The organism is Bradyrhizobium liaoningense, from assembly GCF_018130955.1.
Lineage (GTDB): Bacteria > Pseudomonadota > Alphaproteobacteria > Rhizobiales > Xanthobacteraceae > Bradyrhizobium > Bradyrhizobium liaoningense_C.
In genome coordinates, this window is the sequence record NZ_JAFCJM010000062.1 from 1 (window position 1) to 40,392 (window position 40,392).

Genomic DNA, 40,392 nt, shown 5'->3' on the forward strand with positions numbered 1-40,392 from the left:
CACCCGCTCATGCCCTGTGCATTGCGTAGCGTAGGAGTTGCGTTGAGAGCGTCAGGGTCGGCGGATCAAAGCCGGTCAGCCTTACCAAATGGCCGAAAGACATCCGTCGGTTACAGCCGACTTTTGCAACAAAATCGGCCAGAAGCGGACATCCCGCATGCTTCCCAATCGCTTGAAAGTGCGGTCATATGGCGTCTGGTGACACTTGGCGTTTTGGGACGAGGGTGTCCGCTTGCACGGGGGAGAATGCGCGTGAAGGAACTTGCTGGAAAGACCGCGTTCGTGACCGGTGCAGCGTCAGGCATTGGATTGGGGATCGCGACCGCCTTCGCCCAAGCGGGGGCGAAAGTCATGCTTTGTGACATTGAGGAAGCGGCTCTATCCGCAGCGCTCAAACAACTGAGGCTCACCAACGTCGACGTCGACGGCGTGAGAGCGGACATTTCACTAAAAGCCGAACTCGTGGCGGCCGCCGAAGCCACAACTGCCCGCTACGGCAAGGTGCATATCCTCGTCAACAACGCGGGCGTCGTCGGCGGTGGGCCTTATGGTACCTGGACCGAGGCGTCGTGGAACTGGGTCATGGGCGTCAACCTGATGGCGACCATTTGGGGGATCGAGATTTTCGGGCCGTTGATCGAGCAGCATGGCGAGGGCGGACACATCGTCTCCACAGCCTCGATCGCCGGCCTTATTTCAGGGCAGAGCAATGCCTACAACGTTTCAAAGTATGGCGTTGTCGCGCTGTCCGAGGGCCTGCGGCGCGAACTCGCGCCCCGCGGGATTGGCGTATCGGTGCTGTGTCCAGGGTTCATCCGCACTCAAATCATGAACTCAAGACGCAACCTCCCCGAGCGCTTCGAGGGGGCGGCCCGTGCCTTGCCGACTTCGGGCCCACTTGCCGAGCAGATCAATATGATCCGGGAACGTATCTCTCAGGGCATAGATCCCATCTATGCCGGTGAACTCGTCCGCGAAGGCGTCGAAAAGGACTGGCCATATATCTTCACCGACCTCGAATTTGAACCGATGATCGAAGCGCGTTTCGCCGCAATCAAGCAAGGCTTTGACCACATCCGCGGGCGCAACCCGAAACGTTGAGCAAGCAGCCCTTCGACCAGCCTGATTGTGCATGCCGCCGAGACGATCTTGTCGGTAGTCACGCCATGTCAGGTTTGGGAAAATCTTCGAGCAAATCTGGTCGGCATTACTTCAGGCGGCCGACATCGATTTGGCCGCGAAGATTTCTCAGTCGGGCCAGCAGGTGACGTCGACCGCGACAGGCAGCAAGAGACCGCCCGAAGGCGGTCTCGCACTCGGGGCGAAGGCGTTGCGTCAGATATCAACCTGGATGGACATGCTGGAGCGTACCCAATCCGATTGCCCAGCCTTTAGCCGCTTGGCTTGAAATTCTGCGAAAGCTGGATCGGCACCAAGTGAGGCCAGGGTGCGTCCATAAGCCTCTATACTATCGAAGCGAGCGACAAAGGCGTAGTTCCCGACCTCGCCACCGATCACTGACCAATAGCTAACGTCGGCGCCGTGTTTCCTCCAAAGTACCGCACCGTCCTTTGCAAGCTGCAGGATGGTCGCAAGATCGCTACCGGGTTTTGGATGCGAAACGAATTGCATAACAACTGCAGGCATTTTCCCCTCCATTGATAAAATATGGCGCCAAAGAACCTGATGCGTCATTTGGCGCCGAGGAGAATTCCAAGCGGGGCAGTCTCAGGCTTGATCTGGATCAATACGTTTTTCCAGCTTGGCGGCGGCACGCGCGTCAACGAGGGGCCGTGGCCTACCATGTATCCTTGCAGGAAAGGATGAGGGCCCAAGAGCGCAAATATCGCGCTCGGGCTTTCACGCGAGGACTAGGTCGCACACTCTTTAATTTTTAATTTTGTTGCCGCAAAGAAAACCTCGCCCGCGGTTGTGAAAATCCGGCTATGAGCTATTCCTGCCTTGCGACTTTCGTCAAAGAGCGTCGGTAGTGCATAGCAACAACGCCGTTGCGGAGCGGCTTCGCCGAAACCAATTCGAGCTGTCGCGCGCTCGGCAGGCCGCTCTCGTATAGAGTGGGGCCGTGGCCGACGATCCTGGGGTGAACGAGGAACTTGTATTCGTCGATCAAATCCAGCCGGTCCAGCTCAGCCGCGAGCTTGCCGCTACCGAGGAGCACGCCCGCCGGGGTCGCGTCCTTGAGATTCTGCACGCCTGTTCGCAGATCACCGGCGATGTGGTGGCTATTGTTCCACGGGAAGTCGTTTCGCGTTGACGACACCACGTACTTCGGCTTGGCATCCAGGTTAACCGCCCACTCGCGGATCGGCGGCGGTACCTCCGCTTCGCCGCGTGCGACCGCTGGCCAGTAGCTCTCCATCATCTCGTAGGTGACGCGGCCCCACAGCATCGCCCCGCTCTCGTCCATGAGGCGAGTGAAGAAGGCGTGTGTCTCGCTGTCGGAGATTCCTTCTTGGTGGTCGACACAGCCGTCTAAGGTGACGTTGGTGCTGAAGATCAGTAGTCCCATGCGACAAGCATACAATCTTCCGATACCGTAGTCACGCGGTTCAGCTGTGGCTGTTGCGGGCATCAGAACAGCGACTCTAATTCGCGGTCAGCGCGGTCTTTGCGACTTCCGCCATCCAGCCGGAGGCGGTGGGCAGGATCGCGTCGTTGAAGTCGTAGCGCGGGCCGTGCAGTTCGGCGCCTTCACGCAAATCGCCGTTGCCGATCCAGACGAAGGCGCCGGGGCGGTGCTGAAGGTAGAAAGCGAAATCCTCGCCGGCCATGCTGGGTGCGAGGTCGCGGCGCAGCGGCGCCTGAACCTTTTCCGCGGCGATGCGCGCAAGGCCCGCTTCGTGCGGCGCATTGGCGAGAACGCCGACACCGGGGGTGACTTCGGATGAGATGCTGACGCCAAAGCTGGTCGCGACACCGGCGCAGATCCGCTCGATGCCTTCGGTCAGCGTGTCCCTGACCGGACCGCGGTGGTTACGCAGCGTGCCGCGGATCACGACGCGCGAGGCGATCTGGTTCGGCACCGTACCGCCCTCGATCGTGCATAGCGAGAGCACGGCGGTGTCGAGCGGATCGACGCTGCGCGAGACGATCGATTGCAGCGCGACGATGAGATGTCCGGCGGCGACCACGGGATCGCGCGTCAGATGCGGCATGCCGGCGTGGCCGGGATGTCCGTCGATCGTCAGCGTCACCCGCCCGCCGGCCGCCATGACGACGCCGTCATGCACCGCGATGGTGCCGGCTTCGAGCCCCGGCCAGTTGTGGAAGCCAAAGATCTGCGTCATCGGAAAACGCTCGAACAGGCCGTCGGCGACCATCGCCTTCGCGCCGCCAAGACCTTCCTCGGCCGGCTGGAAGATGAGATCGACCGTTCCGCTCCAGCTCGTGTCGGCGGCCAGCAGTGCGGCGGCGCCGAGCAGCGAGGCCGTGTGCCCGTCATGCCCGCAGGCATGCATGATGCCGGGATTGCGCGAGGCATAGGCGAGCCCGGTCTCCTCGGTGATCGGCAAGGCGTCCATGTCGGCGCGCAGGCCGACGCGGCCTTGCGCAGCCCCGCGCGACACCGTCGCAACGATGCCATGCCCGCCGATGCCGGCCGTGAAGGGGATGCCGAGCTCGGCGAGCCGCGCCTGCACGAACGCGGACGTCGCCTTTTCCTGCAAGGACAGTTCGGGATGGGCATGCAGGTGCTGGCGCCACGCGGTCAGCTTTTGGTGCAGGTCTGGTGTCACGGTTCGCGTCTCTCGGGATGATGCCGGCGCCCGCCACATTAGCGGAATTGCCGCAGCCGTCACCTGTCGCGCGGGAATAGCTCGCGTGCAACAAGACGCTTCGCTTAGGGGCTGAGCTGTGCCAGCCCCTTCCAGTCGAAGGAGATGCCGTGACCGGGTCGCGGTGGCGCCAGGGCGCGCCCCTCGTCCAGCACCAGCGGATGCTCGATATAGCGGTCGAGCCCGAAGCCGTGGGCCTCGAGATAGGAGCGGTTTTGGCAGGCGGCGAGCAGGTGCACGGTGATGTCGTGCGCGCCATGGCTCGTCACCGGCAGGTTGAAGGCTTCCGCGAGCCGCGCGATCTTCATGAAGGCGGTGACGCCGCCGCAATTGGTGACGTCGGGCTCGGGATAGGACACCGCGCCCGCCGTGATGTAGTTCTTGAACTCCCAGAGCGAGCGCAAATTCTCGCCGGCCGCGATCGGTACCCCGCCGGCCGTCATGATGCGGGCATGGCCGGCGACGTCGTCGGGAATGATCGGCTCTTCCAGCCAGGTGAGATCGAAGGGGTGCAACGCGCGGGCGGCGCGGATCGCTTCCTCCACCGTCCATTTCATGTTGGCGTCCGCCATCAGCGGAAAACCCTCGCCGAGATGTTTTCGCATCGCCGCGACGCGGGCGACGTCGGATTTGAGATCAGGGCGGCCGACCTTCATCTTGATGGCGCGAAATCCCTTTGCGAGATTGTCATCGGTCTGTTTCAACAGCGCCTCGACCGACAGATCGAGGTCGATGCCGCCGGCATAGCAGGGTACGCGGGCGTCGAAGCCGCCGAGCAGACGGAACAGCGGCAAACTGGCGCGCCGCGCCTTCAGATCCCAAAGCGCGATGTCGAGCGCGGAGAGCGCCAGCACGGCGGCCCCGCCGCGCCCGCCATAATGCAGGGCCCACCAGATGTGATGCCAGATCGCTTCGCCATCGTCAGCCTCGAGGCCTGCGACCAGCTCAGGGATCTCGCGCGACAAAATGTCGGCGATCGCGCCGCCGTTGCGGCCAACAGTGTAGGTGTAACCTACACCTTCCGCACCGTCGGCATCGCGCACGCGACAGGTGATCAGCTCGAACGCCTTGATCTCGCCATGCGTGCTGTCGGAGAGGGTGACAGGCAGGGGGATCCGGTAGAGTCCGGTCTCGGTCGTCTTGATGCGCGCCATTGTGTTTCCATCCCGGCTTTTCTTTGCACGGTAGGCCGATCGCGTGGCCCGGGCAACCTGCCGCATGGCGGAATTGGCGTGACGATGCGCGCATGGAAACGCGATTGCGTAATCCGTCATGTTGGATATTGATTTCGAATGCGTCGTAGCGTCACGCAGATGACGAGCGCGGCTTAGGGATGGAGCACGACATGCAACGAACGGTTCGCTCATTGGCTCTCATGGCCGGATTGTCCCTTGCGCTGCTGCCGTCTTTTGCCGTCGCGCAAAAATATCCGAACCATCCGGTCAAGATCCTCGTCGGGTTCAGCGCGGGCGGCCCGGTCGACGTCGTGGCGCGCATCGTTGCGGACCGGCTTCAGGCGAAGCTGGGTCAACCCTTCGTGGTCGAGAATCGCGCCGGCGCCAACGGCATGATCGCGGCCGAAGCGGCTGCACGCTCCGAGCCCGACGGCCACACCATCCTCGCCAGCAACTCGTCTGCCATCACACTCAATCCGACGCTGTTCAAGGACGCGCGCTACGACGTGCAGCGCGATTTCGCCCCGCTCACCACGGTCGTGTCGGCGCCGCTGGTGCTGGTGGTCAATCCTGAGAATCCCAAGACCGCCAACATCAGGACGGTGGCGGATCTCGTGGCTGCTGCAAAGGCCGCGCCGGGCGAGCTCGCCTATGGTTCGGGCGGCAACGGCAATCTCGCGCATCTTGCCATGGAGCTGCTCGGCCAGAAGGCCGGCATCAAGATGATCCATGTGCCCTATCGCGGCGGCTCTGCCGCCGAGGTCGGTATCCTCGCGCAGGAGGTCTTGGCCGTGTTCGATCCGCTGTCCGCCGTGCCGCTGGTGAAGGCCGGCAAGCTCAGGGCGCTTGCGGTCTCCTCGGCCGCGCGCCTTCCATCATTGCCGGACGTGCCGACCGTTGCGGAAGCGGGCTATCCCGGGTTCGACATCTCGTTCTGGGTCGGCTTCTTGCTGCCGAAGGCAACACCCGCGCCGATCGTCGAGACGCTGCATCGGGAAATCGTGGCTGTGGCGACCGATCCCGCGTCGAAGGAACGGCTGGAGACGCAGGGCGTCGTGTCCGTCCTCGGTGCGGCCGACTACGCGGCCCGGATCGAGAAGGAGACCCGGGAACTCGCCGCGGTCGTCGCCGCCGCCAACATCAAGGCGGAATGAGGCGAGAGCCCGGCGCAGCCCGCGAACGGCGGTGGCAAAAAAAAATTGGTCGGTGATGTCGGAACGCGCGCCGTCCGCCCGTCCTTTGCTCCAAGTCCCCCCATCCTGACGAGCTGAAAGGACCTGCAATGCCCAAGACCACCCCCAAGAACACGATCTGCGTCTGGTATGACAAGGACGCCGAGGCTGCGGCCAGCTTCTACGCCGCGACGTTCCCCGACAGCAGGGTCACCGCCGTCCATCGCGCGCCCGGCGATTATCCGTCCGGCAAGGAGGGCGACGTGCTCGTCGTCGAATTCACGGTTGCCGGCGTAGCCTGTGCCGGCATCAACGGCGGCCCCCTGTTCAAGCACAGCGAGGCATTCTCGTTTCAGATCGCCACCGACGACCAGGAGGAGACCGACCGCTACTGGAACGCCATCGTCGGCAATGGCGGCCAGGAAAGCGCGTGCGGCTGGTGCAAGGACAAATGGGGCGTGTCCTGGCAGATCACGCCGCGCGTGCTGACCGAGGCCATCGCGGCCGGCGGCGCCGAGGCCAAGCGCGCCTTCGCCGCAATGATGGATATGAAGAAGATCGACGTCGCCGCGATCGAAGCGGCGCGGCGAGGGTGACCCCGTTCACCGCTTGTAGCCAATGTAGCTCATGCTGATCGAGGCTCGGCGCGGCGGCGTTTGCCACGCCGACATTTCGATCGTGTCGGCGCCGACGCGCCAGCTTGCCCGATGATAATTTTCCTTCTCGGTCGGCTGGTCGGCCCGCTCGCGGGCCTTCAACGATGTCTCGATCAGGCTGGGCAGCGTGTCGGCCGACACGCCCGTGGCCGACACCGAGCAGCTCACGGTCGGCCCGTCGTCGGGACCGGTGAAATAGGTGCTGATGCCGCCGACCTTCTCGCCGTTCTTCATCAGCCTAGCAAAGTAGATGACATCGATATTGGCCCCACGCTCCTTCTCGGGAGTGACCGGGTTGTCGCTGACGAAACCGAGGCTCGTTGCGATGCGCTGGATCTGGCTCGGCCGAGCCGGCTTGGGCGCACAGATTTTTGCGAACAGGTCGACCAGCATGGCGCTGTTGTCCTCCTCCGCGACGGCTGTCCCTGCCAACGCCAGCAGAGCAAGCCCCGCGACCGCAAACCGGATCATGGCGCTCACCGCGTCGTTGCGAGCTGGACGGCGAGCGCGCAGGCGCGGTCATATTCGTCGAGGTTGATCCATTCGTCGATCGTGTGCACCTCGTTCTGCCCGGCGCCAAAAGTCACGGTCGGAATGCCGTGGCGGACCATCCAGTTCGCGTCCAGGCCGCCATTGGCGGTGCGGACGTTCGGCGTTCCGCCGACGGCGGACACGGCCTCGATCGCGCGCTTGACGACCGGCAGGCTCTCCTTCATGCGGAACGGATAATAGTCGGTCTCGGCCTTGAATTTCACGCGGCCGGATTTGCCTTGCGCGTTCGTCACGCGCTTGGCCGCCTTCTCGAACGCCGCCTTGTAGGCCCTCGTAATCTCCTTGAAGAACCTTCCGTCATGGCTGCGGCTTTCGCCGCGCACATGCACATAGTCGGTGACGACGTTGGTGGCATCGCCTGCGGGGCGGCCCTCGCCGCCGGTCACGGGACCGACATTGCTGGTGCCTTCCTTTCTGTCCTGCCCCTTGCCCTTGACCACTTTGCCGAACCAGCCGCCGGCCTTCACCTCGGCGAGCGCCAGCGCCAGGATCATGGTCGAGGAGATGCCGCGCTCGGGCGCGACGCCGGCATGCGAGGCGCGGCCAAAGATCTCGACCTGCCAGCGATCGGCGCCGACCGCGCCGATGACGACGTTGGAGGCCGAGCCGCCGTCATAGTTGAAGGCCATTTTGGGCGAGCCGAGTTCGTCCAGCTTGACGTGGCGCGCGCCATAGAGCCCGCTCTCCTCGCGCACGCAGAACAGAAGCGTGATCGGCGGATGATCCAGCTTCTGCTTTTCAAGCTCGGCTGCCAGCGTCACCAGAACGCCGCAGCCGCAGCGGTTGTCGCCGCCGAGCGCGGTCTTGGCGTCGTTGACGATTTTGCGCCCGCTACGTTTCGGCTTGGCGCCGGCGCACAGCGGTACGGTGTCCATGTGGGTCATGAACATGATGCGCGGCTGGTTGTGCAACGCGCCGCGGCCGGGCAGGTCGACGATGAGATTGCCGGTCTCGGTCGGCACGGGGATGCGCGTGTTGGCATCGTCGAGGCGGATCGCGTCCGCTGATACGCCGACCTCCTTCAGCGTGGCGGCGAGCTCGCGCCCGATTGCCGCCTCCTGTCCGGTCACGCCCTCGACGGCGAGGAAACGCATGAGGCGATCGGTGGCGGCTTCGGTGTCGACGGGCATCAACTCTTCCTTTGCGTAAGTCATTCCGGCCTAGTCTATCGCCGGCGGCGGCGACGTATAGGCCAAAAAGATCAGCGAGCCGGCCAGGAGCGCCGTCGCCATGAACAGCAGCACGGCGGGCAGGCCCGCAAGCGCCGCCACCGCGCCGGTGACCGACTGCATTAGCGCCGCGCCGAGGAAGAACGCCAGATTGACCGCGGCGAGCGCCTTGCCGGCCGTCTGCGCGTCCACCAGCTGGCGGGACATGCCAAAAATCAGCGGCTGCGCCGCGGTCGCAAGGCCAATGAGCACGAACAACACGAGGTCGTATTGCGGCGGCATCACGGCGACGCCGAACAGCGCCGCAACCGGATAATGCGGCGCCCCCAGCGCCATCAGCGCGAGCAGGGCCGCTCCGGTGAGGTGCGACGCCGCAACCAGCTCGCGGCGGCGGCCGAGTTTGCGGTCGATCATGCCGATGCACAGCGGGCCCGCGATCATCGCCAGCGTGAACGCGCCAAGCTGGTTGCCGGCCTCCACCCGCGACAATCCCTTGGTCTCCATCAGCCACGGCCCGCCCCACAGGCCCCGCAAAACCAGCGAGGTCGCAAGCGATACCAGCGCGAGCGCGATCAGGCCGCGGAGCGGACGCGACAGGCCGAGCCGCAGCACCTCGATCATCTGCGACAGCGGCGAGGAATCGTCCTTGTGCTCGGCCGGCTGGCTCGGCACCAGCGCGAACACGGCGAGCGCGACCACAATGCCGCCGACGCCCGAGAGCCAGAACCCGGCGCGCCAGCCATAATGATCGACCACGAAGGCGAGCGGGCTCGATGACAGCAGCATGCCGATATTGCCGATCGAGAGGATCGCGCCCGACCACAGTCCGAACCGTGCCGCCGACAATTGCTTGGCAGCCAATGTCATCGGGCACATCAGCATGCCCGAGGTCGCGATGCCCAGCAGCACCTGCCCGACCGCAAAGCTCTCGGGCCCGGTCGCAAAGCCTGATGCGATGGCGCCGGCGACGGTTCCCGCCAGCAGGCTGAGCGAAACGGGGCGCACGCCAAATCGATCCATCGCCGCGCCGACCGGGATCTGCGAGGCCGCAAAGGCAAAGGGATAGACCGAGGTGAGGCTCGCCAGCGCCTGCGGCTCCATGTGGAAATCCGCCGCCATCAGGTCGAGGCTGACCGCCGGGATGGTGCGCAGCAAGGTCGACAGCATGTGCCCGCAGGCGAGCGCCAGAAGCGCAAAGATGAGCGCGCGGGTGCCAACCCCCGCTTCGTCATTGGCAGCGGCAGCCATGAGCGTCCCGTCCCGACAAGCTTTTCGCTGGCGTTACACGATCGGGGAGCGCGTGCCAACTGCGCGAAAGACAGCCCCGTCATTCCGGATCGCCGCGTGGCGCAAACAGTGTGATGTCCGGACACGGACTCTTGACCGCTCTGACGGGACGATGAAAGCGCCGATCGCTCCGCTTGTTCGAAGCGATCGGCGAAGTCAGGGAGGAAACGCCCGTGGGGGCGCGGCAAGAGCGAGCTAACGCTCAACCGGTACCCCTATTTTAGCCTGCTCTACCGGCACAACCTATGATCCAGGTCACAGTTGAGCCGCTGCGGCGATGAAATGTAGCAAGGTAGACATTCTTGCTCGATACAACCTTAAAGGATATGATCGGCCGGGCTGAATTTCCACGAATGCAATTTCTTGCTCCTCCAATTCATAGGTGCTCCATGACCAGAATTGCAAAGGCCTGGCCTTTCTCCAAAGTCCTGTACGCGCTGGTTTTGATCGGAGGTGTCGCCTCAGGCGGCCCTCTCGAGTTCGGCGCGCGCGCCTTTGCGCAGAACATCAAACCTGAGCCGATGCCGCTGCCGCCATCCGAATTTCCGACGCCAAGCGCCGACCTCGAAGCGCTGATCGCGGCCAACAATGTCGCAGCGCTCCGCAAGCATGCGTGGTTGCTTTGGTCGGGACTGACCGCCGATTCGAGCCAAAGCTTCAACGGCCAGGTCTTGCCGATCTGGGAAACCTGGTTGTCGGAGGAGGAGACGTTTTCTCCCGTCAATCAGCTGGCGGCGGCAGCCGCGGCGCCGCGGCCGAGAATTCTGCGCCCCTTTGCGCCGCCCCGTCAGTTCCAGCACGGCACGTCCGCATTGGCCAAGGCGCTGGTGGCCCGCACGGATCCGAAGCTAAGACTGAAGGCGTTCGTGAAGATGAGCCCGGAATCGGCGAGCTTTCTCGCAGCGTCGCACGAGACGCCTGCAAAATCCGGACAATCCTACAGCTACATCAGCGCGTCGGATCTTGCGCAACTGAATGCAGCACTTGACCAGAGCAACACCGCCGTCAAGGATCGCAAGATCATCGATTTCCCGGCAGCCGCCACCGATCTGAAGATGATCTTCTTACCGGTCAAGCCCAGCGGTCTCTCTGCGATCCCGATCTGGAATGGCGCGGCCGATAGCATCGATCCAACCCAGCCGACGTCGGATACATGGAAGACATGCGTCGCCGTCGATCCGACCAATAGTCGGACGGGAACGGCATCGATCAACTGCAACGGTCAACAGGTCCAGGCGGAGATCGTACCGCTGAAGGCGTTTTATTCCGTGCAGATTGACGCAGCGGAGGCCGCAACGATCAATTCGTTGTCGAAGCTTGGCGGGGCGGCGGCGGTGGAGGCTGGTGACTTCCAGACCCTGGTCGCGATGCACGTGACCACCAAGGAGATCGCGAATTGGACCTGGGCGACCTTCTGGTGGCAGAATGGAAAGAATCCGCCCAACGATTTCCCCGGCAGCGTTGCCGACATGCCGGATGCATACAAGGTCAAGGGGCCCTGGAGAAATTACGCTATGTGCATCAGCAACTCCATGGTGGTGCCGGCGACCGATCCCAAGGGAAAGCCGGTCGTTTGCTTCAATCCCTATCTCGAGACCAACCAGGCGGATGGTCTGAACTCGAATTGCATGTCGTGCCACGCCATGGCGCGTCTGCCGCAGACGGGCCCGGGCCCGTATCCGGAGACCTACCTGCCGAATGGTTTCGTGGATTTGGCAGACCCCAAGATCTTCGGTGGCGCAACCAAGACCGATTTCGTGTGGTCGATTCCAATCGCGGCCCACTGAACGAGCCGCACGGCGGCGCGTGGGCAGGCCGCCTGCGGGCCGGTGCGGCGAACGCGGATCTGCCGCGCCCGGACGTCGATCAAAGGGAGCGGTTCGGCAACAATTCAAAATCATGAGGAGGTCAAGATGACGATCACTCCATTGAATTCATTCGCGGACGTTCAGCAATTCCTGACGAAGGTGGTGACTGACAATCATCTGGCATTGCAGCTGCAAAATTCGCCGCACAAGGCGTTCTGGAATACCCTGACCTTCGATCAATTCGTCAATGGCAATATTCCCCATGTGCGAAACCCCGATACGGGAGATCCGCTTCCAATTCTTGTGAAGGGAAAATCGGATCAGTCGAACATCATCATGGCACTCAGCGGAACCGGTCCGCTGTTCGGGCCCGACGGTCCGATCGGTCAGATGCCGCCGGCCGGGACGAAGTTCACCGCCGATCAGATCAAGTCCATCGCGAACTGGATCGATGCCGGCTGTCCGGAGCTGAATCCCACAGCGTAACGCGATACCTGGTTACTGTCGCGCGATGCTCTCTGCGCGCAACGCCCGCGGCTTTCTCCGCGCGCGCAGCTCCGTTATGACTTTGATGGCCGCCGCGAGCACCAGTGCGCAAAGCGCCGCCTTCGAGATCGTTTCCATCGTCCCCTCGACCAGCATGCCATGGATCACGCTTCCTGGGACGATGACCGCCGCGAGGGACATATGGACGATGCGCCAAATTCGCAGTCCCAATCGCCGGCGGAATGTAGCGAGAAGCGCCACGGCGAAGATCGCCCACATGGCGATCACGCCGAAGGGAGAGAACGGCGTCGGCGATGCGAAGAGAAGAGCGTCAATCATGTCGGGCGGACTGGTGATCCAGAGGCCGGCGACGTGGATCACGATAGCCGCGACCAGCGCGCCCCCGATCCAGTGATGCACACGCCGTCCACGATAAGCCGACAGTCCTGGTAGGTATCCGCCAATCAGCAAGGGCTGAACGAGCATGAGCCCCAGTGCGATCATCCCCGCAAATCCGGCCAGGATGTAGACCGGACCGCGCCATGCGAGCAGCGGGCTTGTCGCTGCAAAGGCGATCGGCACGCAAATGGCGGCCGCAAGGGCGGCCCAGATCAGGGTCATCAGGGCCAATCTCATCCCCTTGATCCCAACTCGGTCAGGCCGGCTGAAGGACGAAGTGCGCCTCCAGGCTGGTCTCCTTCGCGCTCCGCATCACCGGCCGCAGAAACACGGTTTTGAATTCACCGCTGTCATAGGCGAGGTGACCATGCGGCTGGCCGAAGATGGGAATGATCTGCGGCATCTCGAGACGGAAGGCTCCGTTCTTGTCGGTGAGCGTGGCGCCATGACTCTGCGGCTCGTGCTCCTGCCCTTCGACAGTGTGCGCCCAGATCTGGATGCGCTGCCCGGCCAGCGGAGCTCCGTCGCCTGCGCGGCGTACGGTGCCGCTCATCCAGAAGCCGCCCTTGCCGATCCGGTCCACGATCGCCGCGCCCTTGCGGTAGTTGTTCGCCCCGCCCGCCATCGACTCGGTCGGAGCGAGGCCGTCCGCGCGCGCGGGCAACAGCAGCCCGGAAACCCCGGTTGCCAAAACCCCCGACGCCAGGAACGAGCTGCCGGCGGTGAGGAGGGTGCGGCGGTTGAGTACGACGGTGGTCATGCAAATTCCTCCCGGCGACCGTGCAGTTGCCGAGCCGAGCGTACAGCAACGAGCGCAAAAGGCCCAGTTGAGCCAAGAGGTCGACAGGTCGCAATGACAGTGTTGTGAACGGGTGTGCCGGCCGCTCAGCGCTTGAAATAAATCCGAATTTCCGCGCCGCCGATGCAGGCAAGGCGCTCGGTCCCATCATGTCCGGAAAGGTAGCAGGACCGCCTATTGACCAGAGTGGTCATTGGAGAGTTGGCCCCTTCGACCATCCACCGATCGGTCTTGATCTAAATCAAAGCGTTTCCTCTGTTCGGATGATCAGTAGGACGGTTGGATTGAAACGCCTCGCTGCGTACTCGCCGAGTCTATTTCAACCTTAGAAATCTTCGCAGCGATCGCGACTGAGCTGGGAGGCGAAGATGTTCATTTGCGAGCAAAGTTATTCCAATTCCACGGGGTGTCATTTCGCAAAGACGATCCTGGCAGCGGGTGCAATCGGCTTTGCATCTCTATCGGCATTGGCTCAAGAGTCGAAGCAAGAGCCGAAGGAGCGCAACGCGTATTTCGGCGAGACCCACCTTCACACCAGCTGGTCGGTCGACGCATGGGTCATGGGCAACCGCATCACCGGTCCCGATGATGCACTGAAATACGCGCAGGGACATACCATCAAGCACCCGACGGGTTTCGACATCAAGATCGATACACCGCTCGATTTCATGGGCGTGACCGATCACTCGGAGTATGTCGGCGTCACCAAGGAGGCCAATATCCCCGGATCGTATGTGAGCAAGCTGCCCGAGGCGCAGCCCATGATCATGAAGGATCCGAGCAGCACGGCAGAGCAGAACCGGGTCTTCTCGTACCTGCTCAAACTGGCCGCGAGCCCGCCGGTGAAAGCCTTCATGGATCCGAAGGTCACGTCCACGGTGTGGAAATCAAACGTCAAGATCGCCAACGAGAACAATCATCCCGGCAAGTTCACCGCCTTTTGCTCATACGAGTGGACATCGATGCCGGGTCAACGCAACCTGCACCGCAACATCTTCTTCCGGGACTGCGAGAAGGTGCCGGACTATCCATTCAGCGCGCTCGACTCCAAGCGCCCCACCGATCTCTGGAGCTGGATGGATGCGCAGCGCAAGGCGGGCAACGAGCTGCTCGCCATCTCGCACAACGCCAATGTGAGCGACGGCTGGATGTACCCGGTCGACATCGACAACGCCACGGGGCGTCCGATCGATGCTGCCTGGGCGGCCGCGCGCGACCGCAACGAACGCCTGATCGAGATCAAGCAAGGCAAGGGACAGTCGGAGACGCACCCACTGCTGTCGCCGACCGACGAGTTCGCCAATTACGAGCTGTTTCAAGCCATCCTTGGCCAGCCGGCCAATGTCGGCCGCATTGACCACATCACGGGCAGCTTCGCGCGCCAGGCGCTGAAGGACGGCCTCTCCATGCAGGATGTGCGTGGCTACAACCCCTACAAGCTGGGCATGGGGGGCGGCTCCGACGCCCACAATAGTGCCAGCCCCTACCGCCAGGACAATTTCTTTGGCCTTCACGCCGACGCCGACGCCTCGGTCGAGCGGCGTTTTGCCGGCGTTCTCATCGGCGGAACGATGGACGTTCGCCTGGAAAATCCCGGCGGACTGACGGGTGTGTGGGCGGAGGAGAACACGCGCGCCTCGATCTGGGATGCGATGTACCGCAAGGAAACGTTCGGTGTCAGTGGTCCCCACATCAAGGTGCGCTTCTTTGGAGGTTGGGGCTACGACAAGAATCTTGTGAACGCCGGCGACTGGGTCAAGCAAGCTTACGCGGGCGGCGTGCCCATGGGCGCGGACCTTGCCCCCATGCCCTCGGGCGGGAAGGGCACGGCCCCGACATTCGTCCTGTGGGCGGTGAAGGACCCGACTTCGGCGAACCTCGATCGCATCCAGATCATCAAGGGCTGGACGCAGAACGGCCAGAGTTTCGAAAAGATCCATGATGTCGCCTGGTCCGGCGACCGCCAGCCCGACAAATGGACGCGCCGGGTGCCGGCGATCCAGAGCACCGTGGATATCGAGACGGCAACCTACACGAACACCGTCGGCTCGGTGGAGCTCAAGGGCGTGTGGAGCGACCCGGAATTCGATGCGAGCCTGCACGCGTTCTACTACGTGCGCGTGCTGGAGATTCCGACGCCACGCTGGACGCTCATTCAGGCGGTGAAATCCGGACTGCCGCCGCCCGACGTGGTGCCCCTCACGGGACAGGAACGCGCCTGGACTTCGCCCATCTGGTACACGCCGTCGGCGGACGCCCGCAAGAATGCGCCCGCGGGTACGACCGTCGCCGACCTGAAGAAAAAGGGCGCCACGGCCCTGAGCGACGCGCAGCTCAATGCGTTGATCGTCGGGAAGGCCGTCTGGCTGCGGAACAACGTGACGGGAGAGCAGTTCTGGCAGACCTTCACCACCGAGGGTCACACGACACATTTCCGCATTGGACAGAATGCCGCGATGCCGAGCGGTTACGGCAACGTCCAGCGTGACGGCTACCAAGGTACGACCAGTCCTTACAAGATCGAGGACGGCAAGCTCATCACCTTCGTTTCGCAAGACCCGTACGCGCTCACATTCTACAAGCTCGGAGACAGCACCTACGCTGCACGCAGCAACGAGTTCGGCTACGCCAACTACGAGATTGTGTCGGAGCCGCCGCAGTTTGCGGTCAATCCGCTCACGGAGGTCATCGACCGCCTTTCAACCGAACTGGCGCTCACCGAGCAGCAGCGGCGGGAGATCGTTCCGATCCTGAAGGAGGAGAGCAAGCAGTTGGAGGCGTTGAAGAAGGACGCCTCCTTAAGCGGAGTTCGCAAGATCGAGAAGGTACGGGAGGTCGCAAATTCGATTGATGAGAAGCTGAGGCCGCTGATCAATCCCGGCCAGCAGCAGAAATTCCAGGAGCTTCGCGATGGGCTGCGCAAGCGGTTCGTGGAGAAGATGGCGGGCGAGGCCAAGGAGAAGGCCGAGGCCCGCGTCGATACGTGGTTCCCCGACAAGAGTGTCAAATAATGTCCGAGCTCCGGGGAAAACGCGGGAGGTGGATAATCAATCGGCGATTGCTTGAGAGTCCCGTCGTGAAACGTCTCCTCCGAGAGCCTCTTGTTCACTTCCTGGTGCTGGGCGCCATCCTCTTCGGCGTGAATGCGTACGCAGAAAAGAGTCACAGCGGGGCGGACCGGTCAAAAAAAGAGATCGCGCTCACGATTGACGACCTTTCGCAGCTGGTTCTGGTGTTCCGATCGCAATGGCGGCGCGATCCGACGCCGGAAGACCTGCGCCTGCTGGTTGAAGATAAAGTGCAGGAAGAGGTTCTTTATCGCGAAGCGCTCGCGCTTGGCATCGACAAGGACGACACCATCGTCAAGCGCCGCATGGCGCAGAAGATGCAGTTCCTCGCCGAGGACGTCGCCGCCGCGCGCGAACCTGCGCGCGATGAGCTCGCGGCATGGTACGAGGCGAACCGCGACCGGTTCGCGTCGCCTCCGCGCGTCAGTTTCCGCCATCTCTATTTCTCGCCCGACCGCCGCGGAGAACGTGCGCGTTACGATGCAGCGTCCGCGCTGACCAGGCTCGCCGATGAACCCGAGGACTCGAAGCTTGTGGCGAGCCTCGCCGATGCCTTCATGTTCCAGGACTATTATCGCGATCGCGCGCCGGAGTTCTTGGGGAAGGAGTTCGGGCCCAGCTTCGCGCTTGCTGTGGTCAAACTCCCGGCGGGATCATGGCAGGGACCCGTCGAGTCAGGTTTCGGTTGGCATCTCGTGTACGTCGATGCGCTGACCCCCGCGCGCGCGCCGGCATTCGAGGAGGTCGAGGCCGATGTCAAGGCCGCCTGGCTCGCCGAGCAAAAGGTGCAGGCGTGGCGAAAAACGTACGAGGAACTACGCGCGAAGTACAAGGTGCTGCTGCCGGCGCCGGCTGAGAACGCATCAGCTAACAAGGCGTCAGCCAATGGTGACACATCGCGCATTCAGGGGCCGGTCTCATCGAGCGGGCGCGGCTCGTGAAACCGCGACGGCACGGTTTCTGCCTGGGGCTCGTCGTGCAGCTGCTCGCTGTCGTGCTCATGCAGCTTGCCGCGTCGGGCCACGAGGCGCGACCGGCCTATCTCGCGCTGAGCGAGACAGCGCCCGGCCAGTTTAGCGTCCTGTGGCGCACGCCTGTGCTTGCGGGCATGCGGCTGCCGGTCGTCCTCAGGCTTCCCGACCGTGTAAAGGATCGCAAGGATCCCGTCGTGAGCGAGCTCTCGGACTCGCTGGTCGAACGTCGCTGGGTCGACGCGGGCCCGAACAGGCTGGCGGGGGAGCGCATCGTGTTCTCCGGCCTGCAATTGACGATCACCGACGTGCTGGTGCGCGTGCAGATGCTCGACGGCACGGTCTCGACCGCGCTGGTAAGGCCGGGCCGCCCATGGTTTGAGGTCGCGGCGGCGCCAGGCGTGCTGGCAATCGCGGGAGCTTATGTCCTGCATGGAATCGAGCACATCCTGTTCGGCTTCGATCATCTGCTGTTCGTGCTCGCTCTCATTCTGATCGTGCGGAACGGCCGGATGCTGCTCTGGACCATCACCGCCTTCACGATCGCTCATTCGATCACACTCAGTCTGGCTACTCTGGGGCTCGTACATGTACCGGCACCGCCCGTTGAGGCGATGATTGCCCTGAGCATCATGCTGCTGGCGTGCGAGATCGCTGGAGCGTTTTCGAGCGAAGTGGATACCGGTTCGCGTCAAGAAAACGCGTCAAGACAAGAATCTAGAGCCCCGTTCCGATACCATCGGAACGGAAAAGGCTCCAGCTCGAAGTCCGGTCAGCTCGGCCTAACCTCGAAGTGGCCCTGGATCGTCGCCTTCTCATTCGGCCTGTTGCACGGGCTCGGATTCGCCAGCGCGCTGACGGATATCGGACTGCCCCACGGAGATATCCCACTTGCGCTGCTGTCATTCAATGTCGGCGTGGAGATCGGGCAGTTGATTTTCATCGGCGGCGTGCTCGGGACGATGTTTTGCATCCGCCGCTTCGATGTTCCGACACGGATCAGGCGGGCCGCCGTCCCGGTCGCGAGCTATGCGATCGGCATCACCTCCGCGTTCTGGTTCATTGAGCGGCTCACAAGATTTGGCAGCTGAAGGCAAGCGATGTCGCCCTGTCGCCGGACAAGGATCGAAAGGATGTCTGGGCCATGAGCAAGGTGCTGGGCTTCGCTGCCGTCGCCGAGGCTGCCACGGGCCTGGCACTGTTGATCGTGCCGTCGCTCGTCGGCCAATTGCTGCTGGGTCAGCGGCTCGCCGGCGTCGCAATACCGGTGGCGCGTGTGACGGGTATTGCACTGATCTCGCTCGGGATATGCTGCTGGCGGGGCAAGCCGCTCCTGGGGATGTTCGCTTATAGCTCCGCTATCACGCTGTACCTGGCCTATATCGGCTACCAGGCAGAGTTTTCCGGCAGCCTCCTTTGGCCCGCGGTCGCGGTCCACGCGCTCCTGTCAATTCTTCTCGGTCGCGCGTGGCTGGCTAGCGATGCCAAATAGCGTCTGCTTGTGGTGCCCTTCGTCTTTTCGACCCATAGGAGCTGAATCATGCAATGCAGCAGGCTCCCGTTCGCCGCCGCTCAGACGGCCAAGCAGCAATGTCCAAATACATGTCGCGCCCGATATCCGGATTGCCGTGGTCAGAAGCAAATCCCATCCCTCGAGTGCCGGAATGTGTACCAGGACTGTACCCGATACACCTGTACTGGTCAGGGGCCAGGATGAATGACGTGCCTTGTTGTCGCGACCAATGACTTGCCAGGACGTCCCGATGACCCTTGCGCCGGGGCGTGCTTAGGGGCGGACGCCTCATGCGACAGTCGGACCCCCAAACGAAATCACTTCAACTCCCGCAGCAACCTCCCCGCCTCACCCAACAAGTCTCGAATCTGCCTTTGCTCCGCGCGGCCGCGCTTCGTAAACAGTCCATGCTTCCTCGCATTCCGATTGCCCTTCGGCGCCCCAGATCCCTCCGCGCCGCCGTGCATGCGGCATCGCGCCTTGTCTTGCACGGCCGGCGCGCGACAGGCGCCGCCGCTGCGGGTGCAAGCGCGCCGCAGCGTGCGCTCGCCAGCATCGCATCCGTATTGCGGGTGTGACCGCTCATGCATGGACGTCTCGCTGCGCATCCGCCGGGGCGATGGCCATACCGGCGTCACCAACAATCTGCGTGACGTTGCCGACGATGGCCTTGCCGCCATCCCCGACCGAGAGGTTTTGCACGGTGATGGCGGGCTCGCCGTTGTTCCTGTAGCGCGTGAGCGCCTCGACCTGGGCCGGGAACGTGCGCACCAGCCGGCCGAATGCGCGCGCGGCGCTGTCCTGGCCGGCGGGGTCGTCGGTGCGTGCGAGACGATAGGCGCACCGCATCGCCGTCACGTGCACGGATACCATCTGCGCCACCAGCATGGCCTCGATGGAGTCTCTCGGTTTGATGCTCTTCACCATCGAGATCATCAGCGCGAGGTCGGCCTTGTCGGGTTTCCGTCCGTTGACGCTGGCCTTGACCAACTGCGTGAGGATGCCCTGCATTGCTTCGCGATCGGTAACCCCCAACGCGTCGGCCATCAGCCGTTCGCCGGCTTCCGCATCCGGGTGGTCGATCGCAAATCCGCGCGACGAAAACTTGATGCGGGGGACCGCGGTCGTCCCGGGTCGATCGGATTCCGCGATTGCCGTCGTCGTTTGACTGTCTGTGGCTGGGATCATGTCGATTGCGTCCTTGGGCGCAAGGCTGCGCAGCGCGGCACGTCGGGCGACGTGCCCGCCGCGGTGAGCCGGTGCAAGTTCAGTTGTCGATTGGGGTTTTCGCGCGAGCCACGCCAGCGGCGTCCAACGCGGGAGCGGAGCTACAGGCTGGCTTTCGTGGATTGCGCGATGATGAAACAATACACCCGATTTGCCCGACGTGTCAAGATTATTTCGGAATTTCGTAAGACCCGTGCGCGGCCCCGCCGGCTACTTTGCATGGGGTTGTTTTCGATGTTTTGGTTTGGGAGGTGTCGGGCCGACCGCCGCGCGATCAATTCCGCACCGTCCGGCCTCACAGCCAGAGGATCTTCTTGCGATAGTCGAGGTCGGTGAGCAGCGGCGCGGCCGGGCCCTGATGGAACACCGCGCCGCGCTCGAGCGCAAAGACGCGGTCGGCGAGCGCGAGCACGAGGTCGAGATTGTGCTCGACGATCACGATCGACATGTGCCGCCGGAGCTGGTCGAACACTTTGAACAGCTCGAGCGTCACCGCCGGCGCGAGGCCCTCAAACGGCTCGTCGAGCAGCAGCAGGCGGACATTGCCCGACATCGCACGCGCGACCGCGACCATCTGCTGCTCCCCGCCGGAGAGATAGTCGGCCGCGACATTCATGCGCTCCTTCAGCCGCGGGAAGTATTGCAGGATCTTCTCCTCGTCCCAGGCCACGCCGTCTCTGCCATCGGTCTTGCGGGCGAGCCGGCCGAGCGCGAGATTTTCCCGCACCGTCATGCCCGCGAACAGGCCGCGGCCCTGCGGCACATAGCCGATGCCGCGGCGTGCGATGTCGGGCGCAGCGAGATGGGCGATGTCCGCGCCGCGATAGTCGATGTCGCCCGATTGCGCCGGCACGAGGCCGGCGATCGTTTTGAGCAGCGTCGACTTGCCGGCGCCGTTCCGGCCCAGCAGGGCGACGATTTCGCCTTCGCGCACGTCGAGCGAGGCGTCGTTGAGGATGTGGCTCTTGCCGTAAAACGTGTTGACGCGCGCGAAGCGCAGTACCGGCGCTGTCGTCGTCGCCTGCTCGCCGCCGGGCTGGTGCTCGACCGCGGGAATGCCCTTGCCGGTATAAATCTCCTGCACGCGGATGTCTGATCGCACCGCCTTCGGGCAGTCCGACATCAGCACCTCGCCCTGGTTCATCACTGTGACCGTTTGCGAGAAGCCGAGCACGCGGTCGATGTCGTGCTCGACGATCAGCACGGGGATGTTGGCGGCGATGTTTTTCACGAGATTGGAGACGCGCTCGCGCTCGGCCGCAGCGAGGCCTGCGAGCGGCTCGTCGAGCAGCAGCACCTGCGGCTTGGAGCCGAGCGCGATGCCGAGATCGACCAGTCGCTGCCCGCCATAGGACAACTCGCCGCCCTCGATCTCCTCGATGCCTTCGAGGCCGAGAAACTTCACGAGCTCGGCGGTCTCGGCGTGGATCTCGCCAAAGGTGTCGATGTCGTTCCAGATGTTGAAGCGCTTGGGGCGGCGCGCCTGCAGCGACAGCCGCAAATTCTCGTAGATGGTGAGCCCGCGAAACAAGTTTGTGATCTGGAACGAGCGCGCCAGCCCCTGGTGGCAGATCAGGTCCGACGGCACGCCCGCAATGCTCTTGCCGTTGAGGCGGATCGTGCCTTGGTCGGGCGGGTAGAGGCCGGAGACGAGGTTGAACAGTGTGGTCTTGCCGGCGCCGTTCGGCCCGATCAGCGCGTGGATCTCGCCCGCACCGACCGTGATGCTCGCATCATGCACGGCACGGATGCCGCCGAACTTCTTGGAGACACCACTGACCTCGAGCACGGTGCCCGTCAGCGCCTTCGGCCGCAGGAAAGCGGGCAGCGGCAGGCCCTCATAGATCTTGCGCCGGCTCATCGCGGCCGTCTCTTCCGGCGCGGGGCGGAAGCGGCGCATGATGAGCGCGCCGATGCCGACGAGGCCGCCCGGCGAATACATCACGAAGGCGACAAAGGTGATGCCGAACCAGAACAGCCAGTTCGACGTCCAGATCGAGAACAGTTCCCGGAACAGGATGAAGAACAGCGCCCCGAGCGCCGGGCCGAGCATGCTGCGCATGCCGCCGATCACCACCATTGCGAGCAGCTCGCCCGCGAACGGCACCGAGACGGCTTCGGCCGAGACCAGATAGTTGAGGAAGCCGATTAGCGCGCCGGCGATCCCGGTCACGACCGCCGAGATCACGAACACCGCGAGCTTGTAGCGCTCGACCGGATAGCCCTGGAAGGTCGCGCGGAGCTGGTTCTCGCGGATCGCGACCAGCACATGGCCGAACGGCGAGCGCACCAGCCGCAACAGCACATAGAGCACCGCGAGCGCGATCGCGGCCACGACGACGTAATAGGCCAGCGCATTGTCGAGATCGAACGGCCCGACATGGCCGCGCTTCAACCCGCCAAGGCCGTCTTCGCCGCCGGTCAGGCTGGTCCAGCGGAAGGCCGTGGTGTAGGCGAGCGCGGCGAGCGCCAGTGTCAGCAGCGAAAAGTAGACGCCGCGGCGGCGCAGGATCAGCATTCCGATCACGGTGGAGCTCGCCGCGACCACGACCGTCGAGAGCAGCAGCGGCAGCCAGATCTGGCCGGGGAAGTAGCACAGCTGGATCAGGCCCGCCGCATAGGCGCCGACGCCGAACCAGGTGCTGTGGCCGAAGGAGACGAGGCCGGTATAGCCGATGCAGAGATTGAGCCCCATGGTTGCGATCGCAAGCCCGACCACCCAGGTGCCGGTGTTGAGGGACAGGCCGAGCGCGCGCAGCACGAAGGGCAGGGCGATCACGGCGACGGCTGCGATCAGCAGCGGCTTGAGCTTGTCGAAGGCGGAGGCGCGTTTCATTCAAATTTCTCGATGCGTTCGCCGAGCAGGCCGCGCGGGCGCACCAGCAGCACCAGAAACATCAAAATGTAGATCGAGGCTTCGCCGGCCGCCGGCTCGAAATGGATGGCGATGCCTCTGATGACGCCGACGAGGAGCGCCGCGATGATCACGCCCCAGAAACTGCCGAGGCCGCCGATCACGACGACGACGAAGGCAACCGTCATGATGTCGGCGCCCATGGCGGGGTGCACGGTCGTGATCGGCGCGAAGAAAGCGCCGCCGAGCGCAGCCATGCCGACGCCGAGCATGACGATCGCGGTCATGTAGGGCTGCAGGCGGATGCCCAGTGCGGCGACCATGTCCGGCCGCTGGATGCCGGCGCGCACCACGCGCCCGAACGAGGTTTTGTGCAGCAGCAGCCAGACGCCAACCAGCACCGCGGCGACGACGGCCAGGATCAGCAGGCGATAGCGCGAGAACAGGAAATCGCCGACGAAGATCGAGCCGCGAAAGCTTTGCGGGATTTCTGCCGAGACAGGCGCCGCGCCCCAGATCATGCGGATCGCCTGCTCGGCGACCATCGCCAAGCCAAAGGTTACGAGCAAGCTGAGGATTGGATCGGCCGTGTAGAAGCGGCGCAAGATGAAGCGCTCGAAGAGGATGCCGAGCAGCGCGACCGCGAGTGGCGAGACAATCACCGCGGCACCGAAGCCGGTAAAGCGGACGAGCTCGACGAAGACGTAAGCGCCGAGCGCGTAGAACGCGCCATGCGCGAGGTTGACGATGCCGCCGACGGAGAAGATCAGCGACAGCCCAAGCGCGATGAGGAGGTAATAGCCTCCGAGCACGAGGCCATTCACCACCTGTTCCAGCAAGAACGCGAACTGCATCTGGGGTCCGTTACCCGCGCGGCAAGCGCGGCTTCAGGCCTTCATCTCGCAGGGGTTCTGTTCCCTCGTCGGATAGATCGACTCCAGCGGCTCGTTCGGAACGGGGACGGCATCGCCGAGCACCAGCATGTCCCACTGGTCCTTCATCTGGTCCTTTGGCTTGACCGTGAACGGATAAGCCTCCTGCACGAGCTGATGATCCCGGGAGCGGAAATAGGCTTTTCGCGCTTTTCCGATGTCGAACTGCGACTGCTTCTCGAAATAGCCGATCAGTTCGCCACTGTCGGTCGATTTCGTCGTGTTGATCGCTTCCGCAAGCAGTTTGAGCGTGACGTAGTCGATCCAGGCGTGGTTCTCCGGCGGCTTGCCGTATTTCTTGATGAAAGCCGCGACGAACGCCTTCGAGGCCGGATTGTCCAGCGTGTGATACCAGACCGTCGGCCAGGTGCCGCTAAGATTGCCGGCGCCTGCAGCCCAGGCATCGCCGGTGTTGAGGTTGAAGCCGACCAGCGGGTAGGGGAAGCCGAACTCGGCATATTGCTTGACGAGGTTGGTGACCTGGTTGCCGGCGAGGTTGCAGCACACCACATCGGGTTTTGCCTGCCGCACATCGGGTTTTGCCTGCCGCACCTTGAGCAGATACGGGCTGAAATCGGTGACGTCGGTCGCGATCAGCTCGTCGCCGATCAGCGTCGCATCGTGCGACCCGAAGAAGCCTTTTGCGGCCTTCAGCAGGTCGTGGCCGAAGATATAGTCGGCGGTGAGCGTGAAGAATTTTTTGCCCTTCACCATGCCCTTCTGCGACAGCGCCGTGCCGACCGCATTGACCATCACGGTGTTGGGGATGTCGCAGTGGAACGAGTATTTGTTGCAGTTCTTGCCGCGCAGCGCGTCCGAGCGCGCGCCGGTGGAGAAGAACACCTTCTTGTTGCGCTCGGCGACCTGCATCATGGTCAGCGAGGAGGCCGAGGAGATCTCGCCGAGCAGCACCGCCGCGCCATCCTGCTCGATCATGCGCTGCGCCTTGGTTGCGGCGGTCGCCGGGTTGATCGAGTCTTCCGACAACAGGTCGATCTGCTTGCCCATGATGCCGCCGGACTGGTTGATCTCTTCGGCGGCGAGCTTCACGCCGAGCTGGGCGTAAGAGCCGATAACGCCGAGGAAGCCGGTGAGCGGCGTCAGATGCCCGATCCGGATCTTCTCCGCCTGTGCGCTGACGATCGCTGGGAATCCGAGCGCCGAGGCGCCGGTCCATGCTGCGCCTGCCTTCAACAAACTTCGTCGGCTGGTGCGGGTCATCTGCTGTTTCCTCCCGGTGCATCGGTCTCTCTTCAATATGCGATATTGTGAGAGACGCTTTTTTAATGCCGGAGGATAATCCCGAACGCCATTGCCGGTGTCAACCGGCAAAATCGCCGCTTGCCTGCGGCTCAGGCTTTTTTCGCAACTGCCTTGGAGGCGACGGGCTTGGCACCGAATTCGGCGGAGAGGCGGTTCGCGGCGGCCTGCACGACCTGCGCGCTCGCATGCAGCGCCTGGTTGGACAAGCGCCAGATCGGGCCAGAAATGCCGAGCGCGCCGATCACCTTGCCGGTGAAATCGGTGACGGGCACTGCGACGCAGCGAACCTCGGGATTGAACTCGCCGTCGTCGAAGGCAACGCCGGTGCGCTGCACCTCGGCGATCTCGCGCGTCAGCACGCCGGCGTCGGTGATCGATTTCGGCGTCGACGGCTTGAGCTCGGCGCGATCGAGAAAGCGCTTGAGCTGCTCGGGGCGGAGCGAGGCCAAAATGATCTTGCCGAGCGCGGTGCAATGCGCCGGCCGCACCACGCCGACCCGGTCGGTCAATTGAAACGCGCCGGGTCCGCTGGTGCGGGCGATAACGACGACGGCATCGCCCATGCGTACGGCAAAATGGCCGCTTTCGCCGGTCTCGCGCGAGAGATCCTCGAGCACGGGCGTTGCGAGATTGACCATCTCGATTTCGTCGAGCGCGCTGGCCGCAAGCGCAAACAGGGGACGGCCGACGCGGTAGCGCTTGTTGTCCTTCTCCTGACGGAGATAGCCGAGCGAGACCAGCGTCTTCGCGAGGTGAAAGGTCGTCGAATTATGCAGGCCGACCAGCTTGCTGAGTTCCGCAAGCCCGATGCCCTCGCGATGCCGCGCGACCTCCTCGAGGATCGAGAAGGCGCGACCGAGCGACTGGACGCCGCCGCCGCGCTGCCGGTCCTCGGGGTCATCATCCTGATCAGACTGTGGTGCAGGGATCAGCTTGGCGATCGTGGCCTTGCGCGAACTTGCCGGCTTCTCGCTGGTCTTTTCGGTGGTGCTGGGCTTGCTGCGCGATTTCAAGGAAGAGGCCCCCTGTGGCGAATCCGTCATGGCTCAAAGTCTTCGAACAGTAGCACGCGACAAGGTTGTCGTCGGCTTCGAGCGTTGCGCGTTTCCCTCAAATGAGCCTATCACAATATAAATTGACGTACAGCATTATGAGAAATAGGGTGCCCGCGGCTCAATTGGCGACCTGCCGCGCTCCTTCGCATCGGCGCACAAGAAGTCGTCGAGCCGCAGGGAGACAAGTTGATGTCGAAGAACATGCTCACCGGCGCGCAGGTCATTGTCGACTATCTGATCCAGGAGAAGGTGCCGCAGGTGTTCGGCCTGTGCGGCCACGGCAACATCCAGTTCATCGACGCGCTGTACGAGCGTTCGTCTGACATCAAGACCATCTCGGTGCATCACGAGAGCGTCGCCGGCTTCATGGCGGACGTCTATTATCGCGTCTCGGGCCGGCCGACCGCGACCTTTACCTCCTGCGGTCCCGGCTCGGCGAACCTGCCGATCTCGCTCGCCAATGCCTATTTGGATTCCGTGCCGTTCATGGCGATCACCGGCAACGTGCCGACCAGCCAGTTCAACCGCGGCGCCTTCCAGGAGATGTACCGGCATTACCAGGCTGACTTCCCCTCGACCGTGCGCTCGATCTGCAAGAAGGTGTTTCAGCCGACGCGCGGCGAGATGGTGCCGCTCGCGGTGCGGCAGGCCTGGAAGACCATGATCACGGGACGGCCCGGGCCGGTCGTGGTCGACGTGCCCTTCGACGTTTTCATGGAGTCGGCCGCGGAGGAAGCCCCGAAGGCGGTCGAGTGGAATGCAAATATTTCCAGCCGCTGCGGTGCCGATCCCGAAGGCGTCGTGAAGGCGGTCGACATGCTGCTTGCGGCCGAGCGGCCCGTGATGCTGGTCGGGCAGGGCGTGCGCTACGGCGGGGCCGCCGACGAGTTGCGGCGGCTCGCCGAGCGGCTGCAGATCCCGGTTGCGGCATCGGCCTCGGGCCTCGGCGCGCTCGACGTCAACCATCCGCTCGCGCTCGGGCTCGTTGCGCGCGCTGGGCACTATCAGGCCAATCACGCGACGCGCCAGGCGGACGTGCTGCTCGCGCTCGGCGTGCGCTTCGACGACCGTACTTCGAGCTCGTGGATTCCCGGCTATTCCTTCACCATTCCGCCGACGAGACTGATCCACGTCGACATCGATCCCGAGGAGATCGGCCGCAACTATCCGGTCGCGCTGGGTCTGATGGCCGATGTCCGCACCTTCCTGCGTCAGGTCCATGCCGAGCTCGATCACCGCGACAGCCTCACGAGAAAGGAAGACGCGCGAAAGAAGTGGCTGGTGCAGATCGATGGCTACCGCAAGGAGTGGGACAAGTTCGTTGCGCCGGGCTTTTCCGACGACACCACGCCGATCAATCCGCAGCGCGCCGCGGCCGAGATCGACAAGGCGCTGCCGGAAGACGCCATCCTCGTCTCCGACATCGGCGTGCACCACAACTGGCTGCTCGGCTTCTGCAAGCCGAAGCGGCCGGATTCGCTGATCGGCTCGATGGGCTTTGGCCCGATGGGCTTTGGCGTCGCCGGCGTGATGGGCGCGAAATTCGCAGCGCCCGATCGCCCCTGCGTGTCGGTGTGCGGCGACGGTGCCTTCTTCATGCACGCCAACGTGCTGGGTACCGCGGTCGAATACAATCTGCCCGTGGTCTGGGTGGTCTGGAACAATTACGCCTATGCGTCGATCCGCGGCCTGCAGCGCGGCTATCTCGGCGGTCGCGAGCTAGCGACCGACTTCAAGCATCCCGAGACGGGCGAGCGCTACAATCCGGATTTCGCGGCGATGGCGCGCTCCTGCGGCGTCGAGGGCGTGCGGGTCGATCGTGCCGCCGACATCGGCGAAGCCATCCGCAAGGGCATTGCCGCCAACAAGCCGCATCTGATCGACGTCGACATTGCCGCCGATGTCAATCCGGCTGGCGCAGGCGTGTGGGAACTGCCGGGCCTCGGCCAGAGCAAGGCCGGGATCGGCACGCGCTTCCAGCCGGGCTGAACTCGTTTCGCCCAATCAACGGATACGAACCCGAGGAATACAAGATGATGCTTGCTGGCAAGAAGGTCGTGGTGGTCGGAGGCTCTTCCGGCATCGGCCTCGCGACGGTCGAACTCGCGAAGGAGCAGGGCGCCGATGTGATCATCGCCTCGCGCAACGCGGCGAAGCTCGACGCCATCGCCGACAAGCTGAATGTGATTGCGATCCCGGCCGACGTCACCAGTGACCAGAGCGTTGCTGATCTTTTTCGCCGCACCGGGCCGGTAGATCACGTCGTCCTGACCGCCGCCCAGCTCAAGACCGGGCCGTTCAAGTCGGTGGCGATGGATGACGTGCGGGCGACGATGGAAGGCAAGTTCTGGGGCGCCTGGCGCGTGGCGCGCGAGGCGGGTATTCGCCCGGGCGGCTCGCTGACGCTGGTCACGGGTTTTCTCAGCGTACGGCCGCGACCGAATTCGGCGATCATCAGTGCCGCCAACGGCGCGCTGGAGTCGCTTGCGCGCGCGCTGGCGCTCGAGCTGGCGCCGGTGCGCGTCAATGCGGTGTCGCCCGGCGTGATCGATACGCCGATCCGCGCGGCGATGCCGGATGCGGCACGGCGCGAGATGCTGGAGAAGACCGCGGCGGCGCTGCCGGTGCGGCGCGTCGGCGCAGGCGAAGATATCGCGCAGCAGATTTTGAGCTTCATGGCCAACGGATTTGCGACCGGATCGATCGCCTATATCGACGGCGGCGCGCTCGTCATCTGACAAGGGCAGAACGGAGGCCCATCATGGCCGAACAAGGCAAGGCTGAGAGCAATGGCGCCTTCATCCGCCGCATCGCCGAAGTGCCCTGGCGCGAATTCCCCAACCATTTTGGCGGGGCGCTGTCGAAACCGCTGGTGATGCCGGAGAACTCGGGCTCGCGGCACATCGACTATCGCATCTCGATGTACCAGCCGATGGCCTATGTCGCGCGCCATCATCACAAGGTGCAGGAGCAGGTCTATCACGTGCTCGAAGGCGAGGGGCTGATGGAGATCGCGGGAAAGAACCATGTCGTGCGCAAGCACGACGTGATCTTCCTGCCGCCCGGCGTCGAGCATGCAATCTCGAACTCTGGGCTGGTCGATCTCGTCTTCCTGGTCGTGACGTCGCCGGTGACGGACGACGAGAAGCCGGTGTGAGGATCGCGTCGCGTTAGCTGGACGAGTGCGCGCGGGACGCGAGGCGCTAGGCTTTTGGAAAATCCTTGCGCATCGCGATCTCGGCGGCATCGCCCGGCGACAACACGCCTTCCTCGAAGGCGGCCTGCGGCTTGGTCATGATGTCGTAGAGCGAGATGCCCTTGATGGGCTTTGCCAGGAGCTCACGAACGCAGTCGGCGAGCGTGCCGTTGTAGACCATATAGGGCGGGCCGCGATCCCTGAGCCGCTCGCCTTTCAGCGACGGCCATTTCTTCAGTTCAGCCGGCGCGTCGTACGCGATCGGCGTGCCTTCCCTAAACATGGTTTTGACCCCGGTGGCTTGATCGACCGTAGTCTAGGGCCGCCGGGGTAAAAGCTTGTTAAAGAATTAGCTCAACTACGCCGCAATGAAGGCCAGCAGGGTGCCATTGGCCTTTGCCGGCGGCACGCAGATCGCGGACCCGCTGCGCACACCGGCTGCACCAAGCGCCCTCTCGGTCGCCGCGAGATCGCCGCTGACGAGCACCAGCGCCGCACCGCCGCGTTCGGGAAGCCCAGAGAGCGACACGCCGGGATAACGCTTGCCGAGTTGGTCAAGTGTCAGGAAGACGAAGTCGGCGCGATCGCCGCCGGAAGGTACCGTGACGGCGCCGTCAGATTCCGCCTTCGCCTCGCGATCGATCAGGCGCGACAGATGCGCAGCGTCCTTCGCGGGTTCGGGCGATGCGATCAGCACCTGCTTCAGCCGTTTGGCGGCGTTGGCATGCGTCATCAGCTCGGGGATCCACACCGTCTCGCGCGTCTTGTGCTGGCAGGCGAAGATGCGCACGCCGCCGGGCGCCTCCGCGACCGGCCACTGGAAGACGCGGAACTTTGCCGCGGAGATGGTGCCATCAGGCAGCGTCACCGGGCGTTCGAAATCGACCGGACCGACCGGCGGAAAACCCTTGGCGCGGATCTCTTCGGCGCCGGCGGTGGAATCGACCGCCGTGAACGCGATGCGCTCGATGCCTTCGCCGCGCTTTTCGAGAAAGGCGCGCGCGGGAGCATTATGTTCTGTCGCAGCCAGCACGCCGAGCAATTCCATATAGTCGGGATCGAACATGATGGTGTAGTTGCCCGATCCCATATGCGCGCTGTGGGTACCGCGCGGCGAGACAGTGAAGCCGAGCCGTTTGTAGTTGTCGGCGGCCTTGTCGAGATCTTTCACCATGACCACGGCGTGGTCGATGCCAATGACGTTCTTGAGTGCCATCTCTTTCCCCGGCATGAATGGATGGATTAAGCTGTGAGATACGACAACGCACCTGCAAGCCGGTGTCAACTGCAGCCGTTGCAGATGCGCCATCTCATGACGACTGGGACAAATGATGATGCAGACTTCACCCGTGAACTGGCCGAATTCGCTGTGGGCGGCCGTGACGCCGCAGGGGCCGGAATTGCCGGAGCTGGTCGGCACAGAGACCGCCGACGTAGTCGTGGTCGGCGGCGGCTTTACGGGCTTGTCGACGGCGCTGCATTTGCGCGAAGCCGGTGTCGATGTCGCGATCGTCGAGGCCGCGGAGCCGGGTTGGGGCGCCTCGGGCCGCAACAACGGCCAGGTGATTCCGACACTGTCGCGGCCGGATCCGGAGGATATCGTTGCCCGGCACGGCGCCGTCGGAGAACGCTTCGTCGGTCTGTTGCGCGACAGCGCTTCGACATTGTTCGACGTTGCGCGGCGCTACAAGATCGAAGCTGAGCAGGAGCAGGCCGGCTGGGTGCAGCCGGTGCATTCGCCGGGCCGGATCAAGATCGCCGAACGGCGGGTGCGGCAATGGTCGAAATTCGGCGCGCCGGTCGAGCTGCTGTCGCGCGACCAGGCCAGGGACATGCTGGGCTCCGACGCCTGGCATGGCGGCTTCTGGAACAGGACGGGCGGCCACATCAATCCGCTCGCACTAGCGCGCGGGCTTGCGCGCGCGGTGCTTGGGCTTGGCGCGCGCATTTATGCGCGCTCGCCTGCCATGAGCTTTGAACGACGCAACGACCGATGGGTGGTGAAGACGGCGAAGGGCGAGATTTCCGGCCGCGCGCTGGTGATGGCCACCAACGCCTATAGCGGCGAGTTTTCCAAATCGCTGGTGCCCGACATTGCGCATGAGGTGATGCCGGTCCTGTCCTGGCAGATGGCGACGCAGCCGCTCTCGGACAACGTCCGCAAGACCATCATTCCCGCGCGGAAGGCGATGTCGGATACCCATGGCGAGCTTTATTTCGCGCGTTACGACGCCCGCAACCGGCTGGTCACCGGAGGTGCCGTGATCGTGCCCGGCAACAAGGCGGAGCGGCTGAAAGCGCGCGTCGCCGAGCGCTTGCAGCGGCTGTGGCCGCAGATCGGCGAGGTCAGCTTCGACTATGTCTGGAACGGCTATGTCGGCATGACCACCGACTACATGCCGCGCTTCCACAAGCTTGGGCCAAATGCCTATGGCTGGACCGGTTGCAATGGGCGGGCCGTGGCGCTGACCATGGCGCTCGGCGGCGAACTGGCCAAGGCCGTGCGAGGCGTGCCGGAGGGCGAGTTGGCACTGCCGTTCACCGAGCCCGTGACGATCCCGGCGCATGGCTTGCTGCGCAAGGTCGCCGTGTTGAAGCTGCTGCTCTACCGCTACCGTGACGCGAGGGAAGTCGCCTAGGACACCGCCGCCTCGTGCTGTGCGGAAAACTCACCGCCGGGCACGGCGGCGATGAGCGCCTGCGTGTAGGGATGCTGGGGGCTGCCGAACACGTCGGCGACCAGTCCGTGCTCGACGATCTCGCCTTCCTTCATCACCGCGACGAGGTCGCAGACCTGGGCTGCGACGCGCAGATCGTGGGTGATGAAGACGATGGAGAGCCCGAGCCGCTCGCGCAGCTCACCGAGCAGTTTTAGCACCTGCGCCTGCACGGAAACATCGAGCGCCGAGACCGGCTCGTCCGCGACCAGCACGTCCGGCTTCAAGGCGAGCGCTCGCGCGAGCCCGATGCGCTGGCGCTGGCCGCCGGAGAATTCATGCGGAAAGCGGTCGCCGGCGGAGGGATCGAGCCCGACCAGCTCGAACAGTTTTTTGGCCTCCGCAATCGCCGTGGCGCGTGGGGTGCCGTGCACGATCGGGCCCTGCGCGACCAGCTCGGCCGCCTTGCGCCGCGGATTGAGCGAAGCAAACGGATCCTGAAACACCATCTGGATGTGCTGGGTCTCGCGGCGGACCTCGTCGCGCGGCATTTTCGCCCAGTTCTTGCCGTCGATCAGGATCGCGCCGGTATCGGGATCGATCAGCCGCACGATGCAGCGCGCCAGTGTCGACTTGCCCGAGCCGGATTCGCCGACGATGCCGAGCGTGGCGCCCTTCGGCAGGTGGAGCGAGGCGTCTTTCACCGCCGCCGTAACGCGCGGGCCGCGGCCGAGAAAGCCGCCGGTGCGGTAGGTTTTCGAGACGTTGGCGATGGTGAGAATGCTGTCCGAGGACAACGGCCGCGGCGGTGGCGCCTTCAACGGCGGCACGGCGGCAATGAGCTGCCTGGTGTAGGGATGGGTCGGGTGATTCAACACCGCCTCGGCAGTCCCCTGTTCGACGATCTTGCCGTGCTGCATCACCACGACACGATCGGCAATCTCGGCGACGACACCGAAATCATGGGTGATGAACAGCACCGCCGTCTTCTTGCGCTGTTGCAGGTCGCGGATCAGCTTCAGGATCTGCGCCTGGGTCGTGACGTCGAGCGCCGTGGTCGGCTCGTCCGCGATCAGGAGCTTTGGATCGAGCGCGAGCGCCATGGCGATCATGGCGCGCTGGCGCTGGCCGCCTGACAATTCGTGCGGATAGGCTTTTGCCGCCGTTTTGGGATCGAGGATGCGGACATCAGCCAGCAAGGCCAGAACGCGGGCGTTGATGTCAGCCCTGGACAATCTTGTGTGAACCGAGAACATCTCGGCCACCTGGTCGCCGATGGTGCGCAGCGGATTGAGCGCAGTCATCGGTTCCTGGAAGATCATGGCGATGCCGGCGCCGCGCACCTCGCGCATCTCCGCCGGTGTGACGGCACAGAGATCGTGGCCGTCAAACATCATCCGACCGGTCTCGATCTTGACCTCGTTCGGCAGCAGCTGCATGACGGCGTTGGCCATCATCGACTTGCCGGAGCCGGATTCACCGACGACGCAAAGAATCTCGTTGGAGGCAATCGAGAGCGAGACATCATTCAGGGCATGCGTGCGGTCGGCGCCCTTGGGCAGGCGCACGCCGAGGCCTTCCAGCGACAGGATCGGGGCGTCGCTCATCGGCTCTTCAGCCTCGGATTGAGCGCATCGTTGAGGCCCTGGCCGACCAGCGACACCGCGAGCACGGTGACGAGGATGGCGATGCCGGGGATGGCCGAGACGTACCATTGCACCCGCAACACGTCGCGCCCGAGGCCGATGAGATTGCCCCAGGAGGCGACGTTGGGATCGGATAGCCGCAGGAAGGCGAGCGCGCTCTCAAGCAGGATCGAGAGCGCCATTACCACGCTGGCATAGACGATGACGGGCGGGAGCGCGTTAGGCAGGATCTCGCCGAGGATGAGCTGGAGGTCTCTCATGCCGAGGGTGCGGCCGGCCTGCACGAATTCGCGGTTGCGCAGCGACAGGAACTCGGCGCGGGTCAACCGCGCCGGCGCGGGCCAGGACACCACGCCGATGGCGATCGTCACCGTGGTCAGCGTCGAGCCGAACACGGCGACGAGCACGAGCAGCAGCACGAAGTTCGGCAGAGTCTGGAAGGCTTCCGTGATCCGCATCAGGATGTTGTCGACCCAGCCGCCATAATAGCCGGCGAAGGCGCCGATCAGCGTGCCGATGGCAATCGCGATCGCAGTGGCGACGCCGCCGATCAGCAGCGAGATGCGTGAGCCGTAGAAGATCTGGGCGGCGATATCGCGGCCTGAATTGTCGGTGCCGAGCGGAAAGCGCGGGTTGGTGAATGGCCAGACCAGCGGCCGGCCGGCGAGCGCCAGCGGATCGCGCGGATAGAGGATGCCGGCGCTGATCGCCATCGCGATCACGACCAGCAGCAGCACGAGCCCGATCACGGCGGCGGGGCTGCGAAAATAGCGCTTTGCTGCGTCCATCTCAGCCCTCCGCCGAAATGCGCGGGTCGAGCCGCGCGTAGAGGAGGTCGACCACGAAATTCACTGTGATCACGAGCAGGGCCGAGACGAAGACGATGCCGAGCAGCGTGTTGAGGTCGCGCTGGATCACGGATTCATAGGCGAGCCGTCCGAGGCCGGGCAGGGAGAACACGCTCTCCACCACGACCGAGCCGCCGAGCATGGTGCCGGCCTGCAGGCCGATCAGCGTGACCATCGGCAGCAGCGCGTTGCGCAGCACGTGGCCCATCACGACGCGGGTCTCGTCGAGCCCTTTTGCGCGGGCGGTGCGGACATAGTCGAGGTTGAGCACCTCCAGCATCGAGGCGCGCATGATGCGCAGGTAGATTGCGAGGAAGATCAGGCCCAGCGTCAGCGTCGGCAGGATGAGGTGCCGCGCGATGTCGAGCACGCGCCAAAACCCGCTCTGCACCTGGCCGATATCCTCAAAGCCGCCGGCGGGCAGCCATTGCAAATAGATCGAGAACACCACGATCGCCATCAGGCCGAACCAGAACGACGGTGTCGCGTAGAAGATCAGGCCCAGCGTCGAGATCAGCGTATCCGGCCATTTGTTGACGGCGCGCGAGGCGATCACGCCGAACACGAGGCCGAAGAAGAAGGCAAAGGAGAGCGAGGCCGTCATCAAGAGAATGGTCGGCGGTAGCCGCTCGAGAATCACGGTCGCGACCGGCTTGCCGTAGATCGAGGAGAAGCCGAGATCGAGCTGCACCAGGCGCCAGAGATAGTTGGCGAGTTGCGCGGGAAGCGACAAATCGAGCCCGTAGAATTTTCGCAAGTCCCGGGCGGTTGCGGCATCGCCGCCGCCCATCTGGGCCATGAGTGCGTCCACGGTGTCTCCCGGCGCGAATTGCAGCAGCAGGAAGACGCCGATCAGGATCAAAAACAGGGTTGGGATCGAGGCGGCGAGCCGCCGCCCCGCAAGGCTCAGGATGCGCATGGCATCATCTTGACGAAAAACGCGTCACGCGGAAAGCCAAAGATCGTGCCAGCTCGACGAGCCCCAGCGCGGGGTGTTGGAGTGGTTGCGGGCCTTGGCCGAGATGACGGTGACAAAAATCTGCTCGATCGGCATCCAGACCGGCAGCTCGGTGTTCACCTCCTTGACGAACTCGGCATAGAGCGCCTTGCGCTTGGCCGCATCGAGCTCGGTGAGGGCGTTGTCGATGGTGGTGTCGACCTGCTTGTCCTCCCAGCCCCACTGGTTGGTCCAGGGCGCGCCCTTGGGCTGGCCGGAGCGATACCACACCGTGGTCGAGACCGCGGGATCGTTGCGGTACTGGTGCCAGCCGGTGGCGAGATCGAAGGCGTGCTCGTCATAGACCTGCTTGAGGAAGCCACCGCCATCATTGCGGACGATTTCCACCGTGATGCCGACGTCCTTCAGCGACTGCTGGATGAAGGTCGACCACAGCGAGATGTCCTCGCCCCACGGCGCGGGCAGCAGCTTGAGCGAGAAGCGCGCGCCGCCGGCGCCGGCCTTGAAGCCGGCCTCGTCCAGCAGGGCCGCTGCCTTGGCCTTGTCGTAGGGATATTGCGGCGTGTCCGTGCCGGGATAGAAGTCCGTCGAGGTGGACGGGATCGGGCCAGTGCCGAGTTTGGCGAAATCGCCCAAAAAATTCTCGATGAAGAAGGGCACGTTGATCGCGTGCGCGATCGCGCGGCGCACGCGGATGTCGGACAATTCCTTGCGGCGGAAGTTGAACTCGATGGTGTTGGTGCGCGCGTTGCCCTCGTTGCCCTTGGTGGTGGCGATGAAGCGCTTGTCCTTGCCGAGCCGCGCCATGTCGGAGATGGTCAGGCTCGAGAACGGGCAATACTGCAACTCGCCGGCCTCGAGCTGTGCCGCGGCTGCCGAACGGTCGGTGATCACCTTCCAGACGATGCGGTCGAGATAGGGCGCGTTCGAACGCCAGTAATCCGGGTTGCGGTCGGCGATGATGTACTGGCCACGCTCGTATTTGACGAACTTGAACGGACCGGTGCCGACGGGGGCAAGGTTGGTCGGGTTCTGCCTGATGTCGCCGCTCTCGTAGAGATGCTTTGCCGAGATGTAGCCGAGGTCGGGCAGCGCCCGCAGCAGCAGGTTGAGCGGCATCGGCCGCTCGTAGCGGAACACCGCAGTCTGCGGATCGGGCGTATCGACGGCGGTGAGGAAGAGCTGCAGCGTCGAGCCGTAGTTCAAGATCTTCTTCCACATGTTCATCGCGGTGAACTCGACATCCGCTGATGTGAAAGGTTTTCCGTCGTGCCAGGTGACGCCCTTGCGCAGCTTGAAGGTGATGGTCTTGCCGTCGGCTGAGGACTCCCAGCTCTCGGCGAGCACGCCGACCGGCTTGCCGTCGGCGTCGAGGTCGACCAGGCTCTCCTGGATCTTGCCGCTGATGATGTAGACGCCGGTGGAAGCCTGGATGCTCGGGTTGAGCTGGCGCTGCTCGGCGCCGTAATGGACGTTGAACACGCCGCCCTTCTTCGGGGCCTCCTGCGCAAACGCCCGCATCGGGTTGATGACGTTGGCGGCAATCGCGGCCGACGTCAGCAGGGCCGTGCGGCGGTTGATTTCCAGGCGAGTCAAATCCATTCGACTTCTCCGATTGACTTTCTTGGGCCGGGCTATGCGGCCGAACGGTTCCCTATCTACGCCGGACGGGCGCTCAAGTCATTTTGAAATCTACGAGATTTGCGCAAAATCCTTCCGCAAAATGGCGCAGACTCGCGTTGTGGCTCGTGGCCTCAACGATCGCCCTGCGCGATGTAGGCGGCCAGCATCGCGCGCTCCTCGCCGGTCATCTCGGTGATGTTGCCCGGCGGCATCGCGCTGGACCATGCGGCGACGCGTCCGATCAACCTGATGTTGCGTTGGATATGCTCGGTGCTGTCGAGCACGATGCCTTTCGGCGCGGTGACGATGCCGGCCCAGACGGGCTCGGCCGCATGGCACATGCTGCAGCGGGACATCACGATCTCCTCGACATTGGCGAGTGTCGACGGCGCCGCAACCGCTGACGTCTTCACCTCGCGCGGGCCGGCGGCGGACAGGAAGCCGATCGCGATCATGCCGGCGGCCGCGACGCCCCACACCCACCAGGGCGATTTTCGTCCCGCGTGGCGCTCATTGAAGAAGTGCCGGATCACCGGTCCGAGCGCCAAAATGATCGCGACGATGATCCAGTTGAAACGCGTGGCGTAGAGCAGGGGATAATGGTTGCTGATCATCAGCACGACGACGGGCAGCGTCAGATAGTTGTTGTGGACCGACCGCTCCTTGCTGGTCTTGCCGAGCTTCGGGTCGGGCGCCTGTCCCGCGATCAGGCTAGCTACGATCTTCTTCTGGTTCGGGATGATCAGGCCGAACACGTTGGCAACCATGATGGTGCCGATGATCGCTCCGATCTGGTTGAACGCGCCGCGTCCGCTCAGCACATGGGTGAAGGCGTAGGTCAGTGCGACCAGGAACAGGTAGCCGCCGATGGTAAAGCCGAGCTCGCGCTGCGCAAGCCCGGTGCGGCAGGCGACCTCATAGAGCAGCCAGGCAAGCGCGAGGCTGCAGAAGCTGAACAGCCCGGCCTGTACAGGCGTGAGATCGAGGATGGACTTGTCGACCAAAAACAAATCGGCCTCGAGATAATAGACCACGACCATCAGCGCGAAGCCGGACAGCCAGGTGGTGTAGGCCTCCCATTTGAACCAGGTCAGCTCCTCCGGCATCTGGGCGGGGGCCACCAGATACTTCATGATGTGGTAGAAGCCGCCGCCATGGACCTGCCAGGCCTCGCCTTGCACGCCGTCGGGCAGGGCCTTGTTCGGCTTCAGGCTGAGGTCGAGGGCTATGAAATAGAAGGAGCTGCCGATCCAGGCGATCGCGGCCACCACATGCAGCCAGCGCAGGATCAGGCTCGCCCATTCCGATACGATGGATCCCCACATGATGACCCCGTCAGTCGCAGCTCCCGATGCCGCAGCTTTGATGACCGCCGTCCGCGGTCGCGCCCTTACAATGTGTCGCACCGATCACGAGGATTTTCCAGCAGGATGAGGCTAGGTGATGCACATCCTGCGGGCATAGGCTGACGTTCGATTCGGCATCGCGCGCGATCGCCGAATGATTGGACCTGACGGACGTTGGTCGAACAAGGGCAGGCCGGGAGGAGACCGTGACGAAGCATTTTGGATTGTTGGCGGTGATGCTGCTGGCAACGGCCGGCCCGTATGCATCGGCGGAGCCGGTGTCGCAGGGCAAGGACGCCTTCGGCGACTGGCAATCCGACAAGCCTGGCACCATCAGGCTGATCCGCCCGCACGACCTGCCAAGCCCAGGAGCGACAAAATCGGTTGCCAGCTTCTCACGTGTGGTGGCGCGGCCGCCGGGCGCATCTCTGCAGGTACCGCCGGGCTTCAAGATCGAGCTCTTCGCGGAAGGCCTGTCAGGCCCCCGCATCGTGCGCGTCGCGCCGAACGGCGACATCTTTGTTGCGGAAACGCGGGCCGGCAAGATTCGCGTGCTTCGCGCCGGCGAGGGCGGCGCGAAGGTCGCAACGAACGAGATCTATGCCAGCGGCCTGAGACAGCCATTCGGCATCGCCTTCTTTCCGAACGGCGACGATCCGAAATGGGTCTATGTCGCCAACACCGACAGCGTCGTCCGCTTCCCCTATCAGGCCGGCGACCTCAAGGCGCGCGGCAAGGCGGAGACGATCGTGGCGAGCCTGCCACATGACGGCGGCCATTCCACCCGCGACATCGTCTTCACGCCTGACAACAAGCGCATGCTCGTGTCGGTCGGGTCGCTCAGCAACGTCGCTGAAGGTATGGGCACTCCACCCGGCGGACTGGACACCTGGTCGCGCGCGCAACCGCTTGGCGCTGCATGGGCGAGCGAAACCGAGCGCGCGACGGTGCTCGCCTTCAATCCGGATGGCAAGGAGCGGAAGATCTATGCCACCGGCATCCGCAACTGTGTCGGTCTCGCTGTCGAGCCGCAGAGCGGTCTGCCCTGGTGCTCCACCAACGAGCGCGACGGCCTCGGCGACGATCTCGTGCCCGACTTCGTCACCAGCGTCCGCGAAGGCGCGTTCTACGGCTGGCCCTGGTACTATATCGGCGGCAACGAGGATCCGCGCCACGCCGGCGCGCGGCCGGATCTGAAGGACAAGGTCACTATTCCCGACGTGCTGATCCAGTCGCACTCCGCCTCGCTGGGCATGACCTTCTATCAGGGCACCAACTTTCCGGCCGAATATCGCGGCGACGCTTTTGCCGCCGAGCACGGCTCCTGGAATAGATCCAAGCGCACCGGCTATAAGATCATCCGTATCAGGATGAAGGACGGCAAGCCGACCGGCGAATACGAGGACTTTGTCACGGGTTTCGTCGTCAACGACACCGAGGTCTGGGGACGCCCCGTCGGTGTCGCCGTGGCAAAGGACGGCGCGCTGCTGATCTCGGAAGACGGCAACGGCACGATCTGGCGGGTGTCGCGGTAGGGGCGCGGTCGAAAAAGGGCTCGCGCCGGTCATTTATTAACTGACGAGAAACCATAGAAAACGATCGGAAAATTGCAACGAAACAATGCGGCCTCCTGCGCGTCGATTTGCCGGAGGCCGCGCTATGACAGAGCAGCAATTGAGAGAGCAGGAAGTCCGCATCGCACGCTACCGGCTTCTCGAGCGGGAGGTGACCGATCCACTGGCGGCGTGTCTGCTGCACGGCATCGTCAAGGAGCTCGAAGCTGATCTGCAACGGGATCGCGCCGCCGATCGGGGGCGCTGCGAGGTGGCGTGATGGCTGGTGGTGCCGCGATGAAAGTGCACCCTCTCCCCTTGTGGGCTAGGGGATTCCCGGATTTTGTTCTTGGGTGGCAAGAGCATAGCCCTCGAGCGTGGCGGC

37 protein-coding genes are annotated in these 40,392 nt (G+C 63.9%); 15 read left to right on the plus strand and 22 right to left on the minus strand.

Annotated features, from left to right (window positions below; all coding sequences use genetic code 11):
- Positions 1–246 precede the first annotated feature (246 nt).
- Positions 247–1,101, plus strand: coding sequence for an SDR family NAD(P)-dependent oxidoreductase (locus JQ632_RS31990; RefSeq protein WP_249152688.1), 855 nt, complete (start codon positions 247–249; stop codon positions 1,099–1,101).
- Between the two features lie 234 nt (positions 1,102–1,335).
- Here the strand turns inward: JQ632_RS31990 and JQ632_RS31995 are convergent, their stop codons facing one another.
- The 4 genes from JQ632_RS31995 to JQ632_RS32010 form a co-directional block, all read right to left on the minus strand.
- The gene (locus tag JQ632_RS31995) at positions 1,336–1,647 is read right to left on the minus strand and encodes a hypothetical protein (RefSeq protein ID WP_249152689.1); all 312 of its coding nucleotides are present in this window, start codon (positions 1,645–1,647) and stop codon (positions 1,336–1,338) included.
- Positions 1,648–1,951: 304 nt separating this feature from the next.
- Positions 1,952–2,530 (minus strand): dihydrofolate reductase family protein, encoded by a 579-nt coding sequence (locus JQ632_RS32000; RefSeq protein ID WP_212406641.1) that lies wholly within the window; start codon positions 2,528–2,530, stop codon positions 1,952–1,954.
- A gap of 76 nt (positions 2,531–2,606) precedes the next feature.
- Positions 2,607–3,755, minus strand: a complete 1,149-nt coding sequence (locus tag JQ632_RS32005; RefSeq protein ID WP_212406642.1) for an amidohydrolase — start codon at positions 3,753–3,755, stop codon at positions 2,607–2,609.
- Between the two features lie 104 nt (positions 3,756–3,859).
- Positions 3,860–4,948, minus strand: a complete 1,089-nt coding sequence (locus JQ632_RS32010; RefSeq protein ID WP_212406643.1) for a mandelate racemase/muconate lactonizing enzyme family protein — start codon at positions 4,946–4,948, stop codon at positions 3,860–3,862.
- Positions 4,949–5,139: 191 nt separating this feature from the next.
- Here JQ632_RS32010 and JQ632_RS32015 point away from each other — a divergent pair, with 191 nt between their 5' ends.
- Positions 5,140–6,123 carry a tripartite tricarboxylate transporter substrate binding protein gene (locus JQ632_RS32015; RefSeq protein WP_212406644.1) on the plus strand — a complete coding sequence of 328 codons (984 nt, stop codon included), beginning with the start codon at positions 5,140–5,142 and terminating at the stop codon, positions 6,121–6,123.
- A 128-nt stretch (positions 6,124–6,251) separates the two neighbouring features.
- A complete protein-coding gene (locus JQ632_RS32020; protein WP_212406645.1) occupies positions 6,252–6,737 on the plus strand; it encodes a VOC family protein in 486 nt (161 codons plus the stop codon).
- A gap of 6 nt (positions 6,738–6,743) precedes the next feature.
- On the opposite strand, the gene JQ632_RS32025 is transcribed toward JQ632_RS32020, so the two are convergent.
- Genes JQ632_RS32025 through JQ632_RS32035 form a run of 3 tightly spaced genes read right to left on the minus strand, consistent with a single transcriptional unit; the run spans position 6,744 to position 9,766 of the window.
- Positions 6,744–7,268, minus strand: a complete 525-nt coding sequence (locus JQ632_RS32025; protein ID WP_212406646.1) for a hypothetical protein — start codon at positions 7,266–7,268, stop codon at positions 6,744–6,746.
- 5 nt (positions 7,269–7,273) lie between these two features.
- Positions 7,274–8,479 (minus strand): M20/M25/M40 family metallo-hydrolase, encoded by a 1,206-nt coding sequence (locus tag JQ632_RS32030; protein ID WP_212406647.1) that lies wholly within the window; start codon positions 8,477–8,479, stop codon positions 7,274–7,276.
- A 30-nt stretch (positions 8,480–8,509) separates the two neighbouring features.
- Positions 8,510–9,766 carry an MFS transporter gene (locus JQ632_RS32035; RefSeq protein ID WP_212406648.1) on the minus strand — a complete coding sequence of 419 codons (1,257 nt, stop codon included), beginning with the start codon at positions 9,764–9,766 and terminating at the stop codon, positions 8,510–8,512.
- A 341-nt stretch (positions 9,767–10,107) separates the two neighbouring features.
- Between JQ632_RS32035 and JQ632_RS32040 the strand changes: the two genes are divergently transcribed.
- Complete coding sequence (locus JQ632_RS32040) at positions 10,108–11,592, plus strand: hypothetical protein (RefSeq protein ID WP_212406649.1); 1,485 nt, start codon at positions 10,108–10,110, stop codon at positions 11,590–11,592.
- 126 nt (positions 11,593–11,718) lie between these two features.
- The gene (locus JQ632_RS32045) at positions 11,719–12,099 is read left to right on the plus strand and encodes a hypothetical protein (RefSeq protein ID WP_212406650.1); all 381 of its coding nucleotides are present in this window, start codon (positions 11,719–11,721) and stop codon (positions 12,097–12,099) included.
- 12 nt (positions 12,100–12,111) lie between these two features.
- On the opposite strand, the gene JQ632_RS32050 is transcribed toward JQ632_RS32045, so the two are convergent.
- Both JQ632_RS32050 and JQ632_RS32055 read right to left on the minus strand, forming a co-directional pair.
- A complete protein-coding gene (locus JQ632_RS32050; RefSeq protein ID WP_212406651.1) occupies positions 12,112–12,720 on the minus strand; it encodes a ferric reductase-like transmembrane domain-containing protein in 609 nt (202 codons plus the stop codon).
- Between the two features lie 34 nt (positions 12,721–12,754).
- A complete protein-coding gene (locus tag JQ632_RS32055; RefSeq protein ID WP_212406652.1) occupies positions 12,755–13,258 on the minus strand; it encodes a Twin-arginine translocation pathway signal in 504 nt (167 codons plus the stop codon).
- 407 nt (positions 13,259–13,665) lie between these two features.
- Here JQ632_RS32055 and JQ632_RS32060 point away from each other — a divergent pair, with 407 nt between their 5' ends.
- The 4 genes from JQ632_RS32060 (at position 13,666) to JQ632_RS32080 (ending at position 18,828) form a co-directional block, all read left to right on the plus strand.
- Entirely contained in the window at positions 13,666–16,308 is a 2,643-nt protein-coding gene (locus JQ632_RS32060; RefSeq protein ID WP_212406653.1) for a DUF3604 domain-containing protein, read from the plus strand.
- A 65-nt stretch (positions 16,309–16,373) separates the two neighbouring features.
- Positions 16,374–17,306, plus strand: a complete 933-nt coding sequence (locus JQ632_RS32065) for a peptidyl-prolyl cis-trans isomerase (protein ID WP_212406654.1) — start codon at positions 16,374–16,376, stop codon at positions 17,304–17,306.
- Positions 17,307–17,341: 35 nt separating this feature from the next.
- Positions 17,342–18,427: a HupE/UreJ family protein gene (locus tag JQ632_RS39760; RefSeq protein WP_312015684.1), complete on the plus strand. Its 1,086-nt coding sequence runs from the start codon at positions 17,342–17,344 to the stop codon at positions 18,425–18,427.
- A gap of 53 nt (positions 18,428–18,480) precedes the next feature.
- Positions 18,481–18,828 (plus strand): hypothetical protein, encoded by a 348-nt coding sequence (locus JQ632_RS32080; RefSeq protein ID WP_212406655.1) that lies wholly within the window; start codon positions 18,481–18,483, stop codon positions 18,826–18,828.
- A 338-nt stretch (positions 18,829–19,166) separates the two neighbouring features.
- On the opposite strand, the gene JQ632_RS40135 is transcribed toward JQ632_RS32080, so the two are convergent.
- The 6 genes from JQ632_RS40135 to JQ632_RS32105 all read right to left on the minus strand — a co-directional run bounded on the left by JQ632_RS40135 (position 19,167) and on the right by JQ632_RS32105 (position 26,138).
- Positions 19,167–19,529, minus strand: a complete 363-nt coding sequence (locus tag JQ632_RS40135; RefSeq protein ID WP_312015685.1) for an HGGxSTG domain-containing protein — start codon at positions 19,527–19,529, stop codon at positions 19,167–19,169.
- Positions 19,432–20,037: a hypothetical protein gene (locus JQ632_RS32085; RefSeq protein WP_212406656.1), complete on the minus strand. Its 606-nt coding sequence runs from the start codon at positions 20,035–20,037 to the stop codon at positions 19,432–19,434. The genes JQ632_RS40135 and JQ632_RS32085 overlap by 98 nt, the downstream gene beginning before the upstream one ends.
- A gap of 334 nt (positions 20,038–20,371) precedes the next feature.
- Positions 20,372–22,912: a branched-chain amino acid ABC transporter ATP-binding protein/permease gene (locus JQ632_RS32090; protein ID WP_212406657.1), complete on the minus strand. Its 2,541-nt coding sequence runs from the start codon at positions 22,910–22,912 to the stop codon at positions 20,372–20,374.
- A complete protein-coding gene (locus tag JQ632_RS32095) occupies positions 22,909–23,784 on the minus strand; it encodes a branched-chain amino acid ABC transporter permease (RefSeq protein ID WP_212406658.1) in 876 nt (291 codons plus the stop codon). The genes JQ632_RS32090 and JQ632_RS32095 overlap by 4 nt, the downstream gene beginning before the upstream one ends.
- Before the next feature lie 33 nt (positions 23,785–23,817).
- Positions 23,818–25,083, minus strand: coding sequence for an ABC transporter substrate-binding protein (locus JQ632_RS32100; protein WP_212406659.1), 1,266 nt, complete (start codon positions 25,081–25,083; stop codon positions 23,818–23,820).
- Between the two features lie 131 nt (positions 25,084–25,214).
- Positions 25,215–26,138: an IclR family transcriptional regulator gene (locus tag JQ632_RS32105; protein ID WP_212406660.1), complete on the minus strand. Its 924-nt coding sequence runs from the start codon at positions 26,136–26,138 to the stop codon at positions 25,215–25,217.
- 231 nt (positions 26,139–26,369) lie between these two features.
- On the opposite strand from JQ632_RS32105, the gene JQ632_RS32110 reads away from it, so the two are divergent.
- Genes JQ632_RS32110 through JQ632_RS32120 form a run of 3 tightly spaced genes read left to right on the plus strand, consistent with a single transcriptional unit; the run spans position 26,370 to position 29,337 of the window.
- Positions 26,370–28,169 carry a thiamine pyrophosphate-binding protein gene (locus tag JQ632_RS32110; RefSeq protein ID WP_212406661.1) on the plus strand — a complete coding sequence of 600 codons (1,800 nt, stop codon included), beginning with the start codon at positions 26,370–26,372 and terminating at the stop codon, positions 28,167–28,169.
- Between the two features lie 44 nt (positions 28,170–28,213).
- Positions 28,214–28,918, plus strand: a complete 705-nt coding sequence (locus JQ632_RS32115) for an SDR family oxidoreductase (RefSeq protein WP_212406662.1) — start codon at positions 28,214–28,216, stop codon at positions 28,916–28,918.
- A gap of 23 nt (positions 28,919–28,941) precedes the next feature.
- The gene (locus JQ632_RS32120) at positions 28,942–29,337 is read left to right on the plus strand and encodes a cupin domain-containing protein (RefSeq protein WP_212406663.1); all 396 of its coding nucleotides are present in this window, start codon (positions 28,942–28,944) and stop codon (positions 29,335–29,337) included.
- A gap of 46 nt (positions 29,338–29,383) precedes the next feature.
- Here JQ632_RS32120 and JQ632_RS32125 read toward each other — a convergent pair whose 3' ends face one another.
- Both JQ632_RS32125 and JQ632_RS32130 read right to left on the minus strand, forming a co-directional pair.
- Positions 29,384–29,659: a hypothetical protein gene (locus tag JQ632_RS32125; RefSeq protein WP_212406664.1), complete on the minus strand. Its 276-nt coding sequence runs from the start codon at positions 29,657–29,659 to the stop codon at positions 29,384–29,386.
- 75 nt (positions 29,660–29,734) lie between these two features.
- The gene (locus JQ632_RS32130) at positions 29,735–30,592 is read right to left on the minus strand and encodes a VOC family protein (protein ID WP_212406665.1); all 858 of its coding nucleotides are present in this window, start codon (positions 30,590–30,592) and stop codon (positions 29,735–29,737) included.
- Between the two features lie 118 nt (positions 30,593–30,710).
- On the opposite strand from JQ632_RS32130, the gene JQ632_RS32135 reads away from it, so the two are divergent.
- Positions 30,711–32,015 (plus strand): FAD-binding oxidoreductase, encoded by a 1,305-nt coding sequence (locus JQ632_RS32135; RefSeq protein WP_212406666.1) that lies wholly within the window; start codon positions 30,711–30,713, stop codon positions 32,013–32,015.
- Here JQ632_RS32135 and JQ632_RS32140 read toward each other — a convergent pair.
- The 5 genes from JQ632_RS32140 to JQ632_RS32160 all read right to left on the minus strand — a co-directional run bounded on the left by JQ632_RS32140 (position 32,012) and on the right by JQ632_RS32160 (position 38,433).
- The gene (locus tag JQ632_RS32140; protein WP_212406667.1) at positions 32,012–33,640 is read right to left on the minus strand and encodes an ABC transporter ATP-binding protein; all 1,629 of its coding nucleotides are present in this window, start codon (positions 33,638–33,640) and stop codon (positions 32,012–32,014) included. The two genes, JQ632_RS32135 and JQ632_RS32140, sit on opposite strands and share 4 nt — an antisense overlap.
- The gene (locus tag JQ632_RS32145) at positions 33,637–34,467 is read right to left on the minus strand and encodes an ABC transporter permease (RefSeq protein ID WP_212406668.1); all 831 of its coding nucleotides are present in this window, start codon (positions 34,465–34,467) and stop codon (positions 33,637–33,639) included. The genes JQ632_RS32140 and JQ632_RS32145 overlap by 4 nt, the downstream gene beginning before the upstream one ends.
- Position 34,468: 1 nt before the next feature.
- Positions 34,469–35,446, minus strand: coding sequence for an ABC transporter permease (locus tag JQ632_RS32150; RefSeq protein WP_212406669.1), 978 nt, complete (start codon positions 35,444–35,446; stop codon positions 34,469–34,471).
- A 24-nt stretch (positions 35,447–35,470) separates the two neighbouring features.
- Positions 35,471–37,087 (minus strand): ABC transporter substrate-binding protein, encoded by a 1,617-nt coding sequence (locus JQ632_RS32155; RefSeq protein WP_212406670.1) that lies wholly within the window; start codon positions 37,085–37,087, stop codon positions 35,471–35,473.
- A gap of 152 nt (positions 37,088–37,239) precedes the next feature.
- Entirely contained in the window at positions 37,240–38,433 is a 1,194-nt protein-coding gene (locus tag JQ632_RS32160) for a urate hydroxylase PuuD (RefSeq protein WP_212406671.1), read from the minus strand.
- Between the two features lie 257 nt (positions 38,434–38,690).
- Between JQ632_RS32160 and JQ632_RS32165 the strand changes: the two genes are divergently transcribed.
- Both JQ632_RS32165 and JQ632_RS32170 read left to right on the plus strand, forming a co-directional pair.
- Positions 38,691–39,989, plus strand: a complete 1,299-nt coding sequence (locus JQ632_RS32165; protein ID WP_212406674.1) for a sorbosone dehydrogenase family protein — start codon at positions 38,691–38,693, stop codon at positions 39,987–39,989.
- Between the two features lie 124 nt (positions 39,990–40,113).
- The gene (locus JQ632_RS32170) at positions 40,114–40,287 is read left to right on the plus strand and encodes a hypothetical protein (RefSeq protein ID WP_212406672.1); all 174 of its coding nucleotides are present in this window, start codon (positions 40,114–40,116) and stop codon (positions 40,285–40,287) included.
- The last annotated feature ends 105 nt before the right edge of the window (positions 40,288–40,392 follow it).

What these genes read in the sequence shown, in the direction of transcription:
- JQ632_RS32130 (WP_212406665.1), bottom strand. Translation starts at nt 30,592, where the DNA reads ATGGCACTCAAGAACGTCATTGGCATCGACCACGCCGTGGTCATGGTG.
- JQ632_RS32010 (WP_212406643.1), bottom strand. Translation starts at nt 4,948, where the DNA reads ATGGCGCGCATCAAGACGACCGAGACCGGACTCTACCGGATCCCCCTG.
- JQ632_RS32090 (WP_212406657.1), bottom strand. Translation starts at nt 22,912, where the DNA reads ATGAAACGCGCCTCCGCCTTCGACAAGCTCAAGCCGCTGCTGATCGCA.
- JQ632_RS31990 (WP_249152688.1), top strand. Translation starts at nt 247, where the DNA reads ATGCGCGTGAAGGAACTTGCTGGAAAGACCGCGTTCGTGACCGGTGCA.
- JQ632_RS32050 (WP_212406651.1), bottom strand. Translation starts at nt 12,720, where the DNA reads ATGACCCTGATCTGGGCCGCCCTTGCGGCCGCCATTTGCGTGCCGATC.
- JQ632_RS32060 (WP_212406653.1), top strand. Translation starts at nt 13,666, where the DNA reads ATGTTCATTTGCGAGCAAAGTTATTCCAATTCCACGGGGTGTCATTTC.
- JQ632_RS32140 (WP_212406667.1), bottom strand. Translation starts at nt 33,640, where the DNA reads ATGAGCGACGCCCCGATCCTGTCGCTGGAAGGCCTCGGCGTGCGCCTG.
- JQ632_RS32115 (WP_212406662.1), top strand. Translation starts at nt 28,214, where the DNA reads ATGATGCTTGCTGGCAAGAAGGTCGTGGTGGTCGGAGGCTCTTCCGGC.
- JQ632_RS31995 (WP_249152689.1), bottom strand. Translation starts at nt 1,647, where the DNA reads ATGCCTGCAGTTGTTATGCAATTCGTTTCGCATCCAAAACCCGGTAGC.
- JQ632_RS40135 (WP_312015685.1), bottom strand. Translation starts at nt 19,529, where the DNA reads ATGGCGGCAAGGCCATCGTCGGCAACGTCACGCAGATTGTTGGTGACG.
- JQ632_RS32170 (WP_212406672.1), top strand. Translation starts at nt 40,114, where the DNA reads ATGACAGAGCAGCAATTGAGAGAGCAGGAAGTCCGCATCGCACGCTAC.
- JQ632_RS32080 (WP_212406655.1), top strand. Translation starts at nt 18,481, where the DNA reads ATGAGCAAGGTGCTGGGCTTCGCTGCCGTCGCCGAGGCTGCCACGGGC.
- JQ632_RS32125 (WP_212406664.1), bottom strand. Translation starts at nt 29,659, where the DNA reads ATGTTTAGGGAAGGCACGCCGATCGCGTACGACGCGCCGGCTGAACTG.
- JQ632_RS32150 (WP_212406669.1), bottom strand. Translation starts at nt 35,446, where the DNA reads ATGCGCATCCTGAGCCTTGCGGGGCGGCGGCTCGCCGCCTCGATCCCA.
- JQ632_RS32030 (WP_212406647.1), bottom strand. Translation starts at nt 8,479, where the DNA reads ATGCCCGTCGACACCGAAGCCGCCACCGATCGCCTCATGCGTTTCCTC.
- JQ632_RS32110 (WP_212406661.1), top strand. Translation starts at nt 26,370, where the DNA reads ATGTCGAAGAACATGCTCACCGGCGCGCAGGTCATTGTCGACTATCTG.
- JQ632_RS32160 (WP_212406671.1), bottom strand. Translation starts at nt 38,433, where the DNA reads ATGTGGGGATCCATCGTATCGGAATGGGCGAGCCTGATCCTGCGCTGG.
- JQ632_RS32155 (WP_212406670.1), bottom strand. Translation starts at nt 37,087, where the DNA reads ATGGATTTGACTCGCCTGGAAATCAACCGCCGCACGGCCCTGCTGACG.
- JQ632_RS32000 (WP_212406641.1), bottom strand. Translation starts at nt 2,530, where the DNA reads ATGGGACTACTGATCTTCAGCACCAACGTCACCTTAGACGGCTGTGTC.
- JQ632_RS32020 (WP_212406645.1), top strand. Translation starts at nt 6,252, where the DNA reads ATGCCCAAGACCACCCCCAAGAACACGATCTGCGTCTGGTATGACAAG.
- JQ632_RS32045 (WP_212406650.1), top strand. Translation starts at nt 11,719, where the DNA reads ATGACGATCACTCCATTGAATTCATTCGCGGACGTTCAGCAATTCCTG.
- JQ632_RS32165 (WP_212406674.1), top strand. Translation starts at nt 38,691, where the DNA reads ATGCTGCTGGCAACGGCCGGCCCGTATGCATCGGCGGAGCCGGTGTCG.
- JQ632_RS32025 (WP_212406646.1), bottom strand. Translation starts at nt 7,268, where the DNA reads ATGATCCGGTTTGCGGTCGCGGGGCTTGCTCTGCTGGCGTTGGCAGGG.
- JQ632_RS32035 (WP_212406648.1), bottom strand. Translation starts at nt 9,766, where the DNA reads ATGGCTGCCGCTGCCAATGACGAAGCGGGGGTTGGCACCCGCGCGCTC.
- JQ632_RS32055 (WP_212406652.1), bottom strand. Translation starts at nt 13,258, where the DNA reads ATGACCACCGTCGTACTCAACCGCCGCACCCTCCTCACCGCCGGCAGC.
- JQ632_RS32015 (WP_212406644.1), top strand. Translation starts at nt 5,140, where the DNA reads ATGCAACGAACGGTTCGCTCATTGGCTCTCATGGCCGGATTGTCCCTT.
- JQ632_RS32085 (WP_212406656.1), bottom strand. Translation starts at nt 20,037, where the DNA reads ATGATCCCAGCCACAGACAGTCAAACGACGACGGCAATCGCGGAATCC.
- JQ632_RS32095 (WP_212406658.1), bottom strand. Translation starts at nt 23,784, where the DNA reads ATGCAGTTCGCGTTCTTGCTGGAACAGGTGGTGAATGGCCTCGTGCTC.
- JQ632_RS32100 (WP_212406659.1), bottom strand. Translation starts at nt 25,083, where the DNA reads ATGACCCGCACCAGCCGACGAAGTTTGTTGAAGGCAGGCGCAGCATGG.
- JQ632_RS32135 (WP_212406666.1), top strand. Translation starts at nt 30,711, where the DNA reads ATGCAGACTTCACCCGTGAACTGGCCGAATTCGCTGTGGGCGGCCGTG.
- JQ632_RS32120 (WP_212406663.1), top strand. Translation starts at nt 28,942, where the DNA reads ATGGCCGAACAAGGCAAGGCTGAGAGCAATGGCGCCTTCATCCGCCGC.
- JQ632_RS32145 (WP_212406668.1), bottom strand. Translation starts at nt 34,467, where the DNA reads ATGGACGCAGCAAAGCGCTATTTTCGCAGCCCCGCCGCCGTGATCGGG.